Raw genomic sequence first — 57,671 nt, 5'->3', positions numbered from 1 at the left:
ACTCAAAATGAGCATGAGTTAAATGAACTCTTGCCTGAAATTCGCTCTCGTCACGCTGATATTCAACCAAAGCTAATGGACCTTGTTAAGAAGCGTCGCTTTGAATTGTTAAATCAGGGTTCGCAGGTGGCTTCATGAAATTCAACTATTCCTCTATCACCCGAACACTGACAGTGTTCGGGGTGAAAATGGATCATATTTTTCAGAACGTCAGTGTTGGTGAAATTGAAGAGTTGATCATTGATGCGAAATTTAAAGAAGCGAATTGGAGAGTGTGATGGATATTCAAAACTTGCAAATCACTTGGCTTGGTCCATGCCCTACATGTGAGCGTAATGAACACAAGGTAGAAACAATAAAGGGCTCGTCTTTTGAAGTGTTTCAATGGAAAGAAATTATTCAGAGTTTCAAGGAGGTGTCATGACAGCAATAGCAAGTATGGGTAATTTTATTGTTGCACTACCACCATCAGATATTTGGCTGACTGATGAACAAGCTGCAGAATTTTTAAGTTATGAAAAAGGTTATTTTAAAGCCTCTATTATTTGCTTAAAAGATTTTCCAAAACCTAAATACATTACAGAAACAGTAAAAGGTAGGCGATGGAATCTTGGTAGGCTTTCAAAATGGCTAAGTGAGCGACCAGAGGACTTAAAAAAAGCAGTAGGCAGACCCCGCAAAATATAGCGGGGTTTTTCTTAAAAAAATATGGATTACGCCAAAAATACGCCAAACAATATATAAACTACTGATTTTATTCGGTGTTATGGTGCGCTCAGCGGGACTCGAACCCACGCCACAGGCTTCGGAGACCTGTACTCTATCCAGTTGAGCTATGAGCGCTTTTGTAGAATGCGCACATCATAACAAAAAAAATGACAAGGTAAAGCTTATATCAATGCTTTAACCCAAATAGCAGGCATTGCTGTTCACACTTTATACAATACTCATTAAACGCAACGCACTATTCCATGTATCAAGCTTGGTTTATTCAACAAGATCACTCACAATATGACTTTATTTCAATCTATGAGAATTTCATGACTGATGCATTGACGTTAAGAGATTTATCCAAAACCTATAAAAATGGTTTTCAAGCATTAAAAGGCATCGATTTAACCGTCCCCGAAGGTGAATTTTATGCATTATTGGGGCCAAATGGCGCAGGTAAATCGACAACGATCAGCATCATCAGCTCATTGACCAAAAAAACTTCAGGCACCGTTGAAATTTTTGGACACAGCTTAGATACTCATCCATCTGCAGCGAAACAGAATTTAGGTGTTGTGCCACAAGAGTTTAACTTTGGTCAATTTGAAAAGACCTTTGATATTTTGGTCACTCAAGCAGGCTATTATGGCATTCCAAAGAAAACTGCTGAACAACGGGCTGAACATTATTTAGAAAAATTAGGCTTATGGGAAAAACGCAATACTCAAGGTCGTATGCTCTCAGGAGGGATGAAACGTCGCCTCATGATTGCCCGTGCCATGATGCATGAACCTAAACTACTTATTTTAGATGAGCCGACCGCAGGTGTAGACATTGAGCTACGCCGATCAATGTGGGACTTTCTCACTGAAATGAATGAAAATGGCACATCTATTATTTTAACAACGCACTATTTAGAAGAAGCCGAATTGTTGGCACGTCGTATTGCCATTATTGACCGTGGTGTAATCAAAGAAGATACCACCATGAAAGCCTTTTTAAATCAGCTCAATGAAGAGTCTTTTATTTTTGACTTAGATCATCCGATTGAACCATTCAACATTGATATTATTGGGCTCAAATTTAGCTTTATTGACTCTGTAACTTTAGAAGTAACCATGGATAAAATGCATTCCATGAATGATTTATTCCAACTTTTTGAAGCAAAAGGTATTCAAGTACGAAGTATGCGTAACAAATCCAACCGTCTAGAAGAGTTATTTGTCAAAATGGTGGAAAAAAATCTTGAAGGAGCTGCTCAATGAATTTTAGCCAAATGAGAGTTGCACTTTATACCCTCGTCTCTAAAGAAATTCGTCGTTTTATGCGAATTTGGCCACAAACATTACTACCACCCGCAATTACGATGAGTTTGTACTTTGTGATTTTTGGTAATTTGGTCGGTTCACGTATTGGACAAATGGGTGGTTTCACCTATATGCAATTCATTGTTCCTGGTCTTATTATGATGGCTGTAATTACCAATAGTTATGCCAATGTCTCTTCAAGCTACTTCAGTGCCAAATTTCAAAAAAGCATTGAAGAACTAATTATGAGTCCTGTACCTTTACATTTGGTTTTACTCGGCTTTGTGATTGGTGGGTTAAGTCGAGGTATCTTAGTCGGTGCTATTGTCACAGTAATGAGCCTATTTTTCACCGATTTAGCTATTCATAATATTTTTGTGACTATATATACAGTCGTTATCACCTCCCTATTGTTTTCATTGGGTGGTTTAATTAACGCTGTATATGCAAAATCTTTTGATGATATTTCAATCATCCCTACCTTTGTACTAACTCCCCTAACTTATTTAGGTGGTGTATTCTATTCAATTAGTGCTCTCAGCCCTTTTTGGCAAAATCTCTCTTTAATTAACCCGATTGTATATATGGTTAATGCCTTCCGTTACGGCATCTTAGGTCATAGTGATGTGAATGTTTCTTTATCACTTACTGTTGTGACCTTATGCTGTGGACTACTTTATGGTATTGCCTACTATTTACTTTCTCGTGGTGCAGGAATGCGTGAATAATGACTGTTGAACTCTCTCTTTTAGGTAAAGAAACCGACTACCCGACTACTTATCAGCCCGATATTCTTTTCCCAATTTCACGTGCTCAGCCACGTGAAAAATATGCGCATATAGATGGAATCTACAAAGGCAAGGATTGGTGGCATGTCTTTGAAATTTCATGGCTGAATGTACATGGAATTCCACAAGTGGCTATTGGGCGTATTACATTACCTGCTTCCTCGCCAAACTTGATCGAGTCAAAATCATTAAAGCTCTACTTCAATAGTATGAACTTCACTCAATTTGAATCTAAAGATGCTTTTATTGCGACTGTTGAAAAAGATTTATCACATGTTGCACAAGCACCTGTGACATTAACTTTATTTCAAGCAGATGAGTTAGATATTACCAAACCATCTGGTACTTGTATTGATGATCAAGTGCCTGAACGTTTATCTAATCATCCTGATGCAACTTTACTTCGTCTTGATCAAACTGATACAAATCAGGAAAATGTAGAGTCCATCGAAGTAGAGCTATATTCACATCTACTTAGAAGTAATTGCCCTGTAACGGGTCAGCCCGATTGGGGAACAGTTTTTATTCGTTATCAAGGTAAAAAACCTTGTTATCGTAATCTTTTAGCTTATATTATTTCTTACCGTCAACATAATGGTTTCCACGAACAATGTGTGGAACAAATTTTTGCTGATATTTGGCAAATACTACAACCAGAAAAGCTGATGGTGTATGCAACATATACACGTCGTGGTGGATTGGATATTAACCCTGTACGTGTATCGGATGAATCATGGATGCCAAGCCCAATTCGATTGGCGCGACAATAAAACATTGAGGTTTTTACAATGCCCTTTTTTGGTTTTGTTCCTTCTGAAGAACTGTTAAAGAACATTCAGACTGGAATTGAGAAAAAAAATTCTAATGAACCGCTTTACCCATTACGTGATCAAACTGCATTATTAATTAATGACGAAATCCTTGATGCGGTTTTAATTGAACTTGTACGTCGTTTTCCTGCAAGTGATAAGCGTGATACTGCTGAAAAATTAGCAGGTTATGTAAAGTCAACAGTTGCCGTACTTCTCAAACAATTACTCAGTAAAGCTGATAATGATGTGGTACGCCAATCGATTGAATTTTCTGAACGTAGCTTATTTAAAACGCCTGCGGGACATAGCGTAGTTGGTGTAGAACTTAGTTCTTCACTCGTAACCAACTTAAAAAATAGTTTTGCTGAAATCAAAGAAAATGGTGATATCAATCGTGCTGTTTTATCTGAACAGTACAAGCAGTTCGCCGATGCCACCATTAACCACTTCATGCGTGATTTCAACAAAACACTTGATTTGGGTATGATTAAACGCAAAGCGTCTGATATTGGTGCAGCAGCAGTCACTAAGGCGGTGCATATTGCTGTAGATAAACTGATTCCAAATTTAAATAAAATTGAAATCAGTGCAATTGCTGAATATCACGACACATTATTTTTTAATTAATCTAAAAATTTGATTAAAAAATAAGTTTCATAAGACTCAAGTTTGATTCTCAATATTTAATCTTTCATATAAAAGTCACGTTCTCATTGTTCGTGGCTTTTTTCATTTACTAACACTATTACTCTTCTACTATATATAGTCATTTTTCTGTACTTCAATTCAGTCACATTCAATAGAAAAACCAACGCTAAATACAGTATTAAAAATCGGCTTATTTGTTCAATCTAACAGCATTTAATACAGCATCAAACGCCTTAAAGTTCATGTACACATTTGATGAGCATCTGCTCCAGATTGATTGTGTTAGCATCTACATGCGTTTATTGATCATCCTTTAATTTCATCACTCTTTTTAGAACTTTCCAAATCAACCTGAATTGTCTTTGCAATTATGGATGCCTTGTTTTGATGCCTTTGGATGATCATTTTTGTGTATAGATTTGTAAATACAAGCATGGTCAATGGTATTTTACATGTAGTCGGTGTGCCACTACCATTTATGCGTTATGGCAGTACTGTGATTATTACGTTAATGGCAACTTTTGGTATTGTGATATCTATTCATACTCACCGTTAATTTTATACATCGTTATCGATGTTTTTATGCATATTTTTATATTAATCATTAGGAAAATAGAACACATGTTTAAATCTGGGATTTTTCATAAGTTAAGAAATCTGAGTCTCTGTGCTATCGCTTTACCGCTATCTAGCTTTTGCCAAGCCAATGATTTTGCGAGTAATCCAAATTATAACAACTTCAAAACCAAGACAATGCAAACCTATGGTTTAAGCGAACAACAAGTCGACTGGGCAATGAATGGTTCAAAAAACATACCAAGTATTATCAATATTATGAATCGACCTGGTGAAAGTAAGCCGTGGTATGAATATAAGACCAATTTTTTATCAGAAGGTACAATTCAACGCGGTGTGCGTTTTAAAAATCAATATGCCGAAACACTAAATCGTGCGGAACAACAATACGGTGTACCTCAAGCCATTATTTTGGGTATTTTGGGTGTAGAAACTGGTTTTGGCTCTAACAAAGGCAATTTTATTACCCGTGATGCCCTTGCAACACTCGGCTTTGGCTACGAACGCCGTGCTGCATATTTCCAAGATGAACTGTCTGCACTCATTGCCTGGTCTTATAAAGATGGGGTACCGACCAATTCAGTTGTTGGATCTTATGCAGGGGCTGTGGGCTACCCCCAGTTTATGCCAAGCAACATTCCAAAATTTGGGGTGGACTATGATGGTAATGGTCATGTTGACCTTCGAAATTCTGCTGTCGATGCAATTGGCTCTATTGCTAATTATCTGTCACAACATGGGTGGCAGCGCAACCAACCTATCGCATTTCCAGCACGCTACACAGGGAACAATCCAGAATCAGTGATTGCCAAAGATTTAACCCAACCAACACCATATGGAATTTTGAAGAAACAAGGAATTTCTCCAATGAATCCAATCGTTAAATTTGACGATTTGGATATGGTCAATGTCATACAACTACAAGATGATTATGGTCCTATTTACTACATCACCTACCCAAATTTCCAAGTCATTACAACCTATAATAAGAGCCGTATGTACGCAACAGCGTTATGGCTTTTAGGCACTGAAATTGCAAGTCGTTAAGACTTGTAATTTCAGTAATTAAAAAAAGTCAATAAATATTTTTGCAAAATAGTGCACAAAACAGACTTTTTTTATAAATTGTTACAATATTGATTATTTTTCAACCGTATTGCGTAAGTTTTTGTCCTTTTTGTAACTGTTTTTCACTTTTTAGTAGACAGCTTTGTGACTGCATGAATATTATCGCCTACCGCTAAATGCAGTTGCACAAGTGAATTTACAGACCTCAGTGGTTAATTTTCAGCGACTTATGAAAGTAATCCGAGGTTCCAAGGAGTTAAACGATGCATGCTTCACTTAAATATATTGCTGCCCTGACGATGGGTTTAAGTATGACTCAGGTGAACTCAGAAATGGTTCAGTCATCATACCTAAACAATGATTCAGACAGCTCAAGTCTTGCTTCCCGTGTGATCAGCAAAGACGCGAATAACTTTAATTCGCACTTTTCAAACTTAAACAGTTTAACAATCACTGAACGCTCTGGTGATAAGATTCGTCGTGAAACGATTGCTGCTAAAATCGAAATCCCAAAAGATGAACCTTCAGTTATTGATAAATTGAACACAGTTGCTTCTAGCACTGTCCGCAAATTTAGCCAAACAGGCGTTGCGTCATGGTATGGTCGTCAGTTTCATGGTCGTAAAACTGCAAGTGGCGATACATTCAACATGAATGCCTTAACTGCAGCTCACCGTAGCCTACCTTTGAACTGTTACATCCGTGTAACCAACAAAGATAATGGCAAAAGTGTTGTGGTGAAAGTGAATGATCGTGGTCCATTCCATGGTAACCGCGTACTTGATCTTTCCTACGGTGCTGCTAAACAGTTAGGTATGACTAACTCAGGTACTGGCCGTGTCAGTATCGAACGTGTCGATGGTCCAAATTCGTAATTCATGTGCACTGCATTGCTCATGAATAAAAAGCCACTTTAAAAAGTGGCTTTTTAATTGCTTTACCGCTACTGCATTTTTTGGTGAAATTTTCACGCCCTGCTCCTGTATCGACAAGGTTTAGTTCAACAGTAGCATTAACTACCGTAGCAATAATTGTAGACTCAGTTTTAAGTAATTATTCATACAAAGCAAAACAATCCATGCATACAACAACAATTTCATCTTTAAAATTATTTTTTCCTACGGTTTAATTATTCTAATTACCTTTACTGTAGATTCTGCCATCCGTACATGAAATACGATATATCTTGAAGATACTTTGATAGCATCTGTAACTATCACATCCTTAGGCTATGCTACCTATCAAATGAGTATTTTGCTGACATCTCTATTACTGGCTAAATCCACAGTATCAATAACACTTGTTGGCGTTTAGTTTACCTACTCTATAGTGCTAGCCAATAATTTTGTATTGTTATTGGTGCTTTGGCATCACTCACTTTCTCAGTAGCAGTAAAGCTTGTTCCAAACCGTCGTGATAAAATTCTTACACGAATTAATATTTTTAACTATGGTAGTATTATTTTAGGAACTACCATGGTGGGTTTATTATCTATTCCAATTCCAATCGGTCACAGTGCCACCTTTGACAGGCTTGGCATAAAATTATTATATACTTTATGCTTTTGATGATATTTTAAGTATTAGTTTCAAATACATTTTTAAACAAATTCCTCAGAAAACTGTGTATCAGTCCCTAGCTTAAATACATGCTTGTTTGTTATTTTAGAATCAGCTATTTAAAAAATTCACATGAAGTGGATATTCAGGGGAAGATGATGACAAATAACTTACAACCAGCTCACACCCAGTCCTCAAAAACATTGAGACATTTTTTCAAAAAAAGCGCCAATTTTTCAACATTATTTGCTCTCACGCCATTACTTATTGCTTGTACACAACCCATTCAATTCGCTCAACAACAACAGATCCCAAAATCTTCAAATCTTATTGTATTTGGCGGACCTATTTTAACCATGCAAGGAGATACACCGCAGTATAGTGAAGCACTGCTAATTGAAAATGGCATCATCCAGTTCAATGGCTCTTTAGCTGAAGCCAAAAAACGTGCCCCAAATGCGAAAGAGCTTAATTTACATCAGCGCACCGCCATTCCCGGACTAATTGATGCACATAGCCACGTTAACTCCGTTGGTATGCAGCAAACCGTTGCTAATTTATATGCACCACCCGATGGCAATGTCACAGATATCCCCTCTCTGATTGCATCACTTAAACAATGGCAAAAAGATAATCCTGAATTTATTCGTGCAACTTCGGGTTGGATTATAGGCAATGGCTATGATGATGCTCAGCTAAAAGAAAAGCGTCATCCCACTGCAGATGATCTCGATCAAGTTTCCAAAGATCAACCCATTCTAATTTTGCATCAGTCTGGACACCTCGCCTCAGCAAACCATAAAGCGCTAGAATTACTCAAAATTAATCAGAATACTCCCGATCCTGATGGCGGTGTCATCCGTCGTGTTAAAAATACACAAATTCCAAATGGTGTACTTGAAGAAAGCGTTGTCTTTAGTTCTATGTTGCAAGCATTTAAAAATGTTCCACCCGATGTGATGCTTCAAATGGCACAGACTGCCTTGAAAACGTATATAAAAAATGGCTATACCACCGTTCAAGAGGGTCGTGCAGATGCAGGTACTGCTGAATTATGGCGAAACTTGGCTCTACAGAAAAGACTACCAATCGATGTTGTGGTCTATCCTGACCTCATTTCTGAAAAAGACTATATGCTGAAAAATGGCAGTAGCGTGCAGTATCAAAACCATTATCGAATAGGTGGTGTAAAAATCAGCTTAGATGGATCACCACAAGGAAAAACAGCTTGGCTAACAAAACCGTATCTAATTCCACCTGAAGGGCAATCAAAATCATATCGTGGCTATCCTGCTTACCCTCAAGAAAAAACTGTTCAAGATGCCATTGATCTAGCTTTTAAAAACCACTGGCAGGTTCTTGCACACGCCAACGGTGATGCAGCAATTGATCAATATCTAAGAGTCATTCAAAAATCAGAACAAAAATTTCCAGAAGCTGACCGCCGTAATGTGATTATTCATGCGCAAACTATGCGAGAAGATCAATTAGATACAGCGAAGAAATTAAAACTAATTCCATCGTTCTTTTCATTACATACGTATTATTGGGGAGATTGGCATGTTCAAGAGACTTTAGGTCTTGAACGAGCTGATCGTATCTCACCAACAGGATCTGCACTTCGACGTGGTATGATATTTACAGAACATCATGATGCCCCTGTCATTCCACCAAACAGCATGATGACCTTGGATGCAACGGTAAACCGAACCACACGCAGTGGTAAGCTTTTAGGTCAAGACCAAAAAGTCAGTCCTTATATTGGACTTAAAAGTATGACGGATTGGGCTGCATATCAATACTTTGAAGAAGATCGTAAAGGTACACTGACCGCAGGTAAACTCGCCGATTTTGTCATCCTCAGTGACAACCCAATCACTATTGAGCCACAACAGATTAAAAACATCAAAATTTTAGCGACCTACAAAGAAGGACAATCAGTTTATCAAGCAATTGAAAAATAAATTGTTGTATGTGGTGATGACCTGAATTTTGACCCATGTCAATTTTCAGGTTATATTTCTCTCAATAAAAAATCAAATGATTGAGCGAGGATTGCAACAATGAAAACCGTAACGGAATGGTTAGATGAATATAGCGAAAGCCACCAAAATAAAACCAACAAAGTCATTCACTGGCTCTGTGTACCTGCCATCTTGTTTTCAATTATTGGCATCCTCGCACAATTTAGTGCAATGCTCACAGCACTCATTCTCGTTTTAACTTTGGTTTTTTATGCACGACTTGATCTTGTTTTAGCAGTTGCAATGGCAGCCTTATTATTTGTCATGGCATGGCTCATTGTGATTCTACCAGTCGGAGCAGGATTCTATATCGGGCTCTTTGTCGTGGCTTGGATTGGACAATTCTATGGTCACAAAGTGGAAGGTAAAAAGCCTTCATTCTTTAAAGACCTCCAATTTCTCCTAATTGGACCTCTATGGTGCATGGATGCCTATTTAGGCAAAGTAGCACCTAAATGGAAAACACGCCAAAAAGAGGCTTTTTAGCGCAAATTAGCATGGGTCGGTATTTTTTAGAAAATCTGACCCATTTAAGCGTGCAATAATAAATAATTGAGTGTATAAAAACACACTAAAGCAAGACTCAAATTCAGCAAAATCCGTTGATTCAAAAGTGCCAAAATCACACACAAAGTCGCACTTAAAATATAGGGATCAAAAATATTCACTCGCAATTGATCACCTTGGAAAAAGACAATCGGCGCACAAATTGCAACCAATAGACATGGTGCAGAATATTGCAACATTTGTTGGAAAAATACAGGCAAGCGAATTACAACTTTAGGTTCAAGAAAAACATAACGATTAATAAATACAATCAACGCTAAACTACATATGAGCAACCAAGTCATTTTTGCGCTCCTTTTTGAGCTTTTTGCACACAAACCGCACTCAGCATTCCCATAAGGGCTGCCAAAACAATACCTGCTTCAATTGCAAAATATTTAAATATGCACACGAAAATAACTGTTACCAATACACCAACCAAAGATGCTAAATTCTTAATTAATGGCACAATAATTAAGATAAACAATGCTGCAATAGAAAAATCTAAATGCAAACTGTACAAATTTGGGATTGAACGTGCAAGCAACATACCAAGTACACTAAAAACACACCAACTCAAATAAAAACATAGCCCTGCACCAAATAAATACGCAAACTTCTTAGATGCTTTTTCACGTTGACTGACTGCAAATAATTCATCAGTCAACAAAAAGCCTATCACCAATCTTTTCTGCCAAGAAAAATGTTGAATATCTGCACGCATATTCAATGCATAAATTAAATGTTGTGATGTCAAAAAGAAAACCGTCAGTAGTATGGTCAATGCCGATGCATCTGACATGACCAAGCCCAAGCTCACCAACTGTGCGGCACCTGCAAAAATCACTGATGACATAGCAAAAGCCTGTGCAGTTGATAATCCTGCATTGATTGCCATTGAGCCCGCCAAAATCCCCCAAGGTAAAACTGCAATCGATAAAGGTAAAATATCTAATACACCCTGACGAAATAATGCAGTGTTACTTGTTTCACTTAAATGGGTTTTACTTAAATGGATTTGATTTGAATTGGCTTGAGCAATATGTTCTGATCGTATTGATTCCGCATTTATTTCATTAAAATCCGACATTCAACATCCTGAATTTACTTTTTGAATACCCTTCAATATCTTCCAATTAAATAAGTTTGCCTTGAACAAAATTGCTATTTGTAGCAAATGAATAATAAATTAACCCTTATTTTGAAATTAAATCACTCACTTGCCACTACAACTATAAATTAATGCTTAAAATTTAATAAATATTGTGCAGGTGTTACACCCATCGCTTTTTTAAAATGACGATTTAAATGGCTTTGATCAGAGAAACCACTATTTTGTGCTGTTTGCGCAATGCTCTCGCCTTGTTTGAGCAATTGCCGTGCATAACGTAAACGAATCTGAATTAGCCAACTGTGCGGAGGTAATCCTGTATGTTTTTTAAATTCTCTTAAAAAATGCCATGGACTTAAACCAACATGCGCTGCAAGCTCAGTTAAAGAAAAATCATGTGCAGGAAATGCACTCAGTAAATCTTTGATTAGCTCCACTTTACGCTGTGCTTCGGGCAATTCCGCTTGGCTCAATTTGGCACGACCATACAATTGAAATAAGCGTGCCAAAGTCGATAAATACATACTTTCTTTCAATAGCGTATTTTCTTTTTGTTCTAATAAATCAAATAGTAAAATCAGTTGTTGTGCTAAACCTACATCATGCACTACAGCCTGAGGAAACCATGGCACACTGTTCTTTACAGTAAAAAAATCTTGACTGACATCATGTAACATTTCATAGGTTGGATAAATCGCCCGATAACCCCAACCCGATTCTACAGCAGAAGAGCCTGTATGAATCTCATCAGCATTGACCAAAATAATGTCACCTTTCGGTGCTGTATGTAGCTGACCTGTACGAAAGAAACTTTGCGCCCCTTCCTCAATCACACCTATACAATAACCTTCATGAACATGACGCGAAAACTGCTTGTGATGATAACGTGCTTTAAGTAATTCTAAACCACCAAATTCTTTAAGATGAATAAAATCAGCATGTTCCTTTATAATGCTCATATGATATTCCTACATATACAGCTTTATTTTAAAATCAATACTTTGTGTAATATAGAACAAAATTGCTATTTTTAATTCGTCATTTCACGAAAAGCACTTCTAATTTCTTTAACAAAAATTATTTATAAGTTTTACCCTGATGCTTTAACCAACCATCGGTATGATGACCTCGTGGATCATGATGTGTCCAATGCATTACACCACCTTGCGGGCTATATTCATACTCGCCAAAAAACTCAACAACATCGCCTTTTTTCAAATTTTCAATTCGTGGTGATAAATCTATATTGTGTGCCACTAAAATCGTCAAACCATTATTCAAAGACAAAATAAATTTTTGATGGCGTGAACCCTCATTATCATCTCGTAAAATCGCTTTTACCCGACCTTCAGACTGCACCTGAACATTACTAATTTTACGGTCAAATGATTGACGAATAACCTCTAAACCATGACGATTCTGACTGCTATTCGATGTACCATGCTGTGTTTTTTCATCATCCGATGATGTATTTGAATGCTGATCTGCATGCAATGGTTGATCTAACTGCTCAAGCGAAGATGGTAATTTTTCTTGTGACTGTGATCGTTCACTTGATTGCTGTAGTATTTGAGGCTTTGCTGTTTCACGCTGATTTTGATTAAGATCCACACCAAAATACACTGTAACAAGCAGTATAATAACCACACCAATACCCAAATTTATTTTATTTGCCATAACAATAGATTTAAATTAATTTTTAGTATTATAAGATGTTTCATCTTATATAAATGTAATCAGTCTTGAAATTTAAACAAATAAAAAACCCTCAAAAATATTTGAGGGTTTTTTATTTCACCGATTCAGAAAAACTGAATCAATAAAACTTATTGAGCAGCAGCAGCTTGAGCAGCAGCAACTTCATCAGCAAAGCTCATTTCAGCTTTCTTCTCAATACCTTCACCAACTTCGAAACGAACAAACTCAACGATTGTTGTCGCAGTTGATTTAAGGATTTCAGCAACTTTCTTATCGTTGTCGATTACGTACATTTGACGCTCAAGAACAACTTCGTTCAAGTATTTGTCAACTGAACCAGAAACCATTTTTTCAACGATATTTGCAGGCTTACCAGATTCGATTGCTTTAGCTTCAGCAATTTCTTTCTCTTTAGCAACAAGCTCAGCAGGAACATCTTCAGCAGTTACAGCAACTGGGTTGAACGCAGCAACGTGCATTGCAACACCTTTACCAGTTTCCGCAGAACCTGTGTAAGACACAACAACACCAATACGTAAACCGTGTTTATAAACTGCAAGGTTTTCGCCTTCAACAATTTTTGCACGACGTACTTGAATGTTTTCACCGATTTTTTGAACAAGTGCAATACGCGCTTCTTCTACAGTAAGACCATCTTCAAGTTTAAGTTCAACAATTTTAGCAGCATCAGTTTCGTTTGCAGCAAGCGCAGCAGTAGCAACTTTAGTAGAGAAACCAGCAAAGTTTTCGTCTTTAGCAACGAAGTCAGTTTGACAGTTTACTTCAAGAATAATTGCTTTGTTGCCATCTTGAACAATTGTAATTGCGCCATCAGCAGCAATATTACCTGCTTTTTTAGCAGCTTTTGCTTGACCTGATTTACGAAGGTTATCAATCGCTAATTCAATATCACCGTCTGCTTCTGTCAATGCTTTTTTGCATTCCATCATCGCAAGACCAGTACGGTCACGTAATTCTTTTACCATGCTCGCAGTAACTGCAGTCATGTTGTTCTCCTAAATACGGTAGAAAAATGAATCTGTTGAACAAAAACGGCCCAAACCTTAAATCTGAGCCGTTTCTGCCTGTTTGACGCTTAATTGCCACCCTTACATGTCGCAAAAGTGACAAGGTTGCATCAAAAACGCATTAAGCTTCAGGAGCTTCTTTCGCAGCTTCTTCGCCTTTAGCTTGTGCATTTGCTTGAGTTTGAGCAAATTCTTTACCAGCAAGAATCGCATCAGCCATAGCAGAAGCATAAAGAGTAACAGCACGAATCGCATCATCATTACCAGGAATAACGAAATCTACGTTATCTGGGTTAGAGTTTGTATCAACGATACCAATTACAGGAATACCAAGGTTCTTAGCTTCTTTAATTGCAATCGCTTCGTGATCAACGTCAATGATGAACAATGCGTCAGGTAAACCGCCCATGTTCTTAACACCACCAAGACCACGTTCAAGTTTTTCCATTTCACGAGTACGTTCTAATGCTTCACGTTTAGTAAGTTTAGCAAAAGTACCATCTTGTGATTGAGTTTGAAGGTCTTTTAAACGGTTGATTGACTGACGAAGAGTTTTCCAGTTAGTCAACATACCACCCAACCAGCGGTGATCAACATATGGTTGACCTGCGCGTTGAGCTTGTTCACGGATGATGTTAGAAGCAGCACGTTTAGTACCAACGAATAACACTTTGTTTTTCTTGCTAGCAAGTTTGTTAACAAAGTTCAAAGCATCGTTTAACGCAGGAACAGTGTGCTCAAGGTTAATGATGTGAATTTTGTTACGCGCACCAAAAATGTATTGACTCATTTTTGGGTTCCAGAAGCGAGTTTGGTGACCAAAGTGTGCGCCAGCTGTTAGAAGGTCGCGCATGCTTACGTTGTAATCTGCCATTTTCTTTACCTTAAAGTTTGGGTTAGGCCTCCATATGTCCGCATTCTCCACCTTATTCAGGCACCCAGAGTAATGTGACGACATATGTGCGGATTTTTAAATGCCCCTTATCTAAATAACCATCCGTCTTTCTCAAAGAAAGAAAGTAACAGAAAGCATTTGATAAATTGGGCGGCTATTTATACCATAGTCACATACAAATTTCCAAAAGTTTTTAAAGATCATGAACAGTACTTATGAAGCTCCACGTCGTTTAATCAAAACCGCAGATGAAATTGAGAAAATGCGTATTGCAGGACGATTAGCGGCAGAGGTTTTGGATATGATCAAACCGCATATCAAACCAGGTGTTTCTACACTCGAATTGGATACGATTTGTCATGACTATATTGTCAATAAACAAGAGGCTATTCCTGCTTGCCTAGGTTATGGCGCCGCACCTGGTCGCCCTGCTTTTCAGCATGTAATCTGCACATCTGTCAACCATGTGGTCTGCCACGGCATTCCATCAGATAGTAAAATTCTGAAAAAAGGCGATATTTTAAATATTGATGTCACTGTCATTAAAGATGGTTTCCACGGCGACACCAACATGATGTATATCGTGGGCGGTGAAACCACAATTTTGGCTGAGCGTTTATGTAAAGTTGCTCAAGAAGCGATGTACCGTGGTATTGAAACGGTAAAACCTGGCTCAACCATTGGTGATATTGGCGCTGCGATTCAAAAATATGTAGAGTCTGAGCGTTTTGGTGTTGTACGTGAATATTGCGGTCACGGTATTGGTACGGTTTTCCATGATGAACCACAAGTACTTCACTATGGTCAAGGCAATAGCGGCATGGTACTTGAAGAAGGTATGACTTTTACCATTGAACCTATGGTCAATGGTGGTGATTGGAAAACTAAACTCCTTGGTGATAAATGGACAGTTGTAACTAAAGATCATAGTTTATCTGCACAATATGAACATACATTGCTTGTAACTAAAAATGGTGTTGAAATCCTTACTGCACGTCCTGAAGAGGATTTATCCCGTTTTGTTCAATAATATATCTTTGGTCATATTTTGTTAAAAACATAGTGCAAAAAAAAGATTTATTTTTTAGCGCAAAAAAGGTCATTTTAAAAATGACCTTTTTTATTAGCTCTCATTTTTTCAAAATAAAATCATTAATACAAAAAAATATGCCATAAATAGAATTTATCAATCGATAAATATTTATTCTGTCGCTACTTGCCAGTGAATACTTTAATATTCTCATATTACGATTCAACGGAATGATGTATGTCAGTCACTCAGGATGAAACTCGCTTCTCCAAGCCCCTCATATATATGCTCATTGGAAGTGCATTTATTTTGGCGCTCTCCTTAGGCATTCGGCATGGCTTTGGCTTATACCTTGTGCCAATGAGTCACGAATTTGGATGGAGCCATCAAGTTTTTAGCTTGGCAATTGCATTTCAAAATCTACTTTGGGGTGCAGTACAACCATTCACTGGAGCGTTAGCAGATAAGTACGGAAGTAAAAAAGTCGTAGCTGTTGGTGGTGTTCTGTATTGTATTGGTTTAGGACTGATGTCAGTCAGCTCAAGTGTGTGGCTACTTGATTTGAGCGCTGGCTTAATTATCGGCATGGCGTTGTCTGCAACATCTTTTTCCGTTTTATTGTCTGCCGTTGGTCGTGCAGCACATCCCTCTAAACGAGGTATGGCGATGGGGATTGCGAGTGCAGCAGGGTCATTTGGGCAATTTATCATGTTGCCAACAACCCTACTACTGATTAAGCATTTTGGATGGTCATCTGCATTGGTGATTAGTGCTATTTTAGTTGCATTGGTTATTCCGCTGGCTTGGCTGCTTAAAGCACCTGCTTATGTAGCACCCAATGCCATTAAGCAAGCCAACAAGCCAAATATGTCCTTTAAACAAATTTTAAAAATTGCGTTTAATCACAAACCATTTTTATGGCTGGCTTTAGGCTTTTTAGTCTGTGGTTTTCAGGTCGTTTTCCTAGGGATTCATTTACCAGGTTATTTAATTGATCATGGTTTTGATGCCTCGACAGGTACGGTCTTTTTAGCTTTAGTTGGACTATTTAATATTATTGGTACCTATAGCGCAGGTTGGCTCGGTGATAAATACTCAAAACCACATTTACTTATGTGGCTTTATGGTTTACGTGGCATTACCATTATTTCATTTCTTGCATTACCGTTAAGCCTTTATACAGTTTATGCTTTTGGTATTATTATGGGACTATTATGGTTATCTACTGTTCCACTTACAAACGGTATTGTTGCCAATATGTTCGGTGTGAAATATCTCACTATGCTCAGCGGCATCGTATTTTTCACTCATCAGATTGGATCATTTTTTGGTGGATGGTTAGGTGGCTTAAACCACGATATAACAGGAAACTATAACCTGATTTGGATGTGTTCAATTGTATTAAGTGCTCTAGGTGTCGTGGTACATTTCTTTGTCAATGAGGAGGCGATCGTCAATGACTGATTCACTACTTTGGCTAAAAACAAGTATTGTGATTGGCATCATAGTCTTATTTAGTCTGGCTATTGGCTTATGGCTCAACACACCTGAACTGTTTGAATATTTTAATAATGCTTTTTGTGCACATTAATTTATTTTTTATAAAATTTTAAATATTAAAAAACCCATAAGTATTTGCTTATGGGTTTTTGTTTTAATCACCTAAGTAATATAACTTAGAAAATCAAATTAACTAATTATAATTAAAACAAACGATTCATACCATTTAATGTCGCTACACGATAGGCTTCTGCCATCGTTGGATAGTTAAATGTAGTTTCAACAAAATACTTAATGGTATTGTTACCACTTTGCATTACTGCTTGACCAATGTGAATAATTTCAGCGGCATTGTTACCAAAACAATGTACACCTAATAATTCTAAAGTATCACGATGGAACAAGATTTTAAGCTCGCCCACTGTATCACCAGTAATTTGCGCACGTGCCAAATGACGGAAAGATGCCTGCCCCACTTCATACGGAATTTTTTCTTCAGTCAACTGACTTTCAGTTTTACCAAAGAATGAAATTTCAGGAATGGTATAAATCCCTGTTGGAATATCCGTTACAGGTTTAACATCTTCCTCACCGCTCATGTTCGCACCTGCGCAACGACCTTGGTCATATGCAGCAGAAGCTAATGATGGCCAACCAATGACATCACCTGCAGCATAAATATGCTCTACTTCGGTTTGATATTTTTCATTGACAGCAATTTGACCACGACTATTCGGTTTAATCCCTACATTTTCAAGACCTAAACCATCTGTATTTCCTGAACGACCATTACACCATAAAATTGCATCGGCTTTAATCTTCTTACCACTTTGTAAATGCATCACCACGTGATCATCAAAAGTTTCAAGGAAATCAATTTGCTCATTGTTACGAATCAATACGCCTTGTTCACGTAAGTGATAAGATAAGGCATCGGCAATTTCATCATCTAAATAGCTTAAAAGCTGATGTTGAGTATTGATTAAGTCAACTTTATGATCTAAACCAATGAAAATAGAGGCATATTCACAACCAATAACACCCGCACCATAAATGATGATTTTATGTATAGGAAAATCTAGATCCAAAATTTTATCTGAATCAAATACACGAGGATGTTTAAAATCAAGACCTTGTGGATGATATGGACGACTACCTGTCGCAATCACCAATTGTTTAAATACGATCGTTTCTTCAATACCATCTTCACTAAAAATAATAACAGTGTTCTGATCTTGAATATAAGCACGACCATGATACACATCTATATTATTACGATCATAAAAACGCGAATGCGTATTGACCTGTTGCTGAATCACTTTATGTGCATTGTGTAACACTTGTTTCATGGTGAACTGTTTCCAGTCGCCCACTTTTTTAAACATCGGATCACGTTGATAGCGAATAATACTCGATACCGTTTGACGCAATGCTTTACTCGGGATTGTACCCACATGCGTACAGTTACCACCTAACTGTTCGCGTACATCAATAATAGCAACACGTTTGCCCGATTTAGCCAGCTTCATTGCCGCGCCTTCACCAGCAGGTCCTGAGCCAAGTACGACCGCATCGTATTTCACAAAACTTCCACTGACGATTTCTTTCTTACGTGGCATTCAAAGCTCCTTATCACAACTCTGTCTATATATCTTCAGTATTATGACCTAAGTTTATGTATTTTGCTGTATTTACCCTGCATATATTATGTGATGACCACATTTCGTAAATGAATAGTGTTTTTACCCTATCATTTTTCAATTCAGCTATAATATCAATAAATATCCCCCGTCAAAAACAGTGGAAAAGTTGAATATGTCAGAGAACCGTAGACCTGAACAGGGTGTCAAACTGCGTGGTGCCGAAAAAGTTTCCCGTATACCTGTAAAAGTTATTCCAACGGTTGAAACGCCTCGAAAGCCCGATTGGATTCGTGTCAAAATGGCTGCGCCTGATGAAGTTCAACGCATTAAAACAACACTGCGCGCGCAAAAACTTCATACCGTTTGTGAAGAAGCAGCTTGCCCGAACCTTCCTGAATGTTTTGGTGGTGGTACTGCAACCTTTATGATTATGGGCGATATCTGTACGCGTCGTTGTCCATTCTGCGATGTGGCACATGGTCGCCCAAATGCTTTAGATGCAGATGAACCACGTCACATGGCCGAAACCATTTCAAATTTAGGTTTGAAATATGCGGTCATTACTTCTGTAGACCGTGATGATCTACTTGATGGTGGTGCGCAGCATTTCGTTGACTGTATTAAAGAAGCTCGTAGCTTAAGTCCAAAAACTTTACTTGAAATTTTGGTACCTGACTTCCGTGGTCGTATGGATGTAGCTTTACGTATCATGACGGAATGCCCGCCTGATGTGTTTAACCACAACATTGAAACTGTACCTCGTTTGTATAAAGCCATGCGTCCAGGTTCAGACTATCAGCACTCTTTAACTTTGTTAAAAATGTTTAAAGAATACTGCCCTGATGTGCCAACCAAGTGCGGTTTGATGGTCGGTATTGGTGAAACTGAAGAAGAAGTCATTTCTTTATTGGATGATTTACATGCACACGGCGTAGATTATGTGACTATTGGTCAATATTTACAGCCATCGAAAGAACATGCGCCAATCGATCGTTTTGTCACACCTGAAGAATTTGAGCGTTATACCGCTCATGGTCAAAAACTTGGTTTTCGTAATATTTGGGCTGCACCAATGGTACGTTCAAGTTACTTTGCAGATCGTCAATATTATGGTGAACCTGTTCCTGCGGTACGTCGTAAAGTTGATCCTGCTAAAAAAATTGCGGTACAAACGATTGAAGCTTAATTGTCAATAAGCCTCAAACATTGAAGAAAAAAGCCCTCACCTGTTGAGGGCTTTTTTCTTACTTTTTAAATCTATTTTTCCAAATAAATATAATTGAAATTATGTACTGTACCGTCTAAAAATGTACGACCATTCGCCAATGGATTTGAATGATGATCGTTTTATGCTTAGAGCATTTTCCAATGAGCAAAAAATAATGTCACAACAAGATTATGAAAATGGTTTAAAAGTCCGCACTGAAGTCATGGGTGAAAGTTTTGTGAAACGTGCACAAGATAATACCGTTCCATTCACACAACCTTTACAAGATTGGATTAATGAGCATGCGTGGGGTTCAACTTGGCAACGTGAAAGTATACTTCCTCGTAAATATCGCTCACTCATAACTATCGCGTTCTTAACTGCGCAAAAAAGTCCAACTGAGCTGAAAGGTCATGTTCGTGGTGCTTTAAATAATGGCGCAACCGTTGAAGAAATTCAGGAAGTGTTGCTACACAGCCTGCCGTATTGTGGTGCACCTGCAACACAAGAAGCTTTTCGAGCTGCACTTGAAGTAATTAATGAATATCAAAAAACTAAATAAAATAGTTATTATTTTTAAATTTACGAGGAAGTAAAACTTTATTTACTTCCTTTTTTTAATAGCTGATTTTTTGAATTAAAATACTGAACAATTCAACTATACGCCTTATAACAACAGGCACTCAATTAAAAATATAAAATACCTTTTTAAAAATTAACCATACAAATTCATTGAGTTATTTTTAAATAATATTCAAAAAAAATTTATCTTGGCATAAGGATTGCTTAAAAAGATTACCGCTCAGTGTATTTACTTTTTTTACAGGTTCTTTTTTATGTCTCAAATTAAACTCTTTTCAGCTTCAATTTTATCTTTACTCTGTTTATCAGTTACACACGCTAAAAATGTCACTCATGATAATTTTAAAGTTTTAAATCAAATTACTGATCAGCCGACCTTATTAAAAGATGGTGAATATAAAGGAAATTATTATGTTCCTTCTACACTCAAAACAATTCAATGGGGATATTTACCCAACCGTGATGCAAAACCAGTACTGACTGTCGCGTCGGGTAGCACGGTGACCTTTGATACCATTTCACATGAGGGATTGCTTGAAGACCAAGGGCGAAATGTAGAAAAATATTTTAAATCAAAGGGCGTAAATTCTGAGCAAATTCTCAGCGATGCTCAAAAAATTACTGCATCGGATCTTAAACATGACTTTCACAAAGATGGCCCACATATTGTCACTGGCCCTCTTGCAATTACGGGCGCTGAACCTGGTGATATTTTAAAAGTAGAAGTCATTAAAGTAGAACCACGTGTTCCCTATGGTGTTATTTCCAACCGGCACGGCAAAGGAGCTTTAGTTGGTGAATTTCCGAAACAAGTGCAACAAGCAAATGCATCCGCTGAACATCCTGAACGTTTCGGTAATGTCTCAATTTTTACACCGATTGAAAAAAATACCCAAGGTGAATATGAAGGGGTTTTAAAAACTGAAAATGGTAAAGCCATTCGGTTTCCGCTGTATCCATTTATGGGGATCATGGGGGTAGCTGCAAACACATCTGAACCAGTTCACTCAGTTCCACCTGCAATGTATGGTGGTAATATTGATATAAATGAACTCGGTGCAGGTTCAACAGCCTATTATCCAATTCAAGTCAAAGGTGCATTATTTTATACGGGTGATAGTCATTTTGCTCAAGGTGATGGTGAAGTTGCATTGACTGCATTAGAAGCCTCAGCCCGTGCAACGCTTAAATTCACTTTATTAAAAGCAGGAAAAGATAAAATTCCAGGTAAAGAGATTAAACAACCTTTGGCAGAAAATGCTGAATTTTGGATCACACCTGGTTTAGATGAAGACTTAGATGAAGCCATGAAAAAATCAACACGCGAAGCAATCCGTTTCTTAAATCAAGAATATGGTATTGATGAAGCAATCGCCTATGCTTACCTCAGCGCTGCCACTGATTTTGAGGTTTCACAAGTTGTTGATAAAACAAAAGGAATTCATGCAAAAATTAGAAAAGCTGATTTTAAAGAGTTTGCAAATGAGTCATCCATCTTAAAATAATTACGATATCCAGATTGTAAGATACAACATCACTTGTTTTTGGTTATGTTGTATCCCACTCTTTATATTCTAATATTTAAAGTTCATTTTTTTCAGAATCTTAAGACTATATGTTTAAATATTTTTTGATTACTTTTCTAATAACATCAATGTGCTATTTAAAATCTAAAAGATAATTGTTATCATTTGCCTTAATACTTACACAAATTTACATAGCATTATGCAAAGCCAGCCCGAATTAAATGCAGGTACAGTACTTAATACAGATCGCTTTAAGTATCTTTCCCCATTACTGACTTATCGTCTAATGATCAGTTATCGTTTTCTACTCGCTATTGTCGGTGGTTACGCCTTAGCAAGTTATTCTGCAATCGTCATTGCAAAAATATTTGCAGAACAGCGTGCCGATGCTGTACTTAGTGCAACCTTACTCGCTTTTTGTATTTATTGTGCTGCATTTATTTGGGTGTTTATGGTGAAAAAAACACTAAAAGCAACTTTAGGCATTGTTCTCCCTGCGCTTATTTTATGGGCAACAACGATATTTGTAGGGAACTAATATGCGGATAGATGACAAAGTTGAAGGACCGCGCCAATCAATGTCATGGCTACATACATGGGCAAGTCTAATTTTAGGTTGGTTACTCTATGCAATTTTCCTGACAGGGACGTTGAGTTTTTTCCAATCTGAAATCTCTGTTTGGATGAAACCAGAAACACATCAATCTGTACCAGACACATCCCAAGTTAAGCAAACAGAAGTGGCTTTAGCTTTTTTGCAAAAAAACTATCCAGATGCTGGCAGTTGGTCTATTCAACTTCCAAATCATCGTCAAACCACAACTGAACTAAATATTCGAAAACAAGGTGAAGACTTACAAGCAAGGCGTGGCGGTGAACGAGTGACAATTGACAGTGCAACAGGTACTGAAATTGATACACGTGATACTCGTGGTGGAAATTTTTTATATCGCTTCCACTTTGAATTATATGGGTTGCCTCGTATTTGGGCACGCTGGATTGTTGGTCTTGCAACCATGCTGATGTTAGTCGCTATTGTCAGTGGTATCATCACACATAAAAAAATCTTTAAAGATTTCTTTACTTTCCGCTCAGGCAAAGGGCAACGTTCATGGCTCGATGCACACAATGCCACAGCAGTATTTGCACTTCCCTTCCACTTAATGATCACCTTAAGTGGTTTATTATTACTAATGTTTACACTTATGCCTTGGGGGGTGAATCAAGTTTATGAGAGTCGCCAAGACTTTTTAAAAGATCAACGTGCCGGGCTAATTCAACAAGGTTCAAATAAAGCACCGTCTGATCGTGCACAAAATGCTCAGAACATGCGTTCTGACAATGAAAATCAGCAAGGTCGAGGTGAAAGGCGTGGAAAAGGTCAACAACAAAAGCAATCTGCACCTTTAACAGCACTAGAACCCATTATTTCTGCAACACAAGCAAAGTGGAGAAATAATCCAATTGCATCGATTAATATTGTTGCACCCAACACGAATAAAGCCACGATTGAACTACGTGCTTTACACGGCGAAAGTGTGGCTCATCGTAATGTGTATGCAAGCTTAAAATACAATGGTGTGACAGGTAAAGATATCTCCAATGATGATGCTCAACTGAAAAATCCATCTATTCCAACAGGTATATACAATGTCATTACAGTACTTCATGAAGCACGTGGTGTAGACTTGGCATTACGTTGGTTATTATTTTTCTCAGGTATTCTGGGGACATTAATGATTGCAACAGGACTCATCTTATGGTGTGTAAAACGCGCACCACAACAACAAAAACAAGGTTATAAATCGTTTGGCTATCGCGTAGTTGAAGTCACTAATATTGCAGCCATTATTGGTTTACCGATTGCGTGTTCTGCCTATTTTTATGCGAATCGCTTTATTCCTGCCGATTTAGAACTACGTCTCAATTGGGAAATTCGCACTTTCTTTATCGTTTGGTTACTTACTCTCATTTATGCCATGTTACGACCGCATCGTCAGGCTTGGTTGGAGTTATTGGGACTGGCAACACTTGCCTACCTATTATTACCAATAATTAACGTTATGACAGGTGGTCAGGCTTTATGGAACAGCATTGCTCATGAACAATGGATGATTGCGACTTTTGATTTGATGTGTTTATTATTGGCAATATTATTTGCATTTAGCTTTTATAAAGTCAAAAAGCATCAAGGACTACCAAAAAAAGTAAAAGCTCCCACTCGCCAAACTCAGGAGAGTAGAACAGCATGATTGACTCAACTTTCATTTGGTTTCTATTTATTTGGTCGATCAATAGTGCAGGCTTACTTTCTATTGCTGCAAGCATGTCTAAACATCAAAAACAGATTTTTGGCCATGAACTCAAACCATTACATACTCGTATTTTTAAAATTGCAGGTTGGGTCTTACTTATTCTTACCCTTGTCTTATGTACGACACAAGGACATTGGAGTACGTATATCAGTTATTGGATTGGGACTCTCACTTTTGCAGCGCTCTTTAGTGGTTTGTGTTTGAGTTATTACCCTCAGTTTTGTAAAAAAATTGGCTTATTTACCCTTCTACTCGCCAATGCTTGCCTGATTTCAGCCTTATTTTAATACTTAAACTTTAATACTTAAATTTTAAGTATTTTTATTTTTACGCATTAAAGCCAATCTTCGGATTGGCTTTTTTTATACAAAGCATTACGCTATAGCGATTCTATTGTTGTGATTTTATTATGTCTGATCTTCCAATTTCTCCCGAGCTTTATAACCGTGCAATGGCGGGCAACCGTGAAGCTCAATTTGAACTCGCAGAAATTTATATGCAAAGTGAAAATGATGACCACATAGAATTAGCTGAAGAATGGGCACTAAAAGCTGCACAATTGGGACATGTTGAGGCAATGTATTGGTTAGGCGAAGGCTATACAGCCTATGCCAAAGATCTATTAGAAGAAGATCCTGCTGAAGCAAAAACTTATTTTGAACATGCACATCGCTGGCTAGAGCAAGCGGTCAAACAGCAACACCCTGCTGCAATTTTTGAGCTAGCCAATTTTTACCGTCGTGGTGATGTGGTTGAAAAAGACATTGCTAAATCAATCGAAATGCTCGAACAAGCTGCAAAACTCGGTGAAGTGCAAGCCATGCGTGATCTTGTTGCGATTTATGAACATGGTTTAGGTGTCGATATTGATGATGAAAAAGCTGATTTTTGGGCAGACCAAGCTCAACAAGCTGATCTGCAATAAATTCTGCCTAATACAATCAGCCTTCTCTCTCCAAATCTATCTCAAAGCACTACCGTGAGACAAAAGGCTGATTTAAAATCGTAAAAAAGTTGATCCTGATGTAAATATCCCTAACTGACTTTCTAAAATATGCTGCCAAATTTAGAGTAATTTTATTGGTTTTTAGCGTTTTAAAAACTTAAAGAACGCATGATCAAATCAATCATAAAGTAAAAATTAATTAAAATTCAAAATCTTACAATTTTATTCTAAATCAAGTTTGATTTACCTAAAAATCTTTTGCGACTTTGGATGTATCCACAAGAGACAAAGAACACTTTATATCTATCTCTATACCTCTTTTACTCATCTGAAAGCTATGTCTTTGTCTCTTCAATTTGATACTTTTGACAACCCTATGTACCTGAAAAAAGTCGGCAATTGGGTGATCACTTTTTTAAATTCAGTCGAACAAAATACAACTCAACCCATCCGATTAAGCATTCGCTCAGTATTGCCTATTCAACTCTCAGATAGTATTCAACCACGCTCTATTGAAATCTATCAATCAAACGATGAAAACATATGGCATGTTGAAAATGCAGCTTTTTTTAATAGTCATAATCAGCAATTTCATACAATTAAATTCCAACACGACATGATGCTGAAAATTGTAGAAACAATAATCGCCGAATTCAAACGCTACGATGTTGATATTCAACTACTGAGTTAAAACATAGCATTTTTAAAAAAATAAATTGTTCAAGCGCCTTACCCGCCTCGGTGGTTTTTTTATATCTTAGATTCTCCGATGAGCTATCAAAAAAACACGATTTATCGTTTTTATCGGTCGTCAAAAATATCATTTTTTAAGTTTTCGCTAGCTTTTTAAGAAAACATCTACTTTTAAAAGTGCTACAATACCGAATATATAAAATTCTCTCCGGCTCCCATGTGTGGTGCCTATTTCGAAATAGTTAGGATTAGCAATGACTGATAATGCAACGATTTTGCAGAATGTACCAGTAGGCAAAAAAGTCGGTATCGCCTTTTCTGGTGGTCTAGATACTTCAGCAGCTTTATTGTGGATGAAACAAAAAGGCGCAGAACCTTATGCTTATACAGCAAATTTAGGTCAACCTGATGAAGATGACTATGATGCAATTCCACGTAAAGCAGAGGCTTATGGTGCTGTTCTTGCACGTTTAGTCGATTGCCGTTTACAACTTGCATTAGAAGGTATTGCTGCAATTCAATGTGGCGCATTCCACATCTCTACAGGTGGCGTACCTTATTTCAATACGACTCCATTGGGTCGTGCTGTTACAGGTACTATGCTTGTAACTGCAATGAAAGAAGATGACGTTAACATTTGGGGTGACGGTTCTACTTATAAAGGTAACGATATTGAGCGTTTCTACCGTTACGGTTTATTGACCAACCCTGCGCTTAAAATCTATAAGCCTTGGTTAGACCAGACCTTTATTGATGAGCTTGGCGGTCGTGCGGAAATGTCACAATTCCTTATCGATAATGGCTTTGACTATAAAATGTCAAAAGAAAAAGCCTACTCAACAGATTCAAACATGTTGGGTGCAACACATGAAGCAAAAGATCTAGAATACCTCGATGCTGGTATCAAAATCGTTGATCCAATCATGGGCGTTGCATTTTGGAAAGAAGATGTAAAAATTGAAGCTGAAGAAGTTTCAATCACTTTCGAAGAAGGCTTCCCTGTTGCATTAAATGGCAAACGCATTGAAGATCCAGTTGAATTCATTCTTGAAGCCAACCGTATTGGTGGCCGTCATGGTCTAGGTATGTCGGATCAAATCGAAAACCGTATCATCGAAGCAAAATCTCGTGGTATTTATGAAGCTCCAGGTATGGCGCTTCTTCATATTGCTTATGAACGTCTTGTAACAGGTATTCATAACGAAGATACTATTGAACAATACCGTATCAACGGTTTACGTTTAGGTCGCCTACTTTATCAAGGTCGTTGGTTCGATTCTCAAGCGCTTATGCTTCGTGAAACTGCACAGCGTTGGGTTGCAAAAGCAATCTCTGGTACTGTGACTTTAGAACTTCGTCGTGGTAATGACTATACGATTATGAACACTGAGTCTGAAAACCTTACTTATGAAGCTGAGCGTTTGACGATGGAAAAAGGCGATTCTATGTTCTCTCCTATGGATCGTATTGGTCAATTGACTATGCGCAACTTGGATATTACAGATACTCGTGCAAAATTAGGTATTTATACAAATACTGGTCTATTGGCTGTTGGTTCAGGTTCTGCTGTACCACAACTTAAAGATAAAAACTAATACATTTAATCTAATTGATTAAACAAAAAACCGCCAAAATGGCGGTTTTTTGATGTCTCATTTTTATAATAATACGTTAAAAATTAATTAAGCCACATCATCAAACTCGTGCACTCCATAACCTTTGACTAACTTATTTTTCCAAAATACAAGTAACTCAGACTGATCGTTCTAATCAAGATGAGAATCTGATTTAAAACACCCTCATAATTCTGGTGCTGTTTTTTTTAAATATCAAAAATAAATATGACTCATTTAGGATTCTGTATCAGATATTTCCAATTATTTTAAAATCTTTTAAAAACAAGTATGTTCCACCATATCAAGGGTGCCGCAACAGAAGATGCCTTTACATATGAATTACTCAAGAAATTTAACCACAACGCCCGACTGTACTTTACGACCAAGATCATTTGCATCCCAATTGGTCAAGCGAATACAACCATGCGATGCTGTTTTTGAAATTAATGATGGATTGGGAGTACCATGAATACCAAAAGAGGGTTTGCTCAGTGCAATCCAAATATTTCCAACAGGTCCATTTGGTCCCGGTGGTAAAGTCAGCGGTTTTTTATTGCCACCTTGCACAAAGTTTTTCGGCGAATAACCATAATAAGGATTCGGTGCAACTTTTACGACTTTATGCGTTCCTTTTGGCGATGGCGTATCTGATCCACCAATGGTCGCTGGAAATGATGCGATCAAATGGTTTTGAGTATTAAATAAATAAAGTTGTCTTGCCCCTTTATGCGCAACAATGAGGCTCACATCGGCAGGTAAATCATTGCGTACATTCGGGACAATAATTTTTTCACCGACAGTTTTAAAACTTACTTTCGGGTTTAAATGACGTAAAAACTCTTCATCAATATGAAATTTTTCACCTAACATTTCGGTGACACGGGTGTAATACAAACCTGGCATTTTGGCTTGTAATGCATAATTACGTGGAATACTTTTCGCATAAGGGCCTTTCAAATCCTGTGCTGTAATCGTGTATGTTCCATACGCCGCAGTCTTTTGTTTTGAAACTAAACTATCCCATGTTTGTTTAGTTAACTCGCCCGTTACAGGAAAACCATTCATCTGCTGATAAGCTGAAAGTGCTTTTAGAAAATTCTTACCGCTTTTTGCATCGATTGCACCAGGTGAAGCATGTAAATTATTCAACATTACTTGTGCACGTGCATAGGTTGGAAATTGACCACGCCCCAAATTACCCCAAGTAGCGTTATTTATACTCTCTAACGTCCAATTGACCTTTGCAACAGGCGGAGCAACTTTTTCAGCACTTTGTGTTGTTATACTTTGCACAACTGTTTTCGTTACTTCATTTTTCACACTTGCAAAAGAATGTACAGGCAATGCCATAAAAATAATGCACATTGTTAATCGTTTAATCTTTGACTCAAAAATACCCATAAAACTTCTCTAATGATTTAAAAGAATACGTATCTCTTAAATTAAATTTTAAAAAATTAAATACCTACATTCACAATTTATTCAATATGACTTCAAAAATCTGTCTCACCTATACAGAAGATGATTTTCCTCAAACATAGAAATTCAGCATTTCAAATACCAAAACACATGAATAGGCTGATATTATTTCAGCTGGCTATTTATATTAAACAAGAGAACATTCCTTGTCCTTTGACAAAATTATAGTCACAAACATGAATAATTTCACACTTTTTTAATATTATTTTAGATAATTAGTGGTTTTTATCCTATAAAACTCACATTTTGCTCAATCTGCCTGAATTTCATTGATTTTACAAATATTATTCGTACTTTAATATGAAATTTTTCCAACCATAAAATACTTTATATCTAAATAAATATTAGAAGCATTATCCATAATAAAACAGTTGGTTAAAATTAAAAAAACGGCTCGAATAATACAAATTGCGGTTATCTTTTTGTGTTGAATCGATTATTATCTATTTTATTTTTTGATGTAATAATTGCCTTGAACACGATTACTCTGCTTCAGCCAGATGACTGGCATGCTCACCTCCGTGATGGACTTGCTTTGCAACGTACTGTTCCTGACTTAGCGCGTCAATTCTCCCGTGCTATCTGTATGCCAAATACAGTTCCTCCTGTAAAAACTGTTGAAGAAGCAAATGCCTATCGTGAACGAATCATGGCGCATGTCCCTGAAGGCGTTCACTTTGACCCACGTATGGTGTTGTATTTTACAGACCACACAACACCTGATGAAGTCAAAAAAATCAAAGAGTCTGCATTTGTAAATGCAATTAAATTATACCCTGCCGGTGCAACCACGAATTCAGACAATGGCGTGAGCGATATTCGTAAAGTATATAGCGTCATTGAGCAACTTGAAGAGCATCAAGTTCCATTGTTATTACATGGTGAAGTCACACATAATCATGTCGATATTTTTGACCGTGAAAAACGTTTTATCGATGAAGTACTTGCCCCACTTTTAAGACAATTTCCGAAATTAAAATTGGTACTTGAACACATCACCACAAGTGAAGCAGCAAACTTCGTTCTTGAGCAAGATCGTAATGTTGCAGCAACCATTACCCCACAGCATTTATTATTTAACCGTAATGATATGTTGGTTGGTGGCGTAAAACCTCATTTTTACTGTTTACCTATTTTAAAACGCCAAACACATCAGCAAACTTTGCTTGAAGTGGCAACCAGTGGTAATCCTAAATTTTTCTTAGGCACTGACAGCGCGCCACATTCTAAAGATGCTAAAGAAAATGCCTGTGGTTGTGCAGGTTGCTACAGCGCACCAACCGCGATTGAGCTTTATGCACAAGCATTTGATCAAATGGGTCGTATTGAGCGTTTAGAAGGCTTTGCAAGTCACTTTGGTGCAGACTTCTATGGTTTGCCACGAAATACGAGTACAATTACCCTCGTGAAAGAAGATCAGGTAATTCCTGAAAGTTTAGACTACTTGGATGGTGAAAAAATTATCCCGCTCTATGCAGGAAAAACCATCCATTGGAGAAAGGTGTGACAACTGAAATACAACCTGTAATTGGTCAACGCTTCCGTGGTTTTTTACCCGTCGTTGTTGATGTTGAAACTGCAGGTTTTAATTCTGATACGGATGCATTGCTAGAAATTGCATGCATTCCTATTGTTTATGATGCAGAAGGAAAATTTGTTCCAGGTCAAGCACATCATGCACATATCAATCCATTTGAAGGTGCAAATCTAGATCGTAGATCGCTTGATTTTATTGGTGTCGATCCATTTAACCCGATGCGCATGGCAATGGCAGAAGACGAAAAAACAGCGCTTAAACGCATGTTCAAAGCCGTCAATGAAGTTCGTAAACAGCAACACTGTACGCATGCCGTACTTGTTGGTCATAACGCTCATTTCGACCTCGGCTTTGTCAAAGCCGCAATTGCACGTACAGGCACTAAAAATCAGAATCCTTTTCATAGCTTTTCTGTTTTTGATACTGTGACCTTAAGTGCTGTGATGTTTGGACAAACGGTACTCGCAAAATCATGCATTCAAGCTGGAATTGAGTTCGATGGTAAAGAAGCACACTCTGCTTTATACGATACTCAAAAGACTGCTGAACTGTTTTGCTATATTTTGAACAAACTCGCACCTCACTTACTTGACACCTTGATGACGGATCACTAAGATACCGTCATCTTCTAAACGTCCCTATCGTCTAGAGGCCTAGGACATCGCCCTTTCACGGCGGTAACCGGGGTTCGAATCCCCGTAGGGACGCCATCTATTTTTTCGCTGTAAAAATATCACCTCTCTTATCTTATTATTTTTTCTACTTATCTTAGAATAGATTTTGGACGACTTTTTTTATGTAATGTTCAATTAATCAACAAACCATATATAAATATTAGCCTATATGGCTTAATTTTTACATTTACACTTGAAAAAAACCAAACACCCACGATTTAATAATGTAAGTTCACCCAATTGACTCTGTGCACATGAATAATCACAACAGCCCTGAAATTATAATCATTGAAGATCAGAATTTTGGCAGCCATGTAGAACACTGGTCGCTGCTAACAGAACACCCCTCAACTGATGTACCTAAGTGGATGGGTGAAGCTCTCAATTCCCCTGTTATGCCTATGGGCATCTGCTCACAAGAATGCGATATGGATCAAGCCATTTGGCTCATTCAAGGGCCACAGCAGCAAACCATTCAAATTGCACAAGTGATTGCCGTTGAAGATGGGAAACCGAAAGCGGTTAAAACAGCATTCCCATTTTTTGAAAGCCCTTATACGATGCATGCAGAGATTGAACGCATTATTACCTGCAAATCAAATACGCAAGCTGTTTTAAGCCTCAAGCTCAATGCCAATAGTACAGTGTATGCTTTTGACAGCTTATATAGTGTCAATCATGCCAATTATAAAAAAAATCAAACCTATAAAGTTCAACTCAATGCTTTTGCTTATGAATTGGAAAAAGTATCTGATCATGAGCAAATCATTGTCGATGATCCAGCTTCAATTAAACATCATCGTGCTTTAAATGAAATTTTGTCAGAAAATAACGGGGTTGCACCTGCCAATTTGCAAGAACTTATTGATGCATGGGAGCCAAAATCTGAAGATGATAAAGCACCCGTCACTGTCGATTTTTCCAAAATGGTGGCTTATTTGTATGGCGAAACCCTTGGGCAGGAAGATGAAGCATGGTTCCAAGGCAAAATTGTCGGCAAAACACAGACTGAATTTCAACAATCTGAATTTACACTCTATGATGTCACACTAATTTTAGAAGAAGATCAGCCTGCAACACTAATTCGTATTGCCACACAAAACCCAGCTTTTAAAGATTTTGAAATTGGACAATATATTCGTGGCAATCTTTGGATTCAAGCGAATATCTATGCAGAAGCCAAAGCCTAAACAGCCAAATTTTGAGTGATATAAATAAGAAAGAGGATAAAATACCATTTTTTATCCTCTTTTTAATCAGAATTTTGAATGTTTATTCTCACCGAACATAATGGCATATTTCCCTCTTAAATAATGATCTCTTTCAATCAAAGCAGAAACACCTGCCCATTATGATTATAAAATAGATGATAAATTTGATTCTTTAACTTAAAAAATTCTGCTGATTGTTATCACTTATTTATTTTTATTGAGCATATAATTAGCTACATATTAAAAAATAAAAATAGTAAAAATATCAATAATTCATAATGAATAAGATCTTAAAATAGTTTAATCAGTAACTTAGAAATATTACTGTATATAAATCACCCAAATCTTTTGTCTAAAAAATTAGATTCTCAATTCAAGATACTCCTCATATATTTAATGCCGTTTAATAAAATATTTAAATTATTGTTATTTATTTAAGTTTGTACTTTAATTGATCAAAGAAATATGTTAAAAATGTGACAACACAGGATTGAACAATAATTTCAAAATCCAGGCTTAGCAATGAAAATCACATCAGAACAAACGACCGATTTAATACATTCCCCTCGTACATTTGTGCTACGTATTGATAGGGGTGGTTTCTGCTTTTTTATTTTAGGGATGTTTCTTACTGCAATGATATTTAATTATCTTGGTATTTTTCCATCACTTCACTAATCACTCGATTTTGCATTAAAAAACCCTCATAAAGAGGGTTTTTTAATGCATTTTCAATTAGACTGACTTAGCCATTTCGCTTAGTAAAATCATCCATAAAGTTAACTAATGCTTGCACACCTTCAAGTGGTACAGCATTATAAATACTTGCACGCATACCACCGACTGAACGGTGCCCAGCAAGATTGAGTAAATGATTTTCTTCCGCTTCTTTCAAGAATAACTTATCTAAATCAGCATTTGCCAATGTAAATGGTACATTCATAATTGAACGGTTTGGTGTTGCAATCGGATTTGCATAGAAATCACTAGAATCGATATAACCATACAATAATTGTGATTTTGCCAAGTTCACTTGATGCATTGCGTCCACACCACCTTGCTCAAGTAACCATTCAAATACTAAACCTGATAAATACCATGCATAAGTTGCAGGTGTATTTACCATAGATTCATTTTTCGCTTGTGAACTATATTTCAACAAACTTGGAATTTCAGGTTTCGCTTGATCAAGCAAATCATCACGTACAATGACTAATGTTAATCCAGCAGGACCGATATTTTTCTGCGCACCCGCATAAATCAGACCAAATTTAGAGACATCAATCGGTGCAGATAAAATACTTGAAGACAAGTCTGAAACCAATGGTTTGTCAGTTACAGGGATATTAGCAAATTGAATACCACCAATCGTTTCATTATCGGCGTAATGTACGTAGGCAGCATCATTTGACAAGTTCCATTGGCTTTGATCCGAAATAGCCAACTTTCCGTTAATGCTTGTACCCGCTTCAATAATATTGATCTCACCATAGCGCTGTGCTTCTTGAGTCGCTTTTTCTGACCAGATACCCGTATGGATATAATCTGCTTTATTATTCTTGCCCAATAAATTAAGTGGAATTGCAGAAAATTGTAGCGATGCGCCGCCCTGTAAGAACAGAACTTTATAATTCTCAGGAATATTCATCAACTTACGTAAATCAGCCTCGGCTTTTTCAGCGACAGCAACATAGTCTGCACTACGATGGCTCATTTCCATGATGGATAAGCCTTTACCACGCCAATCTAATAACTCTGACTGAGCTTTTTCTAAAACGGCAGTAGGTAATGCAGCAGGACCAGCACAAAAATTGTACGCGCGCATGATTTTTCCCTTTTTAAAGTGAAACGAATGAAATAGGCGCATTTAACCACAATTTGGCTTTTCTTGCAGTAGCTTTGTCAGTCAAACTTTCAATGTGTTTAAAGATTTAGAATTGATATTTCAATAAGAAAATTTAACTACATCTGCCTACTTGGTGTTAAATCACTCCCTGAAAGCGTCTTCAGCTTTTTAGAGCAATAATTTTCTGCATACTTAAAAAATTCAACAATGCACCACTCTCTTTACTTTTTACTTTCTACATACTTCACAAAATTATCTAAAATTGCCTGCCACCCTGCTTGCTGTTGCTCAAGTGGATATTCATGTTCAGGGTCAAAACTGATTTGTACTAAAACGGCCTGATCTTTTTGCTGAAAAATAATCTCTGCATTACGCTCACCAAATGAATAGGCAATTTTCTCATGGGGGATAATTTCAGTATATATTCCTGCAAAATCAAAACCCATACTGCCATCTTTAGCTTCCATACGATTTGAAAATTGCCCACCAACTCTTAGATCATTGACTGAATTGACCGTATGCCATTCAGGTGAAGCTGTATTCCATTCTTGAATATCTTGAGGATTGTTATAAGTATTCCAAACAAGATCAATGGGCGCGTTAATTAAAGATTCAACTGTAATTTTTGCCATTTTTATTTTCCTGATAGAATTATGTTCAATTTATCTTAACGATAAAACTTTAAAAGTACATGAACAAAAGTGTATATCGACTATACATACATTAGATTTTTAACAAACGCATGTAAACTACAAAACGAAACACTTTAAGAGATTGATTTAGATTACTTATTCTAGTCATTCAGGGTTAGAATAAGTTTAAATGAAGTCAGATGTGAAAGATTATGTTTTTCAAAACGACGCAAAATATGTATAACCAAAAAGTACAAACACGTCTGAAATTTTTGCTTCTTTGCTTTACAGGAGCCACTCTCAGTCAACTAACTTATGCTGAGTCGCTTAGCTATGTCCAAGCAGAACAATATTTTATTGAACACTCATATACTACTCAAGCAAATATAGCTTTAAATCAAGCAACAAAACTTCAAGCAGAAGCGGTCAAAAATATTGGTTTACCTAGAGTTGACCTCAATGTCCGTGCTTATAAATTTCACACTGAAACTGATATTCCGCTAAATAGTGTAAAAAACAATCTAGAGCAATCACTCTCTCAAGGTGTAAATGATCATATTGACCACTGGCAATCACAAAATAATATTCCATCAACAATTGTAGACCCTTTAAAACAAGGTCTGACACAAGGAATACAAAATGGTGTGGGTTTAATTCCAGATAAAGCCAATGTAATTTTAGAAGATGAAGTGATACGCCCAACTATTTCTGTCATGATGCCGCTTTATACAGGTGGTGTTACGACCGCTACCAAAAATATCGCCCATTTAAATGCTGAACGCAGTGAGTTAAATAGTAAACAGCAGCAAGATATACAACGATTTGAAATGATTCAAGCTTATTTCAATGTCCAATTACAACAACAACTTTTCGCTTCAAGCCAATTCAACTTAACGTCCATGCAAAAGCATTATGATAATGCTCTAAAACTAGAACAAGCAGGATTTATTAGCAAAGGACAGCGTATGCAATTTGAGGTTGCTCGTAACAATGCCCAACGTGTCAATCAAAATGCCTTTTCCAATTTACAATCGAGTCAATTTCATCTGAAAAACCTACTCAACCAATCATCCATCGAAAAATTAACTACGCCACTTTTTGTTAATCGCGAACAAAGCCAATCTGTACAACAACTTTTGGCTAGTTATTCTGAAAGCTCAAGCTTAGTTAAAAAACTACAAACGGATACTCAACTCGCGAATGAAAATATCAAACTACAAAGTGCGAGTAAGAAACCAACGTTATTCGCATTTGGTGAATACAGTTTAGACTCAGATCAAAATTGGATTGTTGGTGTTGCTGCAAGATATAACTTATTTTCAGGTCTAGATAAAAATAAAAATGTGCAAGCCGCTCAACTGCAAAAACAAGCAACAGAACTACTCACTGCACGCACTCAACAGGAAATTGAAAATATTATTTATAAATCTTATAGTGAACTACATTCAGCACAACAAAATAATCAGCTTCTACAAAATAATGAACCTGCTGTAATGGAAAACTTAAGAATTCAACAACTTTCTTTTAAAGAAGAAATGGGAACTGCTACACAAGTTATTGATGCTCAAAATCAACTCAGTATATTGAAAGCAGAAAAAGCACTCAATTCCTATAAATACATTATGTCACTCGCGACGTTACTTCAAAGCCATGGTAGTTTAGAACAATTTCAAAATTATATTCATCAATCTAATACTGATTATATTCGTTAATGGAGTATGTTGAATGACTCAAGATCCTAATACACAGACACCGCCGAATGAATCTGTAGATGAACAAAGTACTACAGTTGATCCAAGCACATCACACTCGGCAACAGATCAATTGCATCACAACCTAGAAACTGATGTTGAAAATGTATCAACTGATCTGCCCATTCAAAATACTCATGCAGAAAAACCCTCTAAATATAAAATATTATTACTTTGTATTCTTATCCTTGTTGCTCTGGGTTTTATTGCATTTGGTTTATGGAAAAGCTATCAACCGCAAATTATTGATGTACAAGGACGTGTAGAAGCCGAGACGTTACATGTCAGCACAAAAATTCCCAGCCGAATTGAAGAAATTTTTGTACATGATGGACAAGCCATTGAAAAAGGACAATTACTCGTTACATTAAGCAGTCCAGAAATTGAGACAAAAAAACAGCAAGCATTAGCAACTTTACAATCGGCTTTAGCCCTGCAATCTACTGTTGAGCGGGGTTCACAACAAGAAAATATTGATACGCTTTATGCAAATTGGCAAAGCCTAAAAGCTCAAGAAAACCTTGCTCAGACAACCTATCAACGAGGTCAGAATCTTTATACTCAAGGCGTCATTTCTAGACAGCGTCGTGATGAAATGTTTGCAGCTGCACAGTCTGCAAAAGAACTATCCGAAGCTTCTCGGCAACAATATTTACGTGCTAAGCGTGGTAGTACAGAACAGCAAAAGTCGGGAGCAGATGCACAAGTAGAAATTGCCAAAGCTGCTGTAGCAGAAGCCAATGCACTCGAATCAGAAACACGCTTATTTTCCCCTATTCAAGGTATTGTTTCTAAAACTTATGGAAAACCGACAGAACTCGTCGCAATTGGCGTTCCTATTGTCAGTATTATTAAAGATGAAAAATGGGTGAGCTTAAATATTCGTGAGGATCAGTATAGTCAAGTTTACCAAGCAAAATCTCTTGAAGGTTATGTTCCTGCTTTAAACCAGAATTTCAGATTTCAAATTAAAAACATTGATGCCGAGGGTGAGTTCGCCACAATTAAAACCACGCGTCAAAGTGGTGGTTATGATATTCGTAGCTTTAAAATTCATCTGACCCCACCTAAAGAAGCTGAAAATTTAAAAGTTGGAATGAGTGTCATCTTCAAGTTAAAACAAGGTTCTGCACAAGCAGAATAAATTTTAGGCGAGTCAATGACTGGATAATTATTCATGCTCAGCACCATCAAACGTGAAATTAGATATTTACTCACGCATAAATGGGATTTATGCATGGTGAGTCTAGCGCCGTTATGCATTATTATTCTGTTTTGTAGTATGTTTTATTCAGGTAAAGCTGAACATGTACCTATTGCTATTATTAATCAAGATCATAGCGAACTGAGTCATACGATTGAAAAGTATCTTAAACTAAATACAACATTGCACGTACAACAGATTTCTGAAGATCAAACAGAGGTAGAGAAAAATTTAAATCAGACCCGAATCTGGGGTTATGTAATGATTCCTGAGGGTGCTGAACAACGCTTAGTCAAAGGAGAGGATGCACAAATTAGTATTGTCTATAACCAGTCCTATTTTAGCATTGGCAATACTATTTCTTCAGCAATGTTATTGTCCACAGTTCAAGCTTCTACTGATTTTTTAAAAAATAATTATTTTGTAAATGAAATACCTTATATCGATATTGATATTGATACAGCACATATCAAAATTTCCCCTCTTTTCAACCCGAATTTAAATTATGAACTTTATCTTGAACCATTCGTAATTCCTGCGGTTTTACATTTATTATTATGTTGTTGTATTGCCTTTTCAGTTGGGCAAGAACTCAAACTAAATACCACTCAACAATGGAGAGATTCAACAACAGTACTTCAAGCCATTTTTGCCAAAAGCTTCGTTTATGTGATTATTTTTTGCTTTTGGACATGGTTATGGATGTTTTGGTTAATTGTTATTCGAGGCTGGACAGTCGCAGGGTCACTGAGTCTTATTTTATTTGCTCAGTTTTTATTTTATCTCGCTTATGCATTAATTAGTGTGACTGTTGTTCTTGCTACAAAGAATCTTTCAAAAACTTTTGGTTTTCTTGCTGTATATGGTGGCTCTTCTCTGAGCTTTGCAGGTGTTACTTTACCTTTAAATAATGCACCACTTTTCACTAAATTTTGGTCAAACATTATCCCTTATACACCTTATGCAAAATTACAAACTGAACAATGGGTCATTGGTAGCCCACCAACTACTTCACTTACTCCTTTATTCATTCTCACGTTATATTGTATTTTTTATTTAGCAATATCTGGCACCCTACTCAAAAAAATTATTTGGGGAGCAGTCAATGAAAAATGAGCAATTCATAAAAATCATCACTTTTTGGAAGCAAGTTGGGCAAGACTATATTCAGACCTTTAAGAATATTGCGGGTAATTTTTCAATTTTAACCACGATGATTCTATCTGTAATTTTCTATAGTTTTTTTTATCCAATTGCCTATAAATCACAGACCGCAGAACAATTGCCTATCGTAATTGTTGATGAAGAGCAAAGTGTACTCACAACCCAACTCATTACAGCAATCAGTAATAGTCCAAATGTAGCCATAATTGATATTAGTCATAATTTTGAAGAAGCTAAATATCTGGTACAAACACAAAAAGCTGATGGAATATTACTTCTTCCAGAACACCTTTCAGAAAGCCTCATTAGAGGAGAAACTGGAGGAATTGGACTTTACCTAAGCGGTGCTAATTTTTTAAAAACCAAACAAATCGGCTTAGGCATAGCAACAGCCGTAGAAAATACTATTGCTGAATATCTTTCTCGTTTTGCACAAGTTACACATTTTTCACCTGCCCTACCTATTCACCAAATCCCACTTTTCAATACTTTATCTGGTTATGGTAGTTATATATTCCCCGCTGTAGCACCACTCATTATTCACCAAACAGTATTACTCGGTTTATGTATGCTGATTGGTGGATACCGTGAAAAACAATGGCGTGCTTCTCGTGCTGAATTTTTAGCTATTTATTTAGTGGCTCTTACTATTGGGACTTTGGGCTGTCTCTATCTTTTTGGTTTCACTTTTTGGCTAAATGATTATCCTAGAGGTGGAAATTTCTTTGGAATGCTTTGCGCTGTACCTATTTTTATTAGTGCAGTCATTGGGCTTGCCTTCTTCATTGCAAGTTATTTAGATACTTCTGAACGTGCAGGACATCTCATTGTCTTTAGCTCTGTACCTTTATTTTTATTATCAGGAACGGCTTGGCCCTTACAAGCCATGCCTGAATGGATGCAAATGTTTTCTCAATTACTACCATCCACTCAGGGTATCAACTTGTTTGTACAACTTAACCAAATGGGGGTATCAACTCAATTGATATTACCTAAATTAATTTATTTACTATTTATCTCATTAATTTTATTAAGTTTATCTTGGTATCGCCTTGGAGTATTCATAAAAAAAATACATAAATAAGCCAACTTACATCTATATATTAAATTAAACTAAATTAATTGATTGGATAATTAAATTAAACTGTATTAATTTCACCCAATCAAAATACATTCAATCAGAAATAATTAGTCGAGCAGATAAAAATAGATGCAAAATAAACGCTTCTGAGAAATGCGCTCAACAATCACGCTCTCCCTCCTTCTAGCATACCCATATTCATGCTTGGAATTGGCGATTTCGCGTTTTGATCATTTAATTTTTTTTTCGCCAAAATCTGATTTTTTAAGGGCTCAGTATGAATAAACTGAAAATTAGCCTAGCATGGCAAATCGTTATTGCGCTCTTTTTAGGTATTTTGGTTGGTGCTGTTTTACATAACCAACCTGAAATCCGTGACGACATCGTCCATAACTTCCTACAACCTTTGGGTAAGATTTTCATTAATCTGATCAAAATGATTGTGATCCCGTTGGTTTTATCCATGTTAATTTTGGGTATTGCTAATGCAGGTGACAGTAAAAGTATAGGAAAGCTCGGTTTTAAAACCATTGTTTACTTCGAAATCATTACCACAATTGCTATTATTGTCGGTCTTTTTGCTGCAAACATTTTCAAGCCAGGCGCTGGCATTGATATGTCACAACTGACAACTTCTGATATCTCCCAATATCAGCAAACCACACAAGAAGTTAGTCAGCATGCACATGGTTTAGTTAACACTGTTTTGTCTTTGATTCCATCTAATATTTTCTCTGCAATGAATGATGGGCATATGTTGCCAATTATTTTCTTTGCCGTGATATTCGGTATTGGTCTTGGATCACTTGCTAAAGAAACAAAACAACCGCTCATTGATGTTTTAAAAGCGATCTCTGAAACCATGTTTAAAGTGACGCACATGATTATGCTTTTTGCACCGATTGGTGTATTTGGTTTGATCGCTGCGACTGTTGCGAACTTCGGTTTTAGCTCATTGGTTCCACTCGTGAAACTTGCTTTATTGGTTTATGGTGCAATCTTCTTCTTTATCTTTATTGTACTTGGTTTTGTGGCTAAATTCTGTGGATTCAGCATTTGGACGATTATCAAAATCTTAAAAGATGAATTAATTTTAGCCTATTCAACTGCAAGTTCTGAAACTGTTTTACCTCGTATGATGGAAAAAATGGAAGCCTATGGCGCTCCAAAATCGATCACGAGCTTTGTTGTTCCAATTGGTTATTCGTTTAATCTTGATGGTTCAACACTTTACCAAAGTATTGCAGCAATCTTTATTGCACAGCTTTACGGTATCGATTTAACCATTACACAGCAAGTTGTACTTGTGCTCACACTCATGATCACTTCTAAAGGGATTGCAGGCGTACCAGGGGTTTCTTTCGTGGTTCTACTTGCAACCCTAGGTAGTGTTGGTATTCCACTTGAAGGCTTAGCATTTATTGCAGGTATTGACCGTATCTTAGATATGGCACGTACTGTATTGAACGTAATTGGTAATGCTTTGGCTGTTCTTGTGATTAGTAAATGGGAAGGTCAATTTGATAGTGAAAAGCAAAAAAATTATAATTTTGATGCCACTCACTAACATTTAAACATTTTTTCTTATATAAAATGGGAGCTTCGGCTTCCATTTTATATCGATACCTATTTTTCAAATCACTTTATTTTTCTACTTCTTGCACCCAAAACCCCACAATTTTATCACCACCATCATGCCCATCGAACACCACAGAAAATATAATCGTTTGATTGGGATAAATATATTTATAACCAATTTTTGTCACTTTACCATACGTTGTTTCAATAGATTTAGCAGTCAATACAAGTTCAGGATTATCTGCAACATAATCAGGTAAAGCATCAAAAACTGTTTGTAAGATTTGAGGATTTTTAGTCAACTCATCTCTAATATCTTGCTCGCTCAAACTCAGAATTTTAGCCTGATCATGATCAATCAAAGCTTGAAACAATATTTTTGCTTTTGTATTTTGTTGCTCTGAAGCCTCTAAGTCGGGCATTTTTTCCTCAATTTTATCTAAAATAGTTTCTTTTACTTTTTCACATGCAGACAATGGGAATATCAGACTTAAAATTAAAACAGTACTTTTCATCTTATTTTTGATCATCATTCTTCGCCCCATTTAAGTTAATATATTCTTTATCTCACAATTTAACAAAATAATTAAGTTTAAATACCAACTCATAGTACAAATAGCAAAACCTATAAATTTAAATAATTTGTACTCCGTTACCCATCATTCACATTGCTAATATTCAATTATGCAGCTCTTGCATCCAAATACCAACAATATTATTGCCACCACGATCCTAAGAAAGTCACCACAAAAATCATGATGTTATCAGAATAATTATACTTATAGCCTATTTTAGTGACTTTCCCATAAGCCAATTCAAAGGCTTTTATTTTCTTGAGGTTGTTCTAGCATATACTCAGATAAAGACGCATAAATCTGCATGGGTTCTTGTGAATTTTTAAGCAATTCTTGACGTAAATTTGCCTCACTCAAACTCAATATTGTTGATTGATCACGATCAATAATCACTTGAAATAGTGTTGCTTCTTTTTCATTTTGTTATTCACTAGCATCAGTAATGAAGTTCTATATTTTTTCACTCATCGTTTGTTTCACTTGATTACATACAACCAATGGAAAAATCTAGGTTATCACTAAAAGGGTATTTTTATATTTCATTTTAAACACTGCTTTTTTAAATCATCATACTGTCTAAACCAATTAATCCAGAGCATCGAGATCATGCTATTCATTAAAATAATACGCTATTTTTAAGAAATACCGTATTTCAGTCGCTTAAAATAACAAAAGGATGCCGAAGCATCCTTTTGAATTTTAATATTTTAAATAATTACTCATCAGATTCATTTGTATCCGTTTCATCCATAATGGTTTCATCACCAATTAGCTTTTCGTTGTCAATTAATGCTTCACCATCAACTGAATCGATTGTTTCTGCTTGAAGATTAGCATCGACATCGACAACGCTTTCATCAATCAAATCATCTTCAACCGCTTCAACCGCTTCAACCGCAACTACGCCAACTAAGACTTCGTCATTACCTAAACGGATTAGACGAACACCTTGTGCATTACGACCAGTATGTGCAATCTCAGAAGCGCGAGTACGAACTAAAGTACCGCCATCAGAAATCAACATCACTTCTTTCGTTACATCAATCGCAACTGCACCAACCAACTCACCATTACGTTCAGATGTTTTAATGGCAATGACACCTTTACCACCACGTTTTTTGGTTGGGAAATCATCTACAGATGTACGTTTACCATAACCATTCGCAGAAGCACACAATACTTCACCTGTTTCAGGGACCACAACAAGTGAAACAATACGACTGACAAAATTCGTATCTAAAGAATCCTCATCGTCTGGTTCTATATCTGCTCCAACGTCTTCCTCAGCTTGAGCAGCAAGTGTTACACGCATACCGCGAACACCTTTCGCACTACGCCCCATCACACGAGCATCAGTTTCAGAGAAGCGAATGGCTTTACCTTCATTTGAGAACAACATAATTTGCTGTTCACCATCTGTAATCGCAACACCAATCAAGGTATCTTCATCTTTCAACTCAATCGCACGTAAACCATTTGAACGAACATTACTAAACTGCTCTAATTCAACACGTTTTACTGTACCTGATGCTGTTGCCATAAAGACATAGAAGTTTTTACGAACATTTTCAACACGTTCAGCAAACTCAGCAACAAGATCATCTTGTACATCTGTTGTAGAAAGTTCTAAACCGATTTCTTTCAATTGAATACGTAAAGCATCTGACAAGTCATCAGGGTTTTCGCCCAATTCTGCAAATGCAGCTTTTAACGGTTCGTAATGTGCATCAATAATTTCATTTTCACGAAGTTTTGCAACATTGGCACGAACAAATGTCCTAAATTCAGTTAAACGCTCTTTGAATTTTTTCGGTGCATCAATTACAGGAAGAATCGCTGTAATTGTTTCATCTGCATCTAATGGTAACAAGTTCACCATTGGACGACCTTTTGCACCACGAGATGCTTGAGGTACTTCAAATACGCGTAAACGGTACACCTTACCGACATTGGTAAAGCAAAGTACGGTCGCATGACTCGATGTTACAATCAAATGTTGAATGTAATCATCTTCTTTCATTGAAGTTGCAGATTTACCACGTCCACCACGGCGCTGTGCAGCGTAGTCTGACAATGGTTGAGTTTTCGCATACCCTGTTTTAGAAACGGTTAATACCATTTGCTCTTCAGGAATTAAATCTTCACGTGAAAAATCAATACGAGATTCAACAATAGACGTTTTACGCGCATCACCATACTGTTGTAAAATTAGCGCTAACTCTTCTTTAATCACAGCCATCAATAGATTGAAATCGTTCAAAATTGCAGTTAATTCTGCAATTTGACCCAAGATTTCAGTATATTCTGCATGTAATTTATCTTGTTCAAGACCCGTTAAACGGTGTAAGCGCAATTCAAGAATCGCAGCCACTTGCGTTGGCGATAAGCGATAAATGTCTCCTTCTAAACCAAATGGTTTTGATGGATCTTCACCTTCAATTTCATCAGGACGAATTGAAATTGAACCCGCTTTTTCAAGTAATGCAACAACACCACCACCTGCCCACTCACCTGCTTGTAAACGCTCACGCGCTTCGGCAGGATTTGCAGAAGTTTTAATAGTTTCAATAATTTCATCGATATTGGCAAGCGCAACTGTCAACCCTTCTAAGATATGACCACGTTCACGTGCTTTACGCAGTTCGTACATGGTACGACGTGTCACAACTTCTTGACGATGGCGAATAAATGCAGCAATGATATCTTTTAAATTCATTAACTTAGGCTGACCATTATCTAGACAAACCATGTTAATGCTGAATGAATTTTCAAGTTGCGTATTTTGGAATAAGTTATTAACGATGACTTCAGCGTTTTCACCACGCTTCAAATCAATCGCGATACGCATACCATCTTTATCTGACTCATCACGAAGTTCAGAAATACCTTCTAATTTCTTCTCTTTGACCAACTCTGCAATACGCTCAATGGTTCTTGCTTTATTGACCTGATACGGAATTTCAGTGAAAACAATCGTATTACGACTAGTTTTCGGATCTTCTTCAATATGGTATTTACCGCGAATATGTAGACGACCTTTACCTGTACGGTAAGCATCTACAATACCCGATTTACCATAAATAATACCACCTGTAGGAAAATCTGGTCCTGAAATATGTTCCATCAAACCTTCAATGGAAATATTCGGGTTTTCAGCATATGCCAAACATGCATTGACCACTTCAGTCATGTTGTGTGGCGCCATGTTGGTCGCCATACCGACTGCAATACCTGTCACACCATTAATCAATAAGTTGGGAATACGCGTCGGCATTACCTGAGGAATACGCTCAGAGCCATCGTAGTTGTCTTCCCACTCAACGGTATCTTTTTCAAGATCAGCAAGCATTTCATGGGTCAGTTTACGCATACGAACTTCGGTATAACGCATTGCTGCCGCACTATCACCATCAACAGAACCGAAGTTACCTTGACCATCAACCAATTGATAACGCAGGCTAAAATCTTGCGCCATACGAACAATGGTTTCATAAACAGCATAATCACCATGTGGGTGATATTTACCGATGACATCACCAACAACACGTGCAGATTTTTTGTAGGCTTTGTTGTAGTCGTTACCCAATTCGTGCATCGCAAAAAGTACACGACGATGAACGGGTTTTAAGCCATCTCTGACGTCTGGCAATGCACGAGAGACAATGACGCTCATGGCATAGTCGAGATATGAGCTTTTAAGTTCATCCTCAATGGCAATCGGTCTGATTTCCGATACGCTCATGCATACTCCTTATAACAGACAACGTTTTGTTGTCTGATTTATATCATCAATCTTGCAAAAACTTAGCTCAAATATTCTGAGTTAAAATCTAAAATACAGCCGTAAATTATAGCACAAAATCTGCCTGTTTTGTCTGTATTAATCCTGCCCAATACTGTTAATTTTCGATAATTTAATGACGACATTTCAGACATTTTTTAAATTTGTGAAACAAGTCCGACTTCATTATTTTTCACCCAACACGCCAACAAAATCTGCCCCATATAAACATTTTTTTTCGCACTCAAATAAAGCATCATTTGATAAAGAGTTACGGCTTAGTTCCTGCTGGAATCATTTTACAGTCTGTTTGTTCAGAAACATCTATACCCGCGCTAAAACACATCCATGCCGATTGATCACTATCTGTATCATAGTAAGGTTTTAAAAATATTTTGACCTCTGCATCATCCGTAAAACTACTTTCAAGCATGCCTGTTGAGTTAAACTGGGTCTGCCCATCATTGATAAAATGAACAATTAAGTCTGAATCAACCAAATCCTGTTACCCGGTGGTTAACTGATGTGTAGTTTTATAATAGTGATCTGCCGCACTTGTTACCTCTTTCAGCTCATCCAATCTCCGAATAACCTGATACTCTAAAGACTCACCCGCAATCGTAGTAACTTGATCAATTGTCATATCTTCCACCGCTTCAGTAGGTACAGACGCTGTAAAAATATTTGCAATATGAGGCATCACATTCTTTTTTACGATCTCTAAAGCAACTGGTCCAAACATAAAAATAACAAATAATATCCAAACAATTTTCCCACCTAACCCTTTAGATGGCTTTTTAACGTCGGATGATTGACGGGCTTTTTGTTGCCAATGACTGATTAATTTTTTTGCTTTATCTTCTAGTTTTGTATTTTGATCAAAAATTGTATTGAGTAACGAAGATGATTGTTGATCATTTGGTTTTTGAGGTCTTGGCGTGCCTGTTCGCTGAGTGGTTTTATTTGATGATCGGCTTATCGATGAATTCTTATATCGACTGAATGGCTTAGTTTGATCACGCCGAATAGATGATTGCACCTGAGTACTACTCGTAAATATATCAACAAATTTTGGGTGTTTTAATCGTGTTCCGCATATACCACATCGAACTGCTTCATTGATATTTTCAGCTTTACACTTTTGGCATTTCATACTCATTCATCTTTTATTTATTTTATAACCTAATCTATAACATATAAACCTTTCGGCAGAATAAAAAATGCTCCTTAAAAGGAGCATTTTTTATTCAATACGAAATTCGAGAATTAGATTTTAGAAACCAATTCAGGAACTACAGTATTTAAATCACCAACTAACCAGTAGTCAGCTACAGCATTGATTGGTGCTTCTTCATCTTTGTTGATCGCAACGATCACTTTAGAATCTTTCATACCCGCCAAATGCTGAATCGCACCAGAAATACCCACAGCGATATATAAATCAGGAGCAACAATTTTACCTGTTTGACCGACTTGCATATCATTTGGAACGAAGCCAGCATCAACCGCAGCACGTGAAGCGCCTTGAGCAGCACCCAACTTGTCAGCCAATGGATCAAGTACAGTGTGATAATTTTCACCTGAACCCACACCACGACCACCAGAAACAACAATACGAGCCGCTGTCAATTCTGGGCGCTCTGATTTTACAATTTCTTCAGAGATAAATTTAGAGATGCCTGCATCGCCAGTAGAAGCAATAGCTTCAACAGCAGCCGAACCACCTTCAGTAGCAACAGGATCAAATGCAGTACCACGAACAGTTGCAACAACAACTGATTCACCAGATTCTACAGTTGCAATTGCGTTACCTGCATAAATTGGACGTTTGAAAGTCTTAGGACCATCAACAGCAGTGATATCAGTAATCATGCTTACGTCTAAAAGTGCAGCAGCGCGAGGAAGAATATTCTTACCCGTTGTTGTAGAGGCAGCAAGGATGTGAGAATAACCCGCACCAAGAGAAGCGACTAATTTAGCAACGTTTTCAGCCAATTGATTTGCATAAGCAGCATCATCAGCAAGCAATACTTTGCTTACGCCTGCAACTTTAGCTGCTTGGTCAGCAACAGCTTGTGCGCCTGAACCTGCAACCAATACAGTGATATCACCACCGATTTTTTGCGCCGCAGCAACAACGTTTAAAGTTGCACCGTTTAGTGCTTTGTTGTCGTGCTCAGCGATAACTAAAATACTCATGATTTTTATCCTTCTGTATTAGATCACTTTCGCTTCATTTTTAAGTTTTTCAACAAGCTCATCTACAGACTTCACTTGTACGCCAGCTTTACGCTCTGCAGGTGGTTCAACTTTAACTGTTTTAAGTTTAGACGTTGAAGTTACACCATAATCTGCAGGAGATTTCGTTTCAAGTGGCTTTTTACGAGCTTTCATGATGTTAGGCAATGCAGCATAACGTGGCTCATTTAAACGTAAGTCAGTCGTAATGATCGCAGGTGTGTTTAATTCAACCGTTTGTAAACCACCATCAACTTCACGAGTCACTTGTACTTTATCGCCATTTACTGTCACTACAGAAGCAAATGTACCTTGACCTGCGCCAAGTAAAGCACCCAACATCTGACCCACTTGGTTAGAATCATCATCAATTGCTTGTTTACCAAGAAGAACCAATTGAGGCTGTTCAGCTTCAACAATTCCTTTCAGGATTTTAGCAATTTCTAAAGCACCAAGTTGGCTGTCATCAGCTTCAACCAAGATACCGCGATCTGCACCAAGCGCCATAGCAGAACGAATCTGTTCTTGCGCTTCTTTAGGACCAATAGAAACAACAACGATTTCCGAAACAGTTCCTTTTTCTTTTAAGCGAACCGCTTCTTCCACTGCGATTTCACAGAATGGGTTGATCGACATTTTTACGTTAGTTAGGTCAACACCACTATTGTCCGGTTTAACGCGAACTTTAACGTTGGCATCAACCACACGTTTTACAGCAACAAGAGCCTTCATGTATTCCTCGGCTGTTTTAGCAAATGTAAATGTTAAGAAGAGTCATCATAACCCTTCTTTTAAAATTTATTAGGTGTCCTATCTTGCAATGCGTTTGGCATTTCGGTCAAGTCACAATTGGAAAAAGAGCATTAAAATTTCCTAAAAAAGCTTGAACGTACCGTTCACACTTTTTATTAAGGGTTTTAGTCTGTTTTTTTCGTATGTGATTTATACATTTTTTATATATTGATAAATATCATAATTTATTAAAATCACACTGATATATCTAAACAATTACAACTTTATTTTAAATGCTTATTCAATTTAAATAACATAACAGTTTCTCAACAGTTTTTATGTCATTTTAGACAGCATCTCTATTTTACGAAGAAGCCTAATCAAATAAATCATCAAATTTTCCACAATAAAAGTGTAACAAAAAGCAAAAATTAGAAAATGGCGACCTTTTTAGTTACTCGTTCTTCAAAAAATCATTTTTCTCAATTTTTTAAATCACTTTTAACTTACGGTTAACCACACTGCTGCAACCGTCAATAAAGTCCCTGAACCACCATCAATCCATTTTTGTTTCTGCACGTCTAACGGCTTATTGCTAATTATTTTCCCTAAAATCAAACTCAATGCACAGTAAACCAATAAAATTAAGCCAATAAAAATGAAAGATAGAATCAAACCTTGTTGTACTGTATTACCTGATTGATTAATAAACTGCGGTAAAATCGCAAAATAAATCAGCATACCTTTAGGATTTAAAAGTGCGGTAAAAAATCCTTTGCGAATTGGATGTGCAGTCGTACTTTGCTCAATCTTCAAAGTTTTATTACTGAACACCGATTTAAACAAGTGAAAAGCCAAATACAATATATAAGCAATGCCCAAATAACGAATCGCATCAAACAATACAGGAAACGATACAATAATCGCTGCAATCCCCAATGCCACCAAAATAGAATGCACCAAATAACCTGAGCAAACCCCTAATGTTGCCATCATGCCTGCTTTCGCATCTTTACCCATCACTTGTGACAGGATAAATAACATATCGGGTCCTGGTGTGAAAATTAACGGCAATACCGTCAAGGCAAAAAGTACGAATACAGTCATTCCAAGTTCCTTTTTCTGTATCTCTGAAGATAAAAAATAGTATCTTGTAAATGACTTAAAATAGGATTTCAAATATTCTATAATAATGATTATTTTTCGAATTATATTCTAATTTATGAAATTATATTCTAAATCTATTTCAGTAAAGCTTGATCGTATTGATAAAAATATCATTCGTACTTTACAAAATAATGGACGTATTCAAAATAATGATTTAGCCCGTGAAATTGGATTATCCCCATCATCCTGTCTACGTCGAGTTAAATTGCTTGAAGAAGCTGGCGTCATTCAAAATTACACAGCCGTGGTTGATCCGCTTAAAATTGGTTTTCAACTGATTTTGTTTTCACGCATTTGGCTAACAGGTCAAGATGCTGAAACGATTGACACCTTTATTGAGGCAATGAAAGGACTTCCACAGGTCATGGAATGCTACATTATTTTAGGTGAATCCGATGCGCTGCTCAAAGTGGTTGTCCCCGACCTTGAAAGTTATCGTAAATTTCAAACTGCACATTTAACTAAAAAGAATGGTATTACTAGTGTTAAAACCGATTTACCAAGCCAAATTATTAAACAAAGTTATCAGTTACCGCTGGATGACATTAAAGAGATTAAGCTGTAAGGTCTTAAAGATAAGAATATGATTCTCAGAAGTATCTAAAATGGGGTTTGTCTAATGACTGAATTAATAAAATTACCATCAATACCAATTTCAACATCCACTAAACAACTGATTGAACTTGAAACTGAGCGTCTGAAACTTCGAGCTTGGCAAGAGTCTGATTTACAGCCTTTCGCAGAACTAAATGCTGACAAAGATGTTATGCATTACTTCCCATCCGTGCTTACGCGTGAACAAAGTGATAATTTAGCAGATAAATTTCAGCATTTAATCTTAGATCATGGTTGGGGATTTTGGGCAGTTGAACTGAAAGCGACAGGACAATTTATTGGATTTACGGGTTTAAATACACAACCTGAACAATTTATTTTTTCACCTTGCGTAGAAATTGGTTGGCGATTTGCAAAACAATATTGGCATCAAGGCTATGCAACAGAAGCGGCTAAAGCCTGTTTAAAATTTGCTTTTGAAACATTACAACTCAAAGAAGTCGTTTCATTTACCGCAGTGCATAACACAGCTTCCGAACATGTGATGCAACGCTTAGGCATGCAAGCCATGTTCGAATTTAATCACCCTGCATTAACACAAGAAAGTCCACTCTCACGGCATATCTTATATAAGATCGTACAAAAATCACTTTAAATCATGTGAGCTTGGGTAGGCTTAGCTCACCTGGCTTTGTATAAAGTCACGATGGATATGACTTAAATGAATAAGATCTTGTTTTTCCAATTCAAAAATAGTCCAGATTTGTAGAAAATCCTCTTTTGCATCGACATGTAAAGATGGCTTATTGCTTAATTGCCATTGTTGATCTGAAATCCACAAATAAATTTGCTGTGTATCCGCATTGACCGCTTGCACACGTCCTTCTGTATTTACCCCAACCACTACCGCACCTTCAGGTAAACAATGCTCTACTTTCGGAATGCTGAGTTCAACAAAATGCTTAACCTGACGTAAGCCATAGCCTTTAAAAATTTCTTTTTGCACATCTGAGAGTTGTAGATATTTTTGCTCAAGCTCAGGAGTCATGGTGATACCTAGGAATATAAAAATACGTGTGAACTTTATAATATAAGCATAAAGTATGCCGACATTAACCGAGTAAAATTTATACCGCAGTCGTACTTAAAAAACAATTATCCAAAAGACGTATTCAAAGGTAAAAATGATCAATAGATTTCATAAAAAAGACTGTATGTGATTTACCCTTAATATCATCAACCATAAAAAGTTATATACAGATACAGAAAATTTATGCGTTATCACATTGAAAACATATATAAATAACCTTAATTTTTAGACTTACTTGCACGTGGATGTGCTCTATCATATACCTGAGCCAAATGATCAAAATCAATATGTGTATATATTTGTGTCGTGGTCAAATTACTATGACCAAGCATTTCTTGTACTGCACGTAAATCACCACTATTCGATAGCATATGACTCGCAAAACAATGACGTAATAAATGTGGATGTAAATCGACATTTACCCCAGCTCGTTGCGCTTGTAGTTTGACTCGATTTTCAATTTGTCGTGGGGTAATGACATTACCGCGTTGAGTAATAAATACTGGATAATCTGCCTTAAAATCACCTTGCCAAATACGATAAATTTTCAACCATTCAATTAAACTTTCTCTCGCTTTACCACCAAAAGGTACAATACGAGTTTTATTTCCCTTCCCTGTTACACGTAGTAAGTGTCGACCAAAATCAATATCTCGAATAGTTAAACCTTGTATTTCCGCTAGACGCAGACCACTTGAGTACAATAACTCAAGAATAGCTTTATCACGTAACCACAACTGATGTTCAACGGGCTTTTCAGGTGCAACTTGATCTATAATTTGGTTGATCGTTTCAATATCTATCAGACCAGGCAAAGGACGGGGTTGCCGTTTTAGCTGTAAATCATGTGCAGGGTTAAAAGCCAAATAATTACCCTGCGTTGCCCACTTCATAAATTGACGAATAGAAGTCAAATGGCGCTGTAAGCTGCTTGTACTGAGCTGATTTTGCTCAACCTTATACGCCATATACTCACGTAAATCAGCTTTTTCAACATTATGTAATTCAAGTTTTTTGTTATAACAAAAGTCAATAAATCCTGATACATCTCGAAAGTAAGCATCTAAAGTATGTTCTGACTGATTTTGTATTTTGCGTTCATCTATCCACATAGAGAGCAATTGCATCGCACCATGTTGCACAAGCATTTCTCTAATCGCCTAAATATTTATTTATGAAAACAGTTTAGCAAAAAATCCTTTCTTTCTCTCTTGCTCTCGAATATAAAATGATTGTGTATCGCTTAAAAATAATGACTTAGACCTTCTTGCTTATGCTCATCAATAAATATCAAATCAACCGCTGTTTTCTTAACAAGTGTATTAAATGCCGTTTGTCCAACTTGAACATTTATTTTTTTTACGCTCTTTCTCTGTGAATAATGATGAAATCGTCAAACCAATGCCAGTTCAGGATCTCTTTTCACATATGTATTTGAGCCAAATATGCAGCACTATTACTTCCTTTAGTTTTTAAAAGCTGATTAATAAATCACCATTTCAACTGGACAGGGTAAAGGCTGGCTCAGTAAAACTTGCGTATCTTCTGTAAATTCATATGCTTCAGGTTTCGGTCTAAAATATCCCTCTAATAATCCTTCCACCTTTTTAGGATAAAGCTCTTTACTGACGTTAGAGTCGGGATTTAACAGTAAATATGCACCCGTAGTCCTCTCGAAAAAATTTTCGTATGTAACCTTAAATAATTTCATTATGTTGAATGATTATTTTCTATATTCCGATGGAATTTATAATTATTTGACAATGATGCGCAATAAAATTTTATGCTAAGTTTAATTTTTTCCATTGTTGGTATTTTTGATCAATCACAACAGCCATTAAATCATAATTTTCCCACGTATCTTCAACGGCATAGGTATCACTTAATCCTTTTGAATGCACCAATGTTACATCGTAGTCGTTAAAATACTGATTACTCTCGTAATAATACTGTGTAAATGCAAATGCCTCTTCGTTTAAGTCATCTTCCCAGAATTTTTCATCACACATCGTGCTTAAAAAATCTCGACCTGTAATTATATGGTCACGAACTTGCTGTAATTCTTCTTCGCTTTCTTCTAGGTGCATTTCACCTTCTAAGTGATTATTGATAATCCATGCGAGATAAATACCAATATGTGTACCACCATTTTCATAAGGGAAACCCGCTGTTTCTGCAGATTCACCATGCCAATCTATACGATCTATTGCCATTTTAGTTTTACCTATTCTTCTTTATTATATCATCAACATTATATTAAAATCATTATGAATACATTCAATCAGTAATTTAAGCTTTGTTATGTAAAAGACCCTGAAATTAATTCAGGGTCTTTTAAACAGATTTTTAAAAATAATAGCCATTTAACTTTGAAATAAACGTAAATCGGTACGACCTTCATATACTGTTGCAGTCGGACCTGTCATCCACACGACACCGCCTTCTTCCCACTCAATTTGTAATGTACCGCCTGCAAGTTCAATTTTAACCGACTTTTCAAGTAAGCCACGGCGCATACCAGAAACAGCAGCAGCACAAGCACCTGTACCACATGCCATAGTTTCACCCACACCACGTTCAAATACACGTAAACGCGCATGCTTGCCGTCAATGATTTGCATAAAGCCAGCATTGACACGATGTGGAAAACGCTCATGTGACTCGACTTGTGGACCAATATTTGCCACATCAGCGGTGAGCACATCAGGAACGATTGTCACTGCATGTGGATTGCCCATATTAACCACATCAATGCTCAATTTTTCATTATTAAGCAAATCAATGTCATACAAAGCTTCAGGTTCTTCTGCAATAAATGGAATTTCCACAGGTAAAAACTTTGGATAGCCCATATTGACACGCACCCAACCATTTGCACCCAGTTCAGGCTCAACAATCCCTGCAGTCGTTTGTACCTTAAATTTAGTTTTATTGGTCAACTGACGTTCATGCACAAAACGTGCAAAACAACGTACACCATTACCACATTGTTCAACTTCTGAGCCATCTGCATTAAAAATTCGATATTTAAAATCAACATTGGGTAAATCAGGTGGTTCAACAATCAAAAGCTGATCAAAACCAATGCCAAAATGACGGTCTGCCATACGTTGAATGGTCGTTTTATCGAGCATTAAACGCTGAGAAATCAGGTCAATCACTACAAAATCATTGCCCAAGCCATGCATTTTTGTAAATTCAAATAACATTTTCATTTACTCCTGTGGCAATAAACATTCATTTGCCCACAATGACTCAATCGTTTCACGTTGACGAATCACATGTGCCTGATCACCATCGACCATCACTTCTGCTGCACGACCACGAGTATTGTAATTTGAACTCATCACAAAACCGTATGCACCTGCACCAAGTACAGCCAAATGATCATTTTCTTTCAGTGCTAGCTCACGCTCTTTACCAAGAAAATCACCTGTTTCACAAATTGCACCCACCAAATCCCACTCTTTCGCATCGACATCTGTACGTACTGTCACAGGCTGAATATCCATCCATGCCTGATATAAAGATGGGCGGATCAAGTCATTCATTGCAGCATCAATAATGGCAAAGTTACGGTGATTGGTCGGTTTTAACAAATCAACTTTAGTCACCAAAACACCTGCATTGGCAGAAATACTACGACCTGGCTCCATGTACACTTTCATACCCAATTTTTCGAGCGCAGGACGCATCGCATTGGCATATTCAGCTACAGTTGGTGGCGTTTCATCTTTATAGGTCACCCCTAAACCACCACCAATATCGATGTGCTTTAAGTTAATGCCCAATTTTTTTAATTGATCAATCATTGAGATAACGCGATCAAGCGCATCAACAAAAGGCTGTGTTTCTGTTAACTGTGAACCAATATGGCAATCAATACCCACCACATCTAAATTTGGCAATGATGCTGCATATTGATAAGTTTCGAAAACCACATCTGAAGGAATACCAAACTTGTTTTCTTTCAAACCTGTCGAAATATAAGGATGTGTTTTGGCATCAACATCAGGATTAACACGTAAAGAAATCGGGGCTTTTTTACCTAATTTTTCAGCCACTTTTTGAATACGATCAAGCTCGGCATAAGATTCGACATTGAAGCAAGCAATACCCACTTCAAGTGCTTTTTGGATATCAGCTTCTTGCTTGCCTAAACCTGAAAATACAATTTTAGAAGCATCACCGCCCGCAGCTAAAACACGCGCAAGCTCACCACCTGTAACAATATCAAAACCTGAACCAAGTTTAGCGAGGACATTCAACACCGCAATATTTGAGTTCGACTTTACTGCAAAGCAAATTTGATGATCAATAAAATTGAATGCTTGATCCATATCTAAATAATGCTTTTCAAATGCTGCTTTTGAATAAACATAAAGCGGCGTCGAAAATTGCTGTGCAAGCTGTTCGAGTGAACATTGCTCTGCATGCAATACCCCATTAATGCGGGAAAAACTCATGAATGTATCCTTTCAATGAACGTTTAAATGTAGATTATTGAGCGACTGCTTCAGATGCAGCAGATGAATGTGTCGTTGCAACAGATTTTTGGCTTTGCTCTTTCATCTGTGTAGGCTGATCTGGATAAATCAAATATTTTGCACGTTTGTCGACATTTACATCATTCGCCAACTGTAAAGACCCTGTCTGACCACAAGCTGTCAAAAAAACACTCAGTGACAATAAGGCAATTTTGTGTGAATTTAATATAGTACGATACATCACTGTACCCAATAAAACGATTTTCTAAAGTATAGCCTGATCACTTGTACGATAAAAGCAAAAGCCCACGATTTACTCATAGGCTTTTCATATAAGTGAAATAGGTTAAGCTACTAAAATAGCAAGTTACGTGCTTATGTTGCCTGTATTTGCTTGAGAATTAGTTGAGCTTTAATCTGATCATCTGTACTTAGTAGCAAAATTTTACTTAAAATCGGGCTCAGCATTTCATCATCTTCAAAAGGCAATAAAATGCTTTGTAGCGAGATATCCTCCAAACACTTTTCAGGCACAATACATAAATAATGATCATTCAGTGACATCCAAATATGCGCCCTGTACCTAAATGAATTTTGTATTCATGCAGTGTTCGTTCCTACAACGTAAATAAATGCTTGTTCTAAACGTCACTGTGCTGCAATATTCAGTTTAGATACAATTAAAATCGAGCGTATGTCCGCGAGTGGCTATCAACTGACTATTCGAATATGGATGACCTACCTGATAATATTGAAGCATATCTTCAGGAAAACCATGCAAATCTAAAGATAAATCCAAACCAATTGAACAACCCTGAATTAAGTAATCAACATTTCTCATCACTTCAGACAAAACTATTCAGGTACTTTTTCTAAGGCTAATTTTCCATTATCACTATAGAACTCAACATATTGAGTTTTAATATATGCATATACCCCAGTATTAGTGAGCAATTCCAGATTGTATGGAAAATCTATATTTAAAATAGCATGAATCCCATTACAATAACGAGATGGCGCACTCACATTATCCTATCCATCTCAAAATACCGTGTGAAAT

At 36.9% G+C, this 57,671-nt stretch carries 58 protein-coding genes, 2 tRNA genes and 1 pseudogene (1 of these 61 running past the window's edge); 35 read left to right on the top strand and 26 right to left on the bottom strand.

The window, feature by feature from the left end; genetic code table 11:
* The 3 genes from ACK1JC_RS12360 to ACK1JC_RS12350 form a co-directional block, all read left to right on the top strand.
* Positions 1–138: the end of a hypothetical protein gene (locus ACK1JC_RS12360; RefSeq protein WP_409512171.1), read on the top strand. It extends 1,155 nt beyond the left edge of the window; only the last 138 of its 1,293 coding nucleotides appear in the window; its start codon lies off the left edge, out of view; the stop codon is at positions 136–138.
* Positions 135–278 carry a hypothetical protein gene (locus ACK1JC_RS12355; RefSeq protein ID WP_409512170.1) on the top strand — a complete coding sequence of 48 codons (144 nt, stop codon included), beginning with the start codon at positions 135–137 and terminating at the stop codon, positions 276–278. The genes ACK1JC_RS12360 and ACK1JC_RS12355 overlap by 4 nt, the downstream gene beginning before the upstream one ends.
* Before the next feature lie 142 nt (positions 279–420).
* A complete protein-coding gene (locus tag ACK1JC_RS12350; RefSeq protein ID WP_409512169.1) occupies positions 421–687 on the top strand; it encodes a hypothetical protein in 267 nt (88 codons plus the stop codon).
* A gap of 80 nt (positions 688–767) precedes the next feature.
* Here the strand turns inward: ACK1JC_RS12350 and ACK1JC_RS12345 are convergent.
* A tRNA-Arg gene (locus tag ACK1JC_RS12345) sits at positions 768–843 on the bottom strand.
* 197 nt (positions 844–1,040) lie between these two features.
* Between ACK1JC_RS12345 and ACK1JC_RS12340 the strand changes: the two genes are divergently transcribed.
* From ACK1JC_RS12340 to ACK1JC_RS12300, 9 genes and pseudogenes are all read left to right on the top strand, one after another.
* Complete coding sequence (locus tag ACK1JC_RS12340) at positions 1,041–1,976, top strand: ABC transporter ATP-binding protein (RefSeq protein ID WP_409512168.1); 936 nt, start codon at positions 1,041–1,043, stop codon at positions 1,974–1,976.
* Positions 1,973–2,746 carry an ABC transporter permease gene (locus ACK1JC_RS12335; protein ID WP_409512167.1) on the top strand — a complete coding sequence of 258 codons (774 nt, stop codon included), beginning with the start codon at positions 1,973–1,975 and terminating at the stop codon, positions 2,744–2,746. The genes ACK1JC_RS12340 and ACK1JC_RS12335 overlap by 4 nt, the downstream gene beginning before the upstream one ends.
* Positions 2,746–3,576: an NADPH-dependent 7-cyano-7-deazaguanine reductase QueF gene (gene queF / locus ACK1JC_RS12330; protein WP_409512166.1), complete on the top strand. Its 831-nt coding sequence runs from the start codon at positions 2,746–2,748 to the stop codon at positions 3,574–3,576. Before ACK1JC_RS12335 ends, queF begins: the two co-directional genes overlap by 1 nt.
* 18 nt (positions 3,577–3,594) lie before the next feature.
* Positions 3,595–4,245, top strand: a complete 651-nt coding sequence (locus ACK1JC_RS12325; protein WP_409512165.1) for a hypothetical protein — start codon at positions 3,595–3,597, stop codon at positions 4,243–4,245.
* Positions 4,246–4,593: 348 nt separating this feature from the next.
* Positions 4,594–4,822 (top strand): annotated as a pseudogene (locus ACK1JC_RS12320) (FtsW/RodA/SpoVE family cell cycle protein); the annotation flags it as partial.
* Between the two features lie 65 nt (positions 4,823–4,887).
* Positions 4,888–5,889 carry a lytic murein transglycosylase B gene (mltB, locus tag ACK1JC_RS12315; protein WP_409512164.1) on the top strand — a complete coding sequence of 334 codons (1,002 nt, stop codon included), beginning with the start codon at positions 4,888–4,890 and terminating at the stop codon, positions 5,887–5,889.
* Positions 5,890–6,173: 284 nt separating this feature from the next.
* Positions 6,174–6,785 carry a septal ring lytic transglycosylase RlpA family protein gene (locus ACK1JC_RS12310; protein WP_409512163.1) on the top strand — a complete coding sequence of 204 codons (612 nt, stop codon included), beginning with the start codon at positions 6,174–6,176 and terminating at the stop codon, positions 6,783–6,785.
* An 842-nt stretch (positions 6,786–7,627) separates the two neighbouring features.
* Positions 7,628–9,433: an amidohydrolase gene (locus ACK1JC_RS12305; RefSeq protein WP_409512162.1), complete on the top strand. Its 1,806-nt coding sequence runs from the start codon at positions 7,628–7,630 to the stop codon at positions 9,431–9,433.
* Positions 9,434–9,532: 99 nt separating this feature from the next.
* A complete protein-coding gene (locus tag ACK1JC_RS12300) occupies positions 9,533–9,979 on the top strand; it encodes a DUF962 domain-containing protein (RefSeq protein WP_409512161.1) in 447 nt (148 codons plus the stop codon).
* 44 nt (positions 9,980–10,023) lie between these two features.
* Here the strand turns inward: ACK1JC_RS12300 and ACK1JC_RS12295 are convergent, their stop codons facing one another.
* From ACK1JC_RS12295 to rpsB, 6 genes are all read right to left on the bottom strand, one after another.
* Positions 10,024–10,344, bottom strand: coding sequence for an AzlD domain-containing protein (locus ACK1JC_RS12295; protein WP_409512160.1), 321 nt, complete (start codon positions 10,342–10,344; stop codon positions 10,024–10,026).
* Complete coding sequence (locus ACK1JC_RS12290) at positions 10,341–11,129, bottom strand: AzlC family ABC transporter permease (protein ID WP_409512159.1); 789 nt, start codon at positions 11,127–11,129, stop codon at positions 10,341–10,343. Before ACK1JC_RS12290 ends, ACK1JC_RS12295 begins: the two co-directional genes overlap by 4 nt.
* Positions 11,130–11,278: 149 nt before the next feature.
* Positions 11,279–12,109 carry a helix-turn-helix domain-containing protein gene (locus tag ACK1JC_RS12285; RefSeq protein WP_409512158.1) on the bottom strand — a complete coding sequence of 277 codons (831 nt, stop codon included), beginning with the start codon at positions 12,107–12,109 and terminating at the stop codon, positions 11,279–11,281.
* Positions 12,110–12,227: 118 nt separating this feature from the next.
* Positions 12,228–12,827 carry a DUF3465 domain-containing protein gene (locus tag ACK1JC_RS12280; RefSeq protein ID WP_409512157.1) on the bottom strand — a complete coding sequence of 200 codons (600 nt, stop codon included), beginning with the start codon at positions 12,825–12,827 and terminating at the stop codon, positions 12,228–12,230.
* Positions 12,828–12,976: 149 nt separating this feature from the next.
* Positions 12,977–13,855, bottom strand: coding sequence for a translation elongation factor Ts (tsf, locus tag ACK1JC_RS12275; protein ID WP_409512156.1), 879 nt, complete (start codon positions 13,853–13,855; stop codon positions 12,977–12,979).
* A gap of 142 nt (positions 13,856–13,997) precedes the next feature.
* On the bottom strand, positions 13,998–14,750 hold the full coding sequence (gene rpsB, locus ACK1JC_RS12270; RefSeq protein ID WP_409512155.1) for a 30S ribosomal protein S2: 753 nt from the start codon (positions 14,748–14,750) through the stop codon (positions 13,998–14,000).
* Positions 14,751–14,973: 223 nt separating this feature from the next.
* On the opposite strand from rpsB, the gene map reads away from it, so the two are divergent.
* From map to ACK1JC_RS12255, 3 genes are all read left to right on the top strand, one after another.
* The gene (gene map / locus ACK1JC_RS12265; RefSeq protein ID WP_409512154.1) at positions 14,974–15,801 is read left to right on the top strand and encodes a type I methionyl aminopeptidase; all 828 of its coding nucleotides are present in this window, start codon (positions 14,974–14,976) and stop codon (positions 15,799–15,801) included.
* A 237-nt stretch (positions 15,802–16,038) separates the two neighbouring features.
* A complete protein-coding gene (locus ACK1JC_RS12260) occupies positions 16,039–17,265 on the top strand; it encodes an MFS transporter (RefSeq protein WP_409512153.1) in 1,227 nt (408 codons plus the stop codon).
* Complete coding sequence (locus ACK1JC_RS12255; RefSeq protein ID WP_409512152.1) at positions 17,258–17,392, top strand: hypothetical protein; 135 nt, start codon at positions 17,258–17,260, stop codon at positions 17,390–17,392. Before ACK1JC_RS12260 ends, ACK1JC_RS12255 begins: the two co-directional genes overlap by 8 nt.
* 112 nt (positions 17,393–17,504) lie before the next feature.
* On the opposite strand, the gene sthA is transcribed toward ACK1JC_RS12255, so the two are convergent.
* Positions 17,505–18,920 carry a Si-specific NAD(P)(+) transhydrogenase gene (gene sthA, locus ACK1JC_RS12250; RefSeq protein ID WP_409512151.1) on the bottom strand — a complete coding sequence of 472 codons (1,416 nt, stop codon included), beginning with the start codon at positions 18,918–18,920 and terminating at the stop codon, positions 17,505–17,507.
* 196 nt (positions 18,921–19,116) lie between these two features.
* Here sthA and lipA point away from each other — a divergent pair, with 196 nt between their 5' ends.
* The 9 genes from lipA to argG all read left to right on the top strand — a co-directional run bounded on the left by lipA (position 19,117) and on the right by argG (position 27,808).
* A complete protein-coding gene (gene lipA / locus ACK1JC_RS12245; RefSeq protein ID WP_409512150.1) occupies positions 19,117–20,130 on the top strand; it encodes a lipoyl synthase in 1,014 nt (337 codons plus the stop codon).
* Between the two features lie 196 nt (positions 20,131–20,326).
* On the top strand, positions 20,327–20,713 hold the full coding sequence (locus tag ACK1JC_RS12240; protein ID WP_409512149.1) for a carboxymuconolactone decarboxylase family protein: 387 nt from the start codon (positions 20,327–20,329) through the stop codon (positions 20,711–20,713).
* Between the two features lie 274 nt (positions 20,714–20,987).
* Positions 20,988–22,238, top strand: a complete 1,251-nt coding sequence (locus ACK1JC_RS12235) for an acetamidase/formamidase family protein (protein ID WP_409512148.1) — start codon at positions 20,988–20,990, stop codon at positions 22,236–22,238.
* Between the two features lie 220 nt (positions 22,239–22,458).
* The gene (locus tag ACK1JC_RS12230; RefSeq protein WP_409512147.1) at positions 22,459–22,797 is read left to right on the top strand and encodes a hypothetical protein; all 339 of its coding nucleotides are present in this window, start codon (positions 22,459–22,461) and stop codon (positions 22,795–22,797) included.
* A 1-nt stretch (position 22,798) separates the two neighbouring features.
* Positions 22,799–24,511 carry a PepSY-associated TM helix domain-containing protein gene (locus ACK1JC_RS12225; RefSeq protein WP_409512146.1) on the top strand — a complete coding sequence of 571 codons (1,713 nt, stop codon included), beginning with the start codon at positions 22,799–22,801 and terminating at the stop codon, positions 24,509–24,511.
* Positions 24,508–24,861, top strand: coding sequence for a DUF3325 domain-containing protein (locus ACK1JC_RS12220; RefSeq protein ID WP_409512145.1), 354 nt, complete (start codon positions 24,508–24,510; stop codon positions 24,859–24,861). The genes ACK1JC_RS12225 and ACK1JC_RS12220 overlap by 4 nt, the downstream gene beginning before the upstream one ends.
* A gap of 122 nt (positions 24,862–24,983) precedes the next feature.
* Complete coding sequence (locus ACK1JC_RS12215) at positions 24,984–25,499, top strand: tetratricopeptide repeat protein (RefSeq protein WP_409512144.1); 516 nt, start codon at positions 24,984–24,986, stop codon at positions 25,497–25,499.
* Between the two features lie 358 nt (positions 25,500–25,857).
* Positions 25,858–26,211 carry a hypothetical protein gene (locus ACK1JC_RS12210; RefSeq protein WP_409512143.1) on the top strand — a complete coding sequence of 118 codons (354 nt, stop codon included), beginning with the start codon at positions 25,858–25,860 and terminating at the stop codon, positions 26,209–26,211.
* Between the two features lie 256 nt (positions 26,212–26,467).
* Complete coding sequence (gene argG, locus ACK1JC_RS12205; protein WP_409512142.1) at positions 26,468–27,808, top strand: argininosuccinate synthase; 1,341 nt, start codon at positions 26,468–26,470, stop codon at positions 27,806–27,808.
* Positions 27,809–28,168: 360 nt separating this feature from the next.
* Here argG and ACK1JC_RS12200 read toward each other — a convergent pair whose 3' ends face one another.
* Entirely contained in the window at positions 28,169–29,179 is a 1,011-nt protein-coding gene (locus ACK1JC_RS12200) for a L,D-transpeptidase (protein WP_409512178.1), read from the bottom strand.
* A 601-nt stretch (positions 29,180–29,780) separates the two neighbouring features.
* Here ACK1JC_RS12200 and pyrC point away from each other — a divergent pair.
* The 4 genes from pyrC to ACK1JC_RS12180 all read left to right on the top strand — a co-directional run bounded on the left by pyrC (position 29,781) and on the right by ACK1JC_RS12180 (position 32,709).
* Positions 29,781–30,815 carry a dihydroorotase gene (gene pyrC / locus ACK1JC_RS12195; RefSeq protein WP_409512177.1) on the top strand — a complete coding sequence of 345 codons (1,035 nt, stop codon included), beginning with the start codon at positions 29,781–29,783 and terminating at the stop codon, positions 30,813–30,815.
* Positions 30,800–31,459, top strand: a complete 660-nt coding sequence (gene rnt, locus ACK1JC_RS12190; RefSeq protein ID WP_409512141.1) for a ribonuclease T — start codon at positions 30,800–30,802, stop codon at positions 31,457–31,459. Before pyrC ends, rnt begins: the two co-directional genes overlap by 16 nt.
* A gap of 20 nt (positions 31,460–31,479) precedes the next feature.
* A tRNA-Glu gene (locus tag ACK1JC_RS12185) sits at positions 31,480–31,555 on the top strand.
* Positions 31,556–31,773: 218 nt separating this feature from the next.
* A complete protein-coding gene (locus tag ACK1JC_RS12180) occupies positions 31,774–32,709 on the top strand; it encodes a hypothetical protein (protein WP_409512140.1) in 936 nt (311 codons plus the stop codon).
* Between the two features lie 766 nt (positions 32,710–33,475).
* Here the strand turns inward: ACK1JC_RS12180 and serC are convergent.
* Together serC and ACK1JC_RS12170 are read right to left on the bottom strand one after the other, a co-directional pair.
* A complete protein-coding gene (serC, locus tag ACK1JC_RS12175; RefSeq protein WP_409512139.1) occupies positions 33,476–34,555 on the bottom strand; it encodes a 3-phosphoserine/phosphohydroxythreonine transaminase in 1,080 nt (359 codons plus the stop codon).
* A 242-nt stretch (positions 34,556–34,797) separates the two neighbouring features.
* Complete coding sequence (locus ACK1JC_RS12170; RefSeq protein ID WP_409512138.1) at positions 34,798–35,208, bottom strand: SRPBCC domain-containing protein; 411 nt, start codon at positions 35,206–35,208, stop codon at positions 34,798–34,800.
* A gap of 212 nt (positions 35,209–35,420) precedes the next feature.
* Between ACK1JC_RS12170 and ACK1JC_RS12165 the strand changes: the two genes are divergently transcribed.
* The 5 genes from ACK1JC_RS12165 (at position 35,421) to gltP (ending at position 41,975) form a co-directional block, all read left to right on the top strand.
* The gene (locus ACK1JC_RS12165; RefSeq protein WP_409512137.1) at positions 35,421–36,920 is read left to right on the top strand and encodes a TolC family protein; all 1,500 of its coding nucleotides are present in this window, start codon (positions 35,421–35,423) and stop codon (positions 36,918–36,920) included.
* A gap of 13 nt (positions 36,921–36,933) precedes the next feature.
* The gene (locus tag ACK1JC_RS12160) at positions 36,934–38,103 is read left to right on the top strand and encodes an HlyD family secretion protein (protein WP_409512136.1); all 1,170 of its coding nucleotides are present in this window, start codon (positions 36,934–36,936) and stop codon (positions 38,101–38,103) included.
* A gap of 33 nt (positions 38,104–38,136) precedes the next feature.
* On the top strand, positions 38,137–39,279 hold the full coding sequence (locus ACK1JC_RS12155) for an ABC transporter permease (RefSeq protein ID WP_409512135.1): 1,143 nt from the start codon (positions 38,137–38,139) through the stop codon (positions 39,277–39,279).
* The gene (locus tag ACK1JC_RS12150) at positions 39,269–40,411 is read left to right on the top strand and encodes an ABC transporter permease (RefSeq protein ID WP_409512134.1); all 1,143 of its coding nucleotides are present in this window, start codon (positions 39,269–39,271) and stop codon (positions 40,409–40,411) included. The genes ACK1JC_RS12155 and ACK1JC_RS12150 overlap by 11 nt, the downstream gene beginning before the upstream one ends.
* 274 nt (positions 40,412–40,685) lie before the next feature.
* A complete protein-coding gene (gltP, locus tag ACK1JC_RS12145) occupies positions 40,686–41,975 on the top strand; it encodes a glutamate/aspartate:proton symporter GltP (protein ID WP_409512133.1) in 1,290 nt (429 codons plus the stop codon).
* A gap of 76 nt (positions 41,976–42,051) precedes the next feature.
* Here the strand turns inward: gltP and ACK1JC_RS12140 are convergent, their stop codons facing one another.
* From ACK1JC_RS12140 to ACK1JC_RS12110, 7 genes are all read right to left on the bottom strand, one after another.
* Positions 42,052–42,519, bottom strand: coding sequence for a hypothetical protein (locus tag ACK1JC_RS12140; RefSeq protein ID WP_409512132.1), 468 nt, complete (start codon positions 42,517–42,519; stop codon positions 42,052–42,054).
* Positions 42,520–43,276: 757 nt separating this feature from the next.
* Entirely contained in the window at positions 43,277–46,303 is a 3,027-nt protein-coding gene (gene gyrA / locus ACK1JC_RS12135; RefSeq protein ID WP_409512131.1) for a DNA gyrase subunit A, read from the bottom strand.
* Positions 46,304–46,613: 310 nt separating this feature from the next.
* Positions 46,614–46,841 (bottom strand): hypothetical protein, encoded by a 228-nt coding sequence (locus ACK1JC_RS12130; RefSeq protein ID WP_409512130.1) that lies wholly within the window; start codon positions 46,839–46,841, stop codon positions 46,614–46,616.
* A 6-nt stretch (positions 46,842–46,847) separates the two neighbouring features.
* Positions 46,848–47,495: a hypothetical protein gene (locus tag ACK1JC_RS12125; protein WP_409512129.1), complete on the bottom strand. Its 648-nt coding sequence runs from the start codon at positions 47,493–47,495 to the stop codon at positions 46,848–46,850.
* A 113-nt stretch (positions 47,496–47,608) separates the two neighbouring features.
* Positions 47,609–48,541, bottom strand: coding sequence for an electron transfer flavoprotein subunit alpha/FixB family protein (locus tag ACK1JC_RS12120; RefSeq protein WP_409512128.1), 933 nt, complete (start codon positions 48,539–48,541; stop codon positions 47,609–47,611).
* A gap of 18 nt (positions 48,542–48,559) precedes the next feature.
* A complete protein-coding gene (locus tag ACK1JC_RS12115; RefSeq protein ID WP_409512127.1) occupies positions 48,560–49,312 on the bottom strand; it encodes an electron transfer flavoprotein subunit beta/FixA family protein in 753 nt (250 codons plus the stop codon).
* A 501-nt stretch (positions 49,313–49,813) separates the two neighbouring features.
* Entirely contained in the window at positions 49,814–50,419 is a 606-nt protein-coding gene (locus ACK1JC_RS12110) for a LysE family translocator (RefSeq protein WP_409512126.1), read from the bottom strand.
* A gap of 115 nt (positions 50,420–50,534) precedes the next feature.
* Between ACK1JC_RS12110 and ACK1JC_RS12105 the strand changes: the two genes are divergently transcribed.
* Positions 50,535–51,044 (top strand): Lrp/AsnC family transcriptional regulator, encoded by a 510-nt coding sequence (locus tag ACK1JC_RS12105; protein ID WP_409512125.1) that lies wholly within the window; start codon positions 50,535–50,537, stop codon positions 51,042–51,044.
* A gap of 54 nt (positions 51,045–51,098) precedes the next feature.
* A complete protein-coding gene (locus ACK1JC_RS12100) occupies positions 51,099–51,689 on the top strand; it encodes a GNAT family N-acetyltransferase (RefSeq protein ID WP_409512124.1) in 591 nt (196 codons plus the stop codon).
* A gap of 21 nt (positions 51,690–51,710) precedes the next feature.
* Here ACK1JC_RS12100 and ACK1JC_RS12095 read toward each other — a convergent pair whose 3' ends face one another.
* From ACK1JC_RS12095 to ACK1JC_RS12060, 8 genes are all read right to left on the bottom strand, one after another.
* Positions 51,711–52,082 carry a hypothetical protein gene (locus ACK1JC_RS12095; protein WP_409512123.1) on the bottom strand — a complete coding sequence of 124 codons (372 nt, stop codon included), beginning with the start codon at positions 52,080–52,082 and terminating at the stop codon, positions 51,711–51,713.
* 260 nt (positions 52,083–52,342) lie between these two features.
* Positions 52,343–53,236 carry a tyrosine recombinase XerC gene (locus tag ACK1JC_RS12090; protein ID WP_409512176.1) on the bottom strand — a complete coding sequence of 298 codons (894 nt, stop codon included), beginning with the start codon at positions 53,234–53,236 and terminating at the stop codon, positions 52,343–52,345.
* Between the two features lie 669 nt (positions 53,237–53,905).
* Entirely contained in the window at positions 53,906–54,337 is a 432-nt protein-coding gene (locus tag ACK1JC_RS12085; RefSeq protein ID WP_409512122.1) for a hypothetical protein, read from the bottom strand.
* A 150-nt stretch (positions 54,338–54,487) separates the two neighbouring features.
* On the bottom strand, positions 54,488–55,333 hold the full coding sequence (gene dapF / locus ACK1JC_RS12080; protein ID WP_409512121.1) for a diaminopimelate epimerase: 846 nt from the start codon (positions 55,331–55,333) through the stop codon (positions 54,488–54,490).
* 6 nt (positions 55,334–55,339) lie between these two features.
* Entirely contained in the window at positions 55,340–56,590 is a 1,251-nt protein-coding gene (lysA, locus tag ACK1JC_RS12075; RefSeq protein WP_409512120.1) for a diaminopimelate decarboxylase, read from the bottom strand.
* 34 nt (positions 56,591–56,624) lie between these two features.
* Positions 56,625–56,852 (bottom strand): LPS translocon maturation chaperone LptM, encoded by a 228-nt coding sequence (lptM, locus tag ACK1JC_RS12070; RefSeq protein WP_409512119.1) that lies wholly within the window; start codon positions 56,850–56,852, stop codon positions 56,625–56,627.
* A gap of 134 nt (positions 56,853–56,986) precedes the next feature.
* The gene (locus tag ACK1JC_RS12065; RefSeq protein WP_409512118.1) at positions 56,987–57,175 is read right to left on the bottom strand and encodes a hypothetical protein; all 189 of its coding nucleotides are present in this window, start codon (positions 57,173–57,175) and stop codon (positions 56,987–56,989) included.
* 106 nt (positions 57,176–57,281) lie between these two features.
* On the bottom strand, positions 57,282–57,452 hold the full coding sequence (locus ACK1JC_RS12060; RefSeq protein WP_409512117.1) for a hypothetical protein: 171 nt from the start codon (positions 57,450–57,452) through the stop codon (positions 57,282–57,284).
* Between the last annotated feature and the right edge of the window lie 219 nt (positions 57,453–57,671).

The sequence above is a fragment of the Acinetobacter sp. TY2 genome (genome assembly GCF_046269225.1).
Lineage (GTDB): Bacteria > Pseudomonadota > Gammaproteobacteria > Pseudomonadales > Moraxellaceae > Acinetobacter.
Note: the sequence above shows the minus strand (reverse complement) of the source record. Positions and strands in the feature narration are given on the sequence as shown.

What these genes read in the sequence shown, in the direction of transcription:
- ACK1JC_RS12355 (WP_409512170.1), top strand. Translation starts at nt 135, where the DNA reads ATGAAATTCAACTATTCCTCTATCACCCGAACACTGACAGTGTTCGGG.
- ACK1JC_RS12350 (WP_409512169.1), top strand. Translation starts at nt 421, where the DNA reads ATGACAGCAATAGCAAGTATGGGTAATTTTATTGTTGCACTACCACCA.
- ACK1JC_RS12340 (WP_409512168.1), top strand. Translation starts at nt 1,041, where the DNA reads ATGACTGATGCATTGACGTTAAGAGATTTATCCAAAACCTATAAAAAT.
- ACK1JC_RS12335 (WP_409512167.1), top strand. Translation starts at nt 1,973, where the DNA reads ATGAATTTTAGCCAAATGAGAGTTGCACTTTATACCCTCGTCTCTAAA.
- queF (WP_409512166.1), top strand. Translation starts at nt 2,746, where the DNA reads ATGACTGTTGAACTCTCTCTTTTAGGTAAAGAAACCGACTACCCGACT.
- ACK1JC_RS12325 (WP_409512165.1), top strand. Translation starts at nt 3,595, where the DNA reads ATGCCCTTTTTTGGTTTTGTTCCTTCTGAAGAACTGTTAAAGAACATT.
- mltB (WP_409512164.1), top strand. Translation starts at nt 4,888, where the DNA reads ATGTTTAAATCTGGGATTTTTCATAAGTTAAGAAATCTGAGTCTCTGT.
- ACK1JC_RS12310 (WP_409512163.1), top strand. Translation starts at nt 6,174, where the DNA reads ATGCATGCTTCACTTAAATATATTGCTGCCCTGACGATGGGTTTAAGT.
- ACK1JC_RS12305 (WP_409512162.1), top strand. Translation starts at nt 7,628, where the DNA reads ATGACAAATAACTTACAACCAGCTCACACCCAGTCCTCAAAAACATTG.
- ACK1JC_RS12300 (WP_409512161.1), top strand. Translation starts at nt 9,533, where the DNA reads ATGAAAACCGTAACGGAATGGTTAGATGAATATAGCGAAAGCCACCAA.
- ACK1JC_RS12295 (WP_409512160.1), bottom strand. Translation starts at nt 10,344, where the DNA reads ATGACTTGGTTGCTCATATGTAGTTTAGCGTTGATTGTATTTATTAAT.
- ACK1JC_RS12290 (WP_409512159.1), bottom strand. Translation starts at nt 11,129, where the DNA reads ATGTCGGATTTTAATGAAATAAATGCGGAATCAATACGATCAGAACAT.
- ACK1JC_RS12285 (WP_409512158.1), bottom strand. Translation starts at nt 12,109, where the DNA reads ATGAGCATTATAAAGGAACATGCTGATTTTATTCATCTTAAAGAATTT.
- ACK1JC_RS12280 (WP_409512157.1), bottom strand. Translation starts at nt 12,827, where the DNA reads ATGGCAAATAAAATAAATTTGGGTATTGGTGTGGTTATTATACTGCTT.
- tsf (WP_409512156.1), bottom strand. Translation starts at nt 13,855, where the DNA reads ATGACTGCAGTTACTGCGAGCATGGTAAAAGAATTACGTGACCGTACT.
- rpsB (WP_409512155.1), bottom strand. Translation starts at nt 14,750, where the DNA reads ATGGCAGATTACAACGTAAGCATGCGCGACCTTCTAACAGCTGGCGCA.
- map (WP_409512154.1), top strand. Translation starts at nt 14,974, where the DNA reads ATGAACAGTACTTATGAAGCTCCACGTCGTTTAATCAAAACCGCAGAT.
- ACK1JC_RS12260 (WP_409512153.1), top strand. Translation starts at nt 16,039, where the DNA reads ATGTCAGTCACTCAGGATGAAACTCGCTTCTCCAAGCCCCTCATATAT.
- ACK1JC_RS12255 (WP_409512152.1), top strand. Translation starts at nt 17,258, where the DNA reads ATGACTGATTCACTACTTTGGCTAAAAACAAGTATTGTGATTGGCATC.
- sthA (WP_409512151.1), bottom strand. Translation starts at nt 18,920, where the DNA reads ATGCCACGTAAGAAAGAAATCGTCAGTGGAAGTTTTGTGAAATACGAT.
- lipA (WP_409512150.1), top strand. Translation starts at nt 19,117, where the DNA reads ATGTCAGAGAACCGTAGACCTGAACAGGGTGTCAAACTGCGTGGTGCC.
- ACK1JC_RS12240 (WP_409512149.1), top strand. Translation starts at nt 20,327, where the DNA reads ATGTCACAACAAGATTATGAAAATGGTTTAAAAGTCCGCACTGAAGTC.
- ACK1JC_RS12235 (WP_409512148.1), top strand. Translation starts at nt 20,988, where the DNA reads ATGTCTCAAATTAAACTCTTTTCAGCTTCAATTTTATCTTTACTCTGT.
- ACK1JC_RS12230 (WP_409512147.1), top strand. Translation starts at nt 22,459, where the DNA reads ATGCAAAGCCAGCCCGAATTAAATGCAGGTACAGTACTTAATACAGAT.
- ACK1JC_RS12225 (WP_409512146.1), top strand. Translation starts at nt 22,799, where the DNA reads ATGCGGATAGATGACAAAGTTGAAGGACCGCGCCAATCAATGTCATGG.
- ACK1JC_RS12220 (WP_409512145.1), top strand. Translation starts at nt 24,508, where the DNA reads ATGATTGACTCAACTTTCATTTGGTTTCTATTTATTTGGTCGATCAAT.
- ACK1JC_RS12215 (WP_409512144.1), top strand. Translation starts at nt 24,984, where the DNA reads ATGTCTGATCTTCCAATTTCTCCCGAGCTTTATAACCGTGCAATGGCG.
- ACK1JC_RS12210 (WP_409512143.1), top strand. Translation starts at nt 25,858, where the DNA reads ATGTCTTTGTCTCTTCAATTTGATACTTTTGACAACCCTATGTACCTG.
- argG (WP_409512142.1), top strand. Translation starts at nt 26,468, where the DNA reads ATGACTGATAATGCAACGATTTTGCAGAATGTACCAGTAGGCAAAAAA.
- ACK1JC_RS12200 (WP_409512178.1), bottom strand. Translation starts at nt 29,179, where the DNA reads ATGGCATTGCCTGTACATTCTTTTGCAAGTGTGAAAAATGAAGTAACG.
- ACK1JC_RS12180 (WP_409512140.1), top strand. Translation starts at nt 31,774, where the DNA reads ATGAATAATCACAACAGCCCTGAAATTATAATCATTGAAGATCAGAAT.
- serC (WP_409512139.1), bottom strand. Translation starts at nt 34,555, where the DNA reads ATGCGCGCGTACAATTTTTGTGCTGGTCCTGCTGCATTACCTACTGCC.
- ACK1JC_RS12170 (WP_409512138.1), bottom strand. Translation starts at nt 35,208, where the DNA reads ATGGCAAAAATTACAGTTGAATCTTTAATTAACGCGCCCATTGATCTT.
- ACK1JC_RS12165 (WP_409512137.1), top strand. Translation starts at nt 35,421, where the DNA reads ATGTTTTTCAAAACGACGCAAAATATGTATAACCAAAAAGTACAAACA.
- ACK1JC_RS12160 (WP_409512136.1), top strand. Translation starts at nt 36,934, where the DNA reads ATGACTCAAGATCCTAATACACAGACACCGCCGAATGAATCTGTAGAT.
- ACK1JC_RS12155 (WP_409512135.1), top strand. Translation starts at nt 38,137, where the DNA reads ATGCTCAGCACCATCAAACGTGAAATTAGATATTTACTCACGCATAAA.
- ACK1JC_RS12150 (WP_409512134.1), top strand. Translation starts at nt 39,269, where the DNA reads ATGAAAAATGAGCAATTCATAAAAATCATCACTTTTTGGAAGCAAGTT.
- gltP (WP_409512133.1), top strand. Translation starts at nt 40,686, where the DNA reads ATGAATAAACTGAAAATTAGCCTAGCATGGCAAATCGTTATTGCGCTC.
- ACK1JC_RS12140 (WP_409512132.1), bottom strand. Translation starts at nt 42,519, where the DNA reads ATGATGATCAAAAATAAGATGAAAAGTACTGTTTTAATTTTAAGTCTG.
- gyrA (WP_409512131.1), bottom strand. Translation starts at nt 46,303, where the DNA reads ATGAGCGTATCGGAAATCAGACCGATTGCCATTGAGGATGAACTTAAA.
- ACK1JC_RS12125 (WP_409512129.1), bottom strand. Translation starts at nt 47,495, where the DNA reads ATGAAATGCCAAAAGTGTAAAGCTGAAAATATCAATGAAGCAGTTCGA.
- ACK1JC_RS12120 (WP_409512128.1), bottom strand. Translation starts at nt 48,541, where the DNA reads ATGAGTATTTTAGTTATCGCTGAGCACGACAACAAAGCACTAAACGGT.
- ACK1JC_RS12115 (WP_409512127.1), bottom strand. Translation starts at nt 49,312, where the DNA reads ATGAAGGCTCTTGTTGCTGTAAAACGTGTGGTTGATGCCAACGTTAAA.
- ACK1JC_RS12110 (WP_409512126.1), bottom strand. Translation starts at nt 50,419, where the DNA reads ATGACTGTATTCGTACTTTTTGCCTTGACGGTATTGCCGTTAATTTTC.
- ACK1JC_RS12105 (WP_409512125.1), top strand. Translation starts at nt 50,535, where the DNA reads ATGAAATTATATTCTAAATCTATTTCAGTAAAGCTTGATCGTATTGAT.
- ACK1JC_RS12100 (WP_409512124.1), top strand. Translation starts at nt 51,099, where the DNA reads ATGACTGAATTAATAAAATTACCATCAATACCAATTTCAACATCCACT.
- ACK1JC_RS12095 (WP_409512123.1), bottom strand. Translation starts at nt 52,082, where the DNA reads ATGACTCCTGAGCTTGAGCAAAAATATCTACAACTCTCAGATGTGCAA.
- ACK1JC_RS12090 (WP_409512176.1), bottom strand. Translation starts at nt 53,236, where the DNA reads ATGTGGATAGATGAACGCAAAATACAAAATCAGTCAGAACATACTTTA.
- ACK1JC_RS12085 (WP_409512122.1), bottom strand. Translation starts at nt 54,337, where the DNA reads ATGGCAATAGATCGTATAGATTGGCATGGTGAATCTGCAGAAACAGCG.
- dapF (WP_409512121.1), bottom strand. Translation starts at nt 55,333, where the DNA reads ATGTTATTTGAATTTACAAAAATGCATGGCTTGGGCAATGATTTTGTA.
- lysA (WP_409512120.1), bottom strand. Translation starts at nt 56,590, where the DNA reads ATGAGTTTTTCCCGCATTAATGGGGTATTGCATGCAGAGCAATGTTCA.
- lptM (WP_409512119.1), bottom strand. Translation starts at nt 56,852, where the DNA reads ATGTATCGTACTATATTAAATTCACACAAAATTGCCTTATTGTCACTG.
- ACK1JC_RS12065 (WP_409512118.1), bottom strand. Translation starts at nt 57,175, where the DNA reads ATGTCACTGAATGATCATTATTTATGTATTGTGCCTGAAAAGTGTTTG.
- ACK1JC_RS12060 (WP_409512117.1), bottom strand. Translation starts at nt 57,452, where the DNA reads ATGAGAAATGTTGATTACTTAATTCAGGGTTGTTCAATTGGTTTGGAT.